Source organism: Flavobacterium piscis (assembly GCF_001686925.1).
In the GTDB taxonomy this organism is placed as follows: Bacteria; Bacteroidota; Bacteroidia; order Flavobacteriales; family Flavobacteriaceae; genus Flavobacterium; species Flavobacterium piscis.
Map to the genome: position 1 here is coordinate 115,344 of NZ_LVEN01000004.1, position 49,534 is coordinate 164,877.

38 protein-coding genes (1 of these 38 running past the window's edge) are annotated in these 49,534 nt (G+C 34.5%); 18 read left to right on the forward strand and 20 right to left on the reverse strand.

The annotated features are described in order from the left end of the window. The 4 genes from FLP_RS03245 to FLP_RS03260 all read left to right on the forward strand — a co-directional run. Positions 1–931, forward strand: partial view of a pyruvate dehydrogenase complex dihydrolipoamide acetyltransferase gene (locus FLP_RS03245; RefSeq protein WP_065448097.1) — the 3' portion only. The gene continues 740 nt to the left of window position 1, outside the view; only the last 931 of its 1,671 coding nucleotides appear in the window; its start codon lies beyond the left edge, outside the window; the stop codon is at positions 929–931. Between the two features lie 157 nt (positions 932–1,088). Next, positions 1,089–2,936 carry a hydrolase/aminopeptidase gene (locus FLP_RS03250; protein WP_065448098.1) on the forward strand — a complete coding sequence of 616 codons (1,848 nt, stop codon included), beginning with the start codon at positions 1,089–1,091 and terminating at the stop codon, positions 2,934–2,936. Between the two features lie 289 nt (positions 2,937–3,225). Next, a complete protein-coding gene (locus tag FLP_RS03255) occupies positions 3,226–3,777 on the forward strand; it encodes a carboxymuconolactone decarboxylase family protein (protein ID WP_065448099.1) in 552 nt (183 codons plus the stop codon). A gap of 81 nt (positions 3,778–3,858) precedes the next feature. Beyond that, on the forward strand, positions 3,859–4,737 hold the full coding sequence (locus tag FLP_RS03260; RefSeq protein ID WP_065448100.1) for a helix-turn-helix domain-containing protein: 879 nt from the start codon (positions 3,859–3,861) through the stop codon (positions 4,735–4,737). On the opposite strand, the gene FLP_RS03265 is transcribed toward FLP_RS03260, so the two are convergent. Continuing rightward, positions 4,734–5,978: a glycosyltransferase gene (locus tag FLP_RS03265; RefSeq protein ID WP_065448136.1), complete on the reverse strand. Its 1,245-nt coding sequence runs from the start codon at positions 5,976–5,978 to the stop codon at positions 4,734–4,736. The two genes, FLP_RS03260 and FLP_RS03265, sit on opposite strands and share 4 nt — an antisense overlap. Before the next feature lie 114 nt (positions 5,979–6,092). Between FLP_RS03265 and FLP_RS03270 the strand changes: the two genes are divergently transcribed. The 3 genes from FLP_RS03270 (at position 6,093) to FLP_RS03280 (ending at position 10,140) form a co-directional block, all read left to right on the forward strand. Further along, positions 6,093–6,674: a MiaE family protein gene (locus tag FLP_RS03270; RefSeq protein WP_065448101.1), complete on the forward strand. Its 582-nt coding sequence runs from the start codon at positions 6,093–6,095 to the stop codon at positions 6,672–6,674. A gap of 40 nt (positions 6,675–6,714) precedes the next feature. Further along, complete coding sequence (locus FLP_RS03275; RefSeq protein ID WP_065448102.1) at positions 6,715–9,474, forward strand: AsmA-like C-terminal region-containing protein; 2,760 nt, start codon at positions 6,715–6,717, stop codon at positions 9,472–9,474. A gap of 93 nt (positions 9,475–9,567) precedes the next feature. Then, a complete protein-coding gene (locus FLP_RS03280) occupies positions 9,568–10,140 on the forward strand; it encodes a ClbS/DfsB family four-helix bundle protein (RefSeq protein WP_280513359.1) in 573 nt (190 codons plus the stop codon). Here FLP_RS03280 and FLP_RS03285 read toward each other — a convergent pair. From FLP_RS03285 to rplU, 3 genes are all read right to left on the reverse strand, one after another. Next, positions 10,130–11,416: a hypothetical protein gene (locus tag FLP_RS03285; protein ID WP_243397520.1), complete on the reverse strand. Its 1,287-nt coding sequence runs from the start codon at positions 11,414–11,416 to the stop codon at positions 10,130–10,132. The two genes, FLP_RS03280 and FLP_RS03285, sit on opposite strands and share 11 nt — an antisense overlap. A gap of 268 nt (positions 11,417–11,684) precedes the next feature. Next, the gene (gene rpmA, locus FLP_RS03290) at positions 11,685–11,945 is read right to left on the reverse strand and encodes a 50S ribosomal protein L27 (RefSeq protein ID WP_017497241.1); all 261 of its coding nucleotides are present in this window, start codon (positions 11,943–11,945) and stop codon (positions 11,685–11,687) included. A gap of 24 nt (positions 11,946–11,969) precedes the next feature. Further along, positions 11,970–12,413, reverse strand: a complete 444-nt coding sequence (gene rplU / locus FLP_RS03295) for a 50S ribosomal protein L21 (protein WP_065448104.1) — start codon at positions 12,411–12,413, stop codon at positions 11,970–11,972. A gap of 273 nt (positions 12,414–12,686) precedes the next feature. Here rplU and FLP_RS03300 point away from each other — a divergent pair, with 273 nt between their 5' ends. Beyond that, positions 12,687–14,009 (forward strand): M16 family metallopeptidase, encoded by a 1,323-nt coding sequence (locus FLP_RS03300; RefSeq protein WP_065448105.1) that lies wholly within the window; start codon positions 12,687–12,689, stop codon positions 14,007–14,009. A gap of 12 nt (positions 14,010–14,021) precedes the next feature. Beyond that, positions 14,022–16,070 (forward strand): M16 family metallopeptidase, encoded by a 2,049-nt coding sequence (locus FLP_RS03305; protein WP_065448106.1) that lies wholly within the window; start codon positions 14,022–14,024, stop codon positions 16,068–16,070. Positions 16,071–16,270: 200 nt separating this feature from the next. On the opposite strand, the gene FLP_RS03310 is transcribed toward FLP_RS03305, so the two are convergent. Further along, a complete protein-coding gene (locus FLP_RS03310; protein ID WP_065448107.1) occupies positions 16,271–17,137 on the reverse strand; it encodes a DMT family transporter in 867 nt (288 codons plus the stop codon). Positions 17,138–17,240: 103 nt separating this feature from the next. Here FLP_RS03310 and FLP_RS03315 point away from each other — a divergent pair, with 103 nt between their 5' ends. Both FLP_RS03315 and FLP_RS03320 read left to right on the forward strand, forming a co-directional pair. Then, positions 17,241–17,618, forward strand: a complete 378-nt coding sequence (locus tag FLP_RS03315) for a heavy-metal-associated domain-containing protein (RefSeq protein WP_065448108.1) — start codon at positions 17,241–17,243, stop codon at positions 17,616–17,618. 121 nt (positions 17,619–17,739) lie between these two features. Then, on the forward strand, positions 17,740–18,201 hold the full coding sequence (locus FLP_RS03320; protein ID WP_065448109.1) for a VOC family protein: 462 nt from the start codon (positions 17,740–17,742) through the stop codon (positions 18,199–18,201). Positions 18,202–18,286: 85 nt separating this feature from the next. Here the strand turns inward: FLP_RS03320 and gldD are convergent, their stop codons facing one another. From gldD to mutY, 4 genes are read right to left on the reverse strand one after another with little or no spacing between them, the layout of a single operon-like run. After that, positions 18,287–18,847, reverse strand: coding sequence for a gliding motility lipoprotein GldD (gene gldD / locus FLP_RS03325; RefSeq protein WP_065448110.1), 561 nt, complete (start codon positions 18,845–18,847; stop codon positions 18,287–18,289). Then, positions 18,848–20,143, reverse strand: a complete 1,296-nt coding sequence (locus FLP_RS03330) for a gliding motility-associated protein GldE (protein ID WP_065448111.1) — start codon at positions 20,141–20,143, stop codon at positions 18,848–18,850. Between the two features lie 23 nt (positions 20,144–20,166). Continuing rightward, the gene (locus FLP_RS03335) at positions 20,167–20,607 is read right to left on the reverse strand and encodes a single-stranded DNA-binding protein (protein ID WP_065448112.1); all 441 of its coding nucleotides are present in this window, start codon (positions 20,605–20,607) and stop codon (positions 20,167–20,169) included. 38 nt (positions 20,608–20,645) lie between these two features. After that, positions 20,646–21,692 (reverse strand): A/G-specific adenine glycosylase, encoded by a 1,047-nt coding sequence (mutY, locus tag FLP_RS03340; protein ID WP_065448113.1) that lies wholly within the window; start codon positions 21,690–21,692, stop codon positions 20,646–20,648. 140 nt (positions 21,693–21,832) lie between these two features. Here mutY and FLP_RS03345 point away from each other — a divergent pair, with 140 nt between their 5' ends. Both FLP_RS03345 and FLP_RS03350 read left to right on the forward strand, forming a co-directional pair. Then, positions 21,833–22,123, forward strand: coding sequence for an HU family DNA-binding protein (locus FLP_RS03345; RefSeq protein ID WP_007805026.1), 291 nt, complete (start codon positions 21,833–21,835; stop codon positions 22,121–22,123). A gap of 389 nt (positions 22,124–22,512) precedes the next feature. Continuing rightward, entirely contained in the window at positions 22,513–24,057 is a 1,545-nt protein-coding gene (locus FLP_RS03350; RefSeq protein WP_065448114.1) for an Rne/Rng family ribonuclease, read from the forward strand. A gap of 195 nt (positions 24,058–24,252) precedes the next feature. Here FLP_RS03350 and pbpC read toward each other — a convergent pair whose 3' ends face one another. The 4 genes from pbpC to FLP_RS03370 form a co-directional block, all read right to left on the reverse strand. Then, positions 24,253–26,628: a penicillin-binding protein 1C gene (gene pbpC / locus FLP_RS03355; RefSeq protein ID WP_065448138.1), complete on the reverse strand. Its 2,376-nt coding sequence runs from the start codon at positions 26,626–26,628 to the stop codon at positions 24,253–24,255. Between the two features lie 137 nt (positions 26,629–26,765). Continuing rightward, complete coding sequence (locus FLP_RS03360) at positions 26,766–32,447, reverse strand: alpha-2-macroglobulin family protein (protein WP_065448115.1); 5,682 nt, start codon at positions 32,445–32,447, stop codon at positions 26,766–26,768. Positions 32,448–32,756: 309 nt separating this feature from the next. After that, positions 32,757–33,389, reverse strand: a complete 633-nt coding sequence (locus FLP_RS03365) for a hypothetical protein (RefSeq protein WP_065448116.1) — start codon at positions 33,387–33,389, stop codon at positions 32,757–32,759. A 33-nt stretch (positions 33,390–33,422) separates the two neighbouring features. Further along, a complete protein-coding gene (locus tag FLP_RS03370; RefSeq protein ID WP_065448117.1) occupies positions 33,423–33,866 on the reverse strand; it encodes a nucleoside deaminase in 444 nt (147 codons plus the stop codon). Between the two features lie 60 nt (positions 33,867–33,926). On the opposite strand from FLP_RS03370, the gene FLP_RS03375 reads away from it, so the two are divergent. From FLP_RS03375 to FLP_RS03385, 3 genes are all read left to right on the forward strand, one after another. Then, positions 33,927–34,700 (forward strand): hypothetical protein, encoded by a 774-nt coding sequence (locus tag FLP_RS03375; protein WP_065448118.1) that lies wholly within the window; start codon positions 33,927–33,929, stop codon positions 34,698–34,700. Positions 34,701–34,766: 66 nt separating this feature from the next. After that, positions 34,767–36,554 (forward strand): 1-deoxy-D-xylulose-5-phosphate synthase, encoded by a 1,788-nt coding sequence (locus FLP_RS03380; RefSeq protein ID WP_065448119.1) that lies wholly within the window; start codon positions 34,767–34,769, stop codon positions 36,552–36,554. A gap of 34 nt (positions 36,555–36,588) precedes the next feature. Then, positions 36,589–37,590, forward strand: coding sequence for a DUF3078 domain-containing protein (locus FLP_RS03385; protein WP_065448120.1), 1,002 nt, complete (start codon positions 36,589–36,591; stop codon positions 37,588–37,590). Between the two features lie 86 nt (positions 37,591–37,676). On the opposite strand, the gene FLP_RS03390 is transcribed toward FLP_RS03385, so the two are convergent. From FLP_RS03390 to FLP_RS03410, 5 genes are all read right to left on the reverse strand, one after another. Next, complete coding sequence (locus FLP_RS03390) at positions 37,677–39,023, reverse strand: deoxyguanosinetriphosphate triphosphohydrolase (RefSeq protein WP_065448121.1); 1,347 nt, start codon at positions 39,021–39,023, stop codon at positions 37,677–37,679. 139 nt (positions 39,024–39,162) lie between these two features. After that, positions 39,163–39,945 carry a pyruvate formate-lyase-activating protein gene (gene pflA, locus FLP_RS03395; protein ID WP_065448122.1) on the reverse strand — a complete coding sequence of 261 codons (783 nt, stop codon included), beginning with the start codon at positions 39,943–39,945 and terminating at the stop codon, positions 39,163–39,165. 84 nt (positions 39,946–40,029) lie between these two features. After that, entirely contained in the window at positions 40,030–42,264 is a 2,235-nt protein-coding gene (gene pflB, locus FLP_RS03400) for a formate C-acetyltransferase (protein WP_065448123.1), read from the reverse strand. Between the two features lie 109 nt (positions 42,265–42,373). Then, positions 42,374–43,555, reverse strand: a complete 1,182-nt coding sequence (locus tag FLP_RS03405) for an L-lactate MFS transporter (protein ID WP_065448124.1) — start codon at positions 43,553–43,555, stop codon at positions 42,374–42,376. A 120-nt stretch (positions 43,556–43,675) separates the two neighbouring features. Next, the gene (locus FLP_RS03410; RefSeq protein WP_065448125.1) at positions 43,676–44,137 is read right to left on the reverse strand and encodes an Lrp/AsnC family transcriptional regulator; all 462 of its coding nucleotides are present in this window, start codon (positions 44,135–44,137) and stop codon (positions 43,676–43,678) included. A 158-nt stretch (positions 44,138–44,295) separates the two neighbouring features. Here FLP_RS03410 and metE point away from each other — a divergent pair, with 158 nt between their 5' ends. Beyond that, entirely contained in the window at positions 44,296–46,617 is a 2,322-nt protein-coding gene (metE, locus tag FLP_RS03415) for a 5-methyltetrahydropteroyltriglutamate--homocysteine S-methyltransferase (RefSeq protein WP_065448126.1), read from the forward strand. 321 nt (positions 46,618–46,938) lie between these two features. Here the strand turns inward: metE and FLP_RS03420 are convergent, their stop codons facing one another. Both FLP_RS03420 and FLP_RS03425 read right to left on the reverse strand, forming a co-directional pair. Continuing rightward, positions 46,939–47,520 (reverse strand): outer membrane beta-barrel protein, encoded by a 582-nt coding sequence (locus FLP_RS03420; protein WP_065448127.1) that lies wholly within the window; start codon positions 47,518–47,520, stop codon positions 46,939–46,941. 210 nt (positions 47,521–47,730) lie between these two features. Further along, a complete protein-coding gene (locus FLP_RS03425; protein ID WP_065448128.1) occupies positions 47,731–48,318 on the reverse strand; it encodes an outer membrane beta-barrel protein in 588 nt (195 codons plus the stop codon). Between the two features lie 143 nt (positions 48,319–48,461). Between FLP_RS03425 and gldA the strand changes: the two genes are divergently transcribed. Beyond that, positions 48,462–49,358, forward strand: a complete 897-nt coding sequence (gene gldA / locus FLP_RS03430; RefSeq protein ID WP_065448129.1) for a gliding motility-associated ABC transporter ATP-binding subunit GldA — start codon at positions 48,462–48,464, stop codon at positions 49,356–49,358. Positions 49,359–49,534 lie beyond the last annotated feature (176 nt).

Sequence of the window (49,534 nt, forward strand, 5' to 3'; positions counted from 1 at the left end):
AGCAACTGCTGACACTTCATCAAATGGAGGAAGAATTTTAGCTTCGCCTTTAGCGAAGAAAATCGCTTCTGACAAAGGAATTCAATTAACTCAGGTGAAAGGTTCAGGAGAAAACGGACGTATCGTAAAAAGCGATATCGAAAACTTTACTCCATCTGCACAAGCACAACCAGCTGCAACAGCAACTACTGCTGCTCCAAAAGCTGATGCTGCTCCTGCTGCACCAAAAGTATTTGTTCCTGCCGGAGAAGTTTTCACCGAAGAGATCAAAAATTCTCAAATGCGTAAAATTATCGCAAAACGTTTGGCTGAATCATTATTTACTGCACCGCACTACAACTTAGTGATCGAAGTAAGCATGGACGAAGCTATGGGCGCAAGAGCGACAATAAATACTGTTCCGGATACAAAAGTATCTTTCAACGATATGGTAATAAAAGCTTGTGCTTTAGCATTGAAAAAACATCCAAAAATTAACTCTCAGTGGAAAGAAGACGTCATCGTCATCAACCACCACGTTAACATTGGTGTTGCTGTAGCAGTTGAAGACGGATTAGTAGTTCCTGTATTGAAATTTACTGACGCTATGAGTTTATCTCAAATTGGTGCTTCAGTAAGAGATCTTGCGGGAAGAGCTAAAAACAAAAAATTAGGGCCACAAGAAATGGAAGGAAGTACTTTTACAGTATCTAACCTTGGAATGTTTGGTATTACTGAATTCAATTCAATTATCAATCAACCAAACTCTGCTATCCTTTCTGTAGGTGCAATTGTTGAAAAACCAGTAGTTAAAAACGGTCAAATTGTAGTAGGAAACACAATGATGTTATCATTAGCATGTGACCACAGAACAATTGACGGTGCAACTGGTGCTCAATTTTTACAAACATTAAAACAATACATCGAAAGCCCGGTTACAATGTTGGCATAATTCAATGTTTATCCTAAGCGAAGTCGAAGCGTTAGCCTGAGCAAAATCGAAGGCAGACTGATCGAAATCGATGGTTATTTATAATTAAATCCCGTTTTGTTTATTCAAAACGGGATTTTTTGTTTAATTTCCCGCCACTAATTCAATTCTTCATAAAATGAAAAAACTAATCCTTGCCACTTTATTCCTGACCATAATTGCCTGTCAGAAAAAGGAACAAACAGAAAAAGCAACTACCGTTACAGATGAACACAGTTACGCTAAACCAGAACTTGCCGTTGTAAAACATCTGGATCTGGACATAAAAGTCGATTTTGACACTCAGACTATTTCAGGAAAAGCTTCCTGGTTAATTGACAATATTAGTAAAGGAAAAGAAATTATCTTTGACGAAAACACACTAAACATTACAAAAGTAACTTTAGGTGATGACGAAAAAGAAACCAAATTCGAACTTGGAAAAGACACAGAATTTCGCGGAAAACCGCTTCACATCACTATCGAACCTACTACAACTAAAGTAAATATCTACTATAGCACGACTAAGGAAGCTGTTGCTTTACAATGGCTTAAACCAGAACAAACAGCAGACAAAAAGAAACCTTTCCTTTTTTCTCAGGGAGAAAGCGTATGGTCAAGAACCTGGATTCCCTGCCAGGATTCACCCGGAATTCGTTTTACTTATGATGCAAAAGTTACCGTTCCTAAAGATTTATTAGCCGTAATGAGTGCCGTAAATCCGCAAAAGAAAAATGATACGGGAGTTTATACTTTCAAACAAGATAAAGCAATTCCTTCTTATTTAATGGCAATTGCCGTTGGAGATATCGAATTTCAATCTATTGACAACAGAACCGGAGTTTACGCAGAACCATCCATGTTAAAAAAATCAGCCTGGGAATTTGCTGAACTTGGAAAAATGGTTAATGCTGCCGAAAAACTTTACGGGCCTTACCGTTGGGGACGCTATGATGTTTTGGTTTTACCTCCAAGTTTTCCTTATGGAGGAATGGAAAATCCTAATTTAACTTTCTTAACGCCGGGAGTAATTGCAGGCGATCGTTCTCTAACAAGTTTATTAGCCCACGAATTAGGACACAGCTGGAGCGGAAATTTAGTTACAAACGCTACCTGGGATGATATTTGGTTAAATGAAGGTTTCACCACTTACGTAGAACACCGTATTGGCGAAGCTATTTTTGGAGAGAAAGAATTTGAAATGCAAAACGTTATCACTCGCAAAGAGTTAGTTGATAATGTAGCTGAATATGGAGACACAAGTCCTGACACCAGATTAAAAGTAAGCCTAACAGGAAGAAATCCTGACGACGGAATTAGCATGATTCCTTACGTAAAAGGATATGCTTTTTTAAGAGTGATCGAAAACGCTGTTGGACGCGAAAAATTTGATGTTTTCATCAAAAATTATTTCGACGCGCATGCTTTTAAATCGATTACTACAGAAGATTTCATTAAATATTACAATGAAAATCTTATAAAAGGAGATAAAGCACTGGCAGATAAAATAAAAGCAGAAGACTGGATCTACAAACCTGGAATTCCATCAAATATCACTTCTGTAAGTTCAGTAGATTTTGACGCTATTGATAAAATCCAGAAAAGCTGGAGAACAACCGGCGTGAAAGGATTAAGCAAAAAAATTACAACTACAACAGAAAAACAACATTTTATCGACCATCTTCCAACGGATATTACACCAAAAGAAATGGAAGCGATTGACACTGAATTCAACTTTACGAAAGGCGGAAACTTTATTATAAAACGCCAATGGTTTGTTCAGGCAATAATGCATCAATACAAAGCAGCAAATCCTGCAATTGAACAATTTTTAATTGGAATTAGCAGAACTGGATCTGTAATGATGTTGTACAAAGAAATGGTTAAAACTCCTGAAGGGAAAGTTTGGGCAAAACAAGTTTTTGATAAAGCAAAATCTGGTTATCACGCTACAACTATTCAGGCTGTTGAAGGTATTTTGAAATAGTTTTCAGTTTTCAGTCGCAGTTTTTCAGTCGCAGTTTTCAGTCACAGTTGACAGTTGCAGTGAACAGTTTGTAATTTCACAGTTACCATCCCCGATTATCAAATAGATAATTCGGGGATTTTTTTATCCCGTTGGGATTACAATCGGGATACTCTTCTATTCAAAAAATAACCTAGGGAAAATTGTCCATCACATAGCGTAAATCCTCCATGTTCTACAATCTGTAATCGTCGCACCTTTGTAATGTCAAAAGACAACAACTAATAATTAACATAAAAAATTAAATAAAATGACACGATTAACAGCATTAAACCCAGAAGAAGCAACAGGAAAAACTAAAGATTTATTCAACGCTGTACAAGCTAAATTAGGAGTTGTTCCTAACATGATGAGAACAATGGGAAATTCTCCAGCGGTTCTTGAAGGATATTTGAATTTAAGCGGCGCATTGAGCCACGGAAGACTAAGCTCAAAAACCGGAGAACTAATTGCTCTAACAGTTTCAGAAAGCAATTCATGTGAGTATTGTGTAGCCGCACACACTTTTATTGGAGGAAAATTATTAAAAACTGACGCACAAGTCCTACATGACGCAAGAACAGGAAATTCTGCTGATGCAAAAACGGAAGCGATCCTTCAATTTGCTAAAACTTTAATTAGCAAAAATGGTTTAGTAAACGATCAGGATGTAAATGCAATTAAAAATGCAGGGGTTTCAGACGCTGAACTTGCAGAAACTGTAGCACATGTTGCATTGAATGTTCTAACCAACTATTTTAACAATACTGCAAACACAGAAATTGATTTTCCGGCAGTTCCTGGCTTAGCATTACAAAACTAATTTTTCAAACAAAAAACAATTTATAAAGATAGTTGTGAATTTATTTCATGACTATCTTTATATTTTCAAAAACATAGAATTATGAGCAATCAAAGTGTTTTTACTTTAATTAATCCGCAAACCGGGAACCTTGCTTTTAAGCTACTTCCGTTTGATAACAATAGCCATTTTGATCATTTGCAGCGCAATAATTATTTCTCGTTAATTTGGGTTACGAAAGGAAAAGGAAAGGTAAAAGCTGATTTTGCCGAGCATCAGTTTGAAGAAAACTCACTCCTCGCCTTTTCGCCGTATCAACCTTTTATGCTATGCGTAAGCGAACCTATTGAAGGAATTGCAATTCATTTTCATCCTGATTTTTACTGCATTCATTACCATCAGAAAGAAGTTTCGTGCAATGGTGTTTTGTTCAACAATGTCTATCAGCCGCCTTTTACCATAATTACAGAAGAAGCGGCTTCGACTTTTAAAATGGTTTTGGATCAGATGAAAATTGAAATGCAAAATTCAGAACTGGCACAATATGAACTTCTTATTTCGTATTTAAAGATATTTTTGATCACGGCTTCGAGACTCAAAAACATACAACTTGAGGAAATGAAATCGGTTCCGGATTCTAAAGAACCTTTTATTCTCCAAAATTTGAAAGATGCAATTGAACTGAATTTTAAAATAAAACATTCTGCCGGACATTATGCAGAAATGCTGAACATTTCGGCGAAAGCCTTAGCCAAATTATCAAAAAATTATTTCAACAAAACCTTAACAGATTTAATTGCCGAAAGAATTATAATCGAAGCTAAAAGAGAACTATACATGACCAACAAAACGATTAAGGAAATCGCTTATGAACTGGGTTATGACGACGAGCATTATTTTAGCCGATTTTTTAAAACCAATGCCGATGTTTCGCCACAGTTGTATCGTGAAACTGTAGGATTTGGAAAAATGGATAACTAATTCTTGTTCTTAGCTTCAATCCATTTTGCCATGTATTTCGTGCTTTTAAGCGTATGATGCTGCAGCAAACTTCCCATAAAATTTTGCAAACGATGACTTTCAGAGTCATTCAATAATGAATTAATTGCCGCTATTAATGCCGTAGAATATTTACTCAATTGATAGCATTCGTTAACGATAGCAACTCCATTTTTTTGAGCTTGTTTCCAAAGATTTTCGTCGTGATACAATTCAACCGCCTTTTTTGCAAACAACTCAGTATCATCTGTAACAAAGCCATTCCAGGATAAATTGGCGTGCATCGCTTCAGAACCTATTGTCGTAGTTAAACTTGGCGTTCCGCATTGCATGGCTTCTAATAATTTCCCTTTTAAACCTGCTCCAAAACGAATTGGCGCCAGAACAACCCGTGCTTTTTTAACGATTTCATTAGCATCTGCAGCTCTTCCCATAATAAAAAAACCATTTTTAGGCTGATGCAGCTGCAACACTTTTTGCGAAGGATACGCTCCATAAACTTCTAAAACGGCTTCTGGAAACTGTTTTTTAATTAAAGGCCAAATGGTTTCTTTTAAATATTGAACAGTATTCCAATTGGGTTCATGCAGAAAATTTCCGATGAAAACAAAATTTTTACGTTCTTCAAACAAAGGTAATTTCAACAAATCCAATTCGGACATTTCGTAAACTAAAAACGGTAAATAATACAACAAATCCGAATCTATTTTAAAAACATCTTTTAAGATTTTCATTTCAAATTCAGAAATAATAAAAGATAAATCGCATCTCAAAATACTTGCAATTTCGCGCTTTGCCACTTCTTCAGACAATAAATCATGAAGTTCAAAAACTCTATTTTCCTTAAATGCTTTTTGTCTTGCAGTTCTTAAACAATGTAAATCTTCGGTGTCTAATAAACGAATCGCTTTAGGGCAATTTTCAGATACCCGCCATCCAAATTGTTCTTCGATCATAAAACGATCAAACAAAACCACATCAGGATTCAGTTCGATTATAAAATCATCAAAACTGGAATTATTAAGTTCAATTGACACTTTTTTCACTCCAGATTCAGATAAATCGACCATAAAATCGCTGTCTAAAGCCGGACTTGCAAATGTAATTTCGAATCCATTTTGTTTAAAAATAGAAATCAATTGCATCATTCTTCCACCCGCTGCAGACGAATTTGGTTCAGGCCAAACAAAGCCAATGATTAAGAGTTTTTTTATCTGATTCATTACAAAATATTTCAAGCTACAAAATAATACTTTTTTAAGCGCAATCATGCGATAATTCCCGATTTTTAGTGATAAAAAACACTAATTTTGCAAGAACTAAAATGCCGGGAAATTATGTTAGGATTAAAATTAGCGACAGACCCTCGTTGGGTAAATATTGTAGAATCGAATATTGAAGAAATATTAACGGATCACGCCTGGTGCGAACAAAAAGCAGCTTCAAATGCCATAAGCTTAGTAACTTATAATTCTGAATTAGAAGAATTAGTTACTGAAATGCTTGTGATTGCGAGAGAAGAATTAGAGCATTTGCAAATGGTACACGATATCATCAAAAAAAGAGGTCTGACTTTGGGCCGCGAAAGAAAAGACCATTATGTAAATGAGCTTTTTAAATTCATGAAAAAAGACGGAAGCCGTAAAGATGCACTTTGCGACCGTTTATTGTTTTCGGCCATGATCGAAGCCAGAAGCTGCGAACGTTTTAAAGTACTGTCTGAAAACATTAAAGACGAAGAATTAGCTAAATTTTACCGCGATTTGATGATTTCTGAAGCCGGTCATTATACCACTTTTTTAGGATTTGCCCGAAAATACACTGACAATATAGATATAGACAAACGTTGGAAAGAATGGATTGAATATGAAGGTTCTATCATTACCAATTATGGTAAAAAAGAAACTGTTCACGGATAAAATTCAATTTAGATCTTATTTATAAATACCACAATTTGTTATGCCTGCAAATAAAACCAAATCTATTTTATTTAAAATAGCAAAATACACCGGAATAACTTTTGTCGTTATTATAGGATTACTGTTTCTGACCCCTATTATTTTTGCTGATAAAATTAAGGAGCAAATTAAAAAAACAGCTAACGAAAAACTGAGCGCAGAATTGAATTATTCTGATGTCTCGGTTTCGTTTTTTCATCACTTTCCTTCATTGACTTTAACTTTAAATGACTTAAGTCTTAACGGATCAGCTCCTTATAAAAACGAAAAATTTATTACTGCAAAAGAGGTTTCGTTTGGAATAAATGTCGCCAGTTTAGTATTTAGCAAGGAAGTAAAAATAGACCAGATTTATCTATCTGATTCCTTTATAAACGTAAAAGTAAATCCAAAAGGAGAAGCGAATTACAATGTTTACAAATCATCAAATACATCAGATCCGAAAGACAGTACAGATGCTGACGCATCGCTAAAACTGGAGAGAATCGAGATATTGAACAGTAAAATAATTTACGACGATCAATCGACCAAAGTTCATTTTGATGCTTTTGGCTTTAATTATTTAGGAAAAGGAGATCTCAACCAGGCTGTTTTTGATTTGTATTCGAAAGCCAAAATCGAGAAATTAAATATTGTTTATGAAGGTGAACCTTATTTAATGAATAAGAAAATCGATGCGGATCTGATTACCAAAGTAAACGTAAACTCTTTGTCTTTCTTTTTTCAACAAAACAACTTAAAAATCAATCAGCTCATGGTCGATTTTAAAGGGAAATTTGACTTTTTGAAAGAGGGTTACAATATGGATTTTGTGATTAAATCTGACAATAGTAAACTGAATGATGTTTTTACTGCTTTCCCTCCAAAATACATTACGTGGCTTTCTAAAACAGAATTAAAAGGAAATACCAACTTACTTTTAACTTTAAAAGGAAATTATATTGCATCGCAAAATATTGCTCCTGATCTTAATCTGGACATAAAAATAGACAGCGGTTTTGTAAATTATAACAAAAGTGCTTTTCCGGTTTCTAACTTAAATTTAGAAGTAAAAACAAAAGTCCCGTCATTAAATCCGGATCTTGCTATTGTAGATGCTAAAAACTTATCCTTAAACATAAATAAAGATTATTTAAAATCTAAATTTTATATCGAAGGGATAAATACACCAAATATCAATGCTGATTTTAAAGCCAGAATCGACCTTGAAAAACTGACTAAAGCACTCGGCATTCCTGATATTGTTTTAAAAGGAAGCTTGGCCGGAGATGTAAAAGCAAATGGAAAATTTGATCAGAAAAACAAACTTTTCCCAGTTACAAATGGTGTTATCGATTTAGAAAACGGGTATTTAAAAACACCATATTACCCAAATCCGATCACAAATATTATAATAAAATCTACAATCAACAATAAGAAAGGAACTTTTGATGATTTGAAAGTAAGCCTAAAACCAACTCAGTTTACCTTTGAAGGAAAACCTGTTTTTGTAGAAGCCGATTTGAGCAATTTTAATGATTTGACTTACGACATTAAAGCCAAAGGAGAACTTGATGTAAATAAAATTTATAAAGTTTTCTCTCAAAAAGGACTTGATTTAGATGGCTTTGTAAAAGCTGACTTAGTTTTGAAAGGCAAACAAAGCGATGCCGAAAAAGGAAATTACAGCAAGCTTCATAACAAAGGAACTCTTGAGCTGAGAAACATTGGCATAACATCAGAATATCTGCCAAAGAAATTCATTATCAAAGAAGGTATTTTTAAAATCAATCAGGATAAAATGTCATTTAATAATTTCCTGGCTGCTTACGGCCAGTCTGATTTTAGGATGAATGGATATTTGCAGAACGTTTTTAATTATGCAACGACAAATACAGGCGTTTTAATAGGTTCTTTCAAAGCTACTTCGCGATACATCAATGTTGATGAATTCATGTCAAGCACTCCAACAAATACTTCTGTAACCCAAACAAAAACTGAAACGCCGGCCCCTAAAACCGAGTCAAAACAAACCGGAGTTATCATAATTCCGACGAATTTGAATTTGAATTTTACTGCTAATGCCCAAAAAGTGAATTTTGACAAATTAAACCTTCAAAATGCAGTTGGAAATTTAAGCATGAACAAAGGCAAATTAAGCATGCAGAATACCGGTTTTAATTTAATTGGCTGTAATGTTGCCATGAATGCCAATTATCAGGCTGTTACACCTCAAAAAGCAAATTTTGATTTTACTATTAAAGCTTCTGATTTTGATATTAAAAAAGCCTATAACGAAATTGAAGTTTTTAGAAAAATGGCCAGCGCAGCTGAAAAAGCACAGGGTATTGTTTCGGTTGATTACCAGCTAAAAGGAAGATTAAACGGGAACATGGATCCTGTGTATCCATCGCTTGTTGGCGGCGGAACACTTTCTGTAAAAGATATAAAAGTGCGAGGTTTGAAAATGTTTAATGCCGTAAGCAAAGCAACAAATTCTGAATCAATGCGAAATCCCGATCTTTCTAAAGTTGACATCAAAACCACGATCAAGAACAATATCATGACCGTAGAACGCTTTAAATTTAAGTTTGCCGGCTTTAGACCAAGAATCGAAGGCACAACAAGTCTAGACGGAAAACTAAACTTAAAAATGCGCTTAGGCTTACCTCCTCTTGGCATATTCGGAATCCCGTTAACTGTTACCGGAACACAGGATAATCCGAAGATAAAACTGGGTAGAAAAACCGAGGATCTGGAAGAAACAAAAGATACTGAGTAATCGAATTTTAATTTCAATTTTTTAAATTCCAAATTCCAATTGTGGATCGTTTCCTTCCAAAAAAATAAAAAAACCTTTGTCAAAGTTTAAAACTTGACAAAGGTTTTTTACTTTTTAGCTACATTTGATAAAGTTATATTCTATTACATTATGGCTGTTCCTGCAAACAAAGAAGAATTGGAAATCGCAATCAAAACCAATTATAATAAGCTAAAAAAAGAATTATCGGGCATTCCTGGTGAATTAACTGCCGTTCATAACTTAGAGGGACACGCAAAAGATACTGTAATGAGCATTAATAATCTTATTTCTTATTTAACAGGCTGGGGAGAATTGGTACTCAAGTGGAACAATAAAAAAGACAACAAAGAAACCGTAGATTTCCCCGAGACAGGCTACAAATGGAATGAACTTGGAAAACTGGCACAAAAGTTTTATAAAGATCATGAAAAAGACGACTTTATAACTTTATGCAATAAACTAGATAATGTAGTAGATAAAATCCTCTCTTTGATTGAACTAAAAACAAACGCTGAATTGTACGAAACTCCCTGGTACGAAAAGTGGACATTAGGCAGAATGATACAGTTTAATACCGCTTCTCCCTACAATAATGCCAGAGGAAGAATCCGAAAATGGAAAAAAGAGAATAATCTTAACTACTAAAAAGTAACGCAGAAACATATAAAAACCCTTTACCTAAAATCCAAAGCAGCACTGCTAAACCCAACAATTTCCAGGCCCATGTTTTTCCTCTTTTCCAGTCAGAGAAAAACGAAATGATTTCCATATATTTTATTATAACGAATAAACTTGTTGCTATTAATGCAAACCAGATAATTTCGTTTAAGTGAATACGAAAACCATATAAAAAAACTGCCGCAAGGAAAAGAACAGCTACAAACTGCAGATAATAATAGTTTTTATAACTGTATCGATAGTTCATTTTTGAAGATAGTATCAGAAATGACAATAACAATAAACTTATCAACGCCGCTATTATATTATAAAAAACAGCATTCCATTGCAATATAAGTATGCCGGTAATAACAACCGCCATAACGGTACAAGCTCCAAGAGAATTTATACTTCTGGGTCTATACTCATTTTTAAAAGGCAGCAACACAGGATATAAATATTTTTCTAACGAACGCCAGAACGGCAATGCATAAAACGCAGCAATTCCCGAAATAACAATTTCATAATTATAAAAAACATCAACAGGAACTTTATACAACACATACACAAGAGCCAACGAAATAATAATCGCCGGAAGACATATCGTTTTTATGGTTTCCCATGGATTTGTTCCCCAAAATTTATTTTCTATTTCAAAAACATACTTTTTAACCCAATATTCTTTAGTAAATAAAGCCGTTGACTGGCTCCACAATAAAAACAAACCTACATGAATAATGACAGTTCTTAACACAAACTCATCAATAAGGCATCCATAAATAATACAAACCACTCCTAGCAGGAACAATTCGTAAGTTAACAAAACCGGCGAAAACAAAAACCTTAATAGAGGCGCAAAACCTCTAATTAATAAATCAATAAGCAAACCCCAATATTTTTTAAACAAGGCAATAAGGGCACAAATAGCTATAAATGCAGATAAATAAAACATCCAATTGGTTAGCAATTGTGTTTTCATCCAAAACTGAACTGCAGAATCTTTGGGCGGAGAATAAACTACCTGAGAATTTGCAAAAATCTGCACCGCTAATTTATCCCTTACAGCATCATCTAATTCCGGAAATTGACTTTTATTTTTCAGCCAAAACTGATCTGTCTTACAACCATTCTTTTTAAGAACCTCAAATTCATATAAAATCTTTTTTTGAGAATCATTTAAAGAAACGATTTCTTCAGAAGAATTAATTTCTCTTGCAAACAGACTTGTACAAAAAAGGAATAAAAGGAAAACTATTTTTTTCAAAATTTAGAGGGATTAGTCTAACCAAAAATACAAAATAATACAGGGAAAAAATTCCAAAATTAAAATTCTAAATTCCAATAATCTACAAACCTGCTTCTGTGTCAATTTCAACTAACTCAAAATCATATCCTACTTTATATAATAAAAAAATGAATTTTACCGTTTTATTAATATATAAGTATACGCCGATAGTCAATTTCAATTTACAGAGAAACAAAAAACCCGTTCGCGAAGGCGAACGGGTTTTTATAATAATTTAATCTAATGATTATGCTTCGAATGGAAGAATAGATACATAAGATTTGTTATCTTTTTTCTTTTGGAACTTAACAACTCCAGCTACTCTTGCGTGTAGTGTGTGATCTTTACTGATGTAAACGTTTTCACCTGGATTATGTTTTGAACCTCTTTGTCTAACGATGATGTTCCCAGCAATAGCAGCTTGTCCACCAAAAATCTTAACGCCTAAACGTTTTGATTCTGATTCTCTACCATTCTTCGAACTACCGACACCTTTCTTGTGAGCCATGACGTATGAGTTTAAATATTGTTATTATTCTTTAGTAGCTTCTTTTTTTGCTTTTGGAGCTGCTGCTTTTTTTGCTTTTGGAGCTGCTTCAACTTCAGTTGCCGGAGCATCTTCTGCTACAACCGCTTTTTTAGCTGCTGCTTTTTTAGTTCCGCCTGCTGCAGTAATACCTTCAATTACAATTTGAGTAAGATATTGTCTGTGACCATTTCTCTTTTTGTAACCTTTTCTTCTTTTCTTTTTGAAAACGATTACTTTATCTCCTTTTAAGTGTTGTAACACTTTAGCTTCTACTGAAGCACCTTCTATAGCTGGGGCGCCTAAAGTTACGCTACCGTTATCGTCTAATAAAAGAACTTTGTCAAATGAAATACTTGAACCTTCTTCGTTAGACAAACGGTTAACATAAACCTTTAAGTCTTTGCTTACTTTAAATTGTTGCCCTGCTATCTCTACGATTGCATACATACCAAATTGATTTATTGATTTTTAAGGTTGCAAATATACAATTAATAATTTACTGTGCAATCTCTTATTCTAAAAATATTTATTTCATTTTAAAGTCTGTTTTTCAAGGTGTTTCACAGCTAAAAAAGAAACATTTAGCCGTATAATACTGTTAAAGTATCACCAAAACCAACCCTAACCCTTCATTAATAATTAAAAAAAGTTAATTTTGATGTAACGATAATCAACTCTTGGCTACCTACATATCTAGGTAAATAAAAATTATTAATCTTTATGAAAAAATCAATAATGATGTTAAGTGCAGCACTAATGCTCGGCGGAGTGGCTCATGCTCAAAAGGTAGCTTTTGAAGAATATAATTTAGATAACGGCATGCATGTTATTTTACACAACGATCCGTCAGCTCCCGTTGTAATTACCTCGGTAATGTACCACGTAGGATCAAAAGACGAGCGCCCGGACCGAACTGGTTTTGCGCATTTCTTTGAGCATTTATTATTTGAAGGAACTCAAAATATAAAACGTGGTGAATGGATGAAAATCGTCACTGCAAATGGCGGAGTAAACAATGCTAACACTTCTGACGACAGAACCTATTATTACGAAGTTTTCCCATCAAACAGTTTAGAACTTGGTTTATGGATGGAATCTGAAAGATTGATGCACCCGATAATTAACAAGATTGGTGTTGAAACCCAAAACGAGGTTGTAAAAGAAGAAAAGAGAATGCGTTATGACAATCAGCCGTACGGCAATATACTTCCGGAGGTTAAGAAAAACATGTTCAAAAATCATCCATATCGCTGGACCACTATTGGCTCAATGAAAGATCTTGATGCAGCAACGCTGGAAGAATTTCAGGCTTTTAATAAAAAATTCTATACGCCAAATAATGCTGTTTTAGTGGTTGCCGGTGATTTTGACAAAACAAAAACCAAAGAATGGATTCAGAAATATTTTGCTCCAATCCCAAGAGGTGAAGAAGTAAAAAAACAAACTTTTGTCGAAGAACCAATCAATCAGACTATAAAAGCAACTTACGAAGATCCGAATATTCAGATTCCGATGATTGTTGCTTCTTACAGAACGCCATCAATGAAAACAAGAGATGCAAGAGTTCTGGATTTAATATCTTCTTATTTAAGTGACGGAAAAAGTTCAAAACTGTATAAAAAAATAGTTGATGATAAAAAAATGGCGCTTCAAATTGGTGCCGTGGGTTTTAGCCAGGAAGATTACGGAACGTACATATTATACGGTTTGCCAATGGCTCCAAATACCACCGCCGATATCTTAAAAGAAATAGACGAGGAAATTGTAAAAATTCAAACCGACCTGATTTCTGAAAAAGACTATGAAAAATTACAGAATAAATTCGATAATAATTTTGTGAACGCCAATGCAAGCGTAGAAGGAATTGCAGAAAACCTGGCTTCTTACTACTTACTTTACGGAGATGTAAATTTAATCAATACTGAAATTGATATTTACCACTCTATTACGAGAGAAGAAATTAGAGAAGTGGCTAAAAAATACTTAAACCCTAACCAGCGTTTAATTTTAGACTACGTTCCTTCAACTAAAGTTCAAAACTAAGCTTATCGAATCATGAAAAAAATACATACATTTTTAATCCTTTTATTCCTGACTGGAATTATGCAAGCACAAGATCGTCCACAACCAAAACCAGGCCCTTCGCCAGTAGTCAACATCAAAAAACCACAAACTTTTGTTTTGGCAAACGGCATGAAAGTTTTGGTGGTTGAAAACCATAAACTACCAAGAGTAAGCTTTAACTTAACCCTAGACAACGCTCCTTTTACCGAAGGAAACAAGAAAGGTGTTGATGAACTAACCAGCAGCTTAATTGGCAACGGAACTAAAAAAACAACCAAAGAAGCTTTTAACGAAGAAATTGATTTTTACGGAGCAAGCATTAACTTTTCATCAACTGGTGCTTATGCCAGCTCTCTTTCTAAATATTCAGGACGTGTTCTGGAACTTTTGGCAGAAGGTGCTTTACAACCCAATTTTACTCCAACTGAATTCGATAAAGAAAAAGCAAAATTAATCGAAGGGCTTAAAGCCGATGAAAAAAGCGTTCCTGCAATTGCAAGTCGTGTTGTTGATGTTTTGGCTTTTGGAAAAAACCATCCTTCAGGAGAATATCTTTCAGAAGAAACAGTTAAAAATGTCACACTTGAAGATGTTCAGAAAAATTACGCAACCTATTTTGTTCCTGAAAACGCCTATTTAGTAGTGATTGGTGACGTTAAATTTAAAGAAACAAAAGCGGCAGTAGAGAAACTTTTTGGCGGATGGAAAAAACAAATTGCTCCAAAAAGCACTTATCCTAATCCTGAGAATGTTTCTCAACTTCAAATTGATTTTGTAGATGTTCCAAATGCGGTACAATCTGAAATTTCATTGGTAAATACCGTGAATTTAAAAATGAGCGATCCTGATTTTTTCCCGGCTGTAATTGCCAATCAAATTTTGGGAGGAGATTTCAACAGCTACTTAAATATGAACTTACGTGAACAACACGCCTGGACTTACGGAGCAAGTTCAAGCATTGGAAGCGGGAAATATGTAACTAAATTTAAAGCTTCCTCTGCTGTTAGAAATACAGTTACAGACAGCGCTGTTGTTCAGTTTATAAAAGAAATTAAAAGAATCAGAACCGAAAGAGTTCCTCAGGAAGTTTTAAGAAATGTAAAAGCAGGATATATTGGCCGATTTGTAATGCAGGTTGAAAAACCGCAAACTGTTGCCCGTTATGCTTTGAATATTGAAACAGAAAAACTACCGGCTGATTTCTACGAAAAATACATTCAAACCATAAACAATGTTACTGCCGACGATATTTATCGCGTTGCCAACAAATATTTCTTATTAGACAATATGCGAATTGTAATTGCAGGAAAAGGTTCTGATGTAATTACTGGTTTAGAAAAACTTCAAATTCCGATTTTTTATTTTGATAAATACGGAAATTCTATAGAAAAACCTGTAACTAAAAAAGAAGCCCCAGCCGGAATTACTGCGAAAACTGTTTTCGAAAATTACCTTAAAGCTATTGGTGGCGAAAAAGCAGTTTCTGCTGTAAAAACACTTTCAATGACAGGAACCACAACCGTTCCTCAGGCTCCCGGACCTTTAACTTTTACTTCTAAATTAGATTCGAAAGGAAAAATGATGGTTTCGCTTGCCATGGGAACTATGAATTTAATGAAGCAGGTTGTAAACGAAAAAGGGGCTTATATCGAACAACAAGGCCAACGCAAAAATCTTGAAGGCGCAGATCTTGCCGATATGAAGGCAAATGCAGCTCCTTTTGAAGAATTACAATTACAAAAAAGAACCGATTTAAAAGTAGACAGAATAGAACCTATAAACGGAAGCGATGCTTATGCAATAGCAGACGGCAAAACAACGTATTTCTACGATGTAAAATCAGGCTTGAAAGTAGCAGAATCTAAAGTTCGCGAACAAGGTGGAAAATCATCTGCTCAAATCACCAATTTTAATGATTATAAAGAAGTAAAAGGCATCAAAGTTCCTTTTAACTTAGTTCAGAATGTAGGTTTTGAATTGGATATTAAAATGTCTGAGATTAAGATTAATGAAGGAGTTTCTGAGAAAGATTTCCTTTAAAGGTTCTGAGGTACTAAGTTGCTAAGGTTCTAAGATTTTTAGAGGCTTTGTCAAAGTTTAAAAACTTTTGACAAAGCTTTTTTTATGCGCACTATTTTTAGTCATTGCTTTGTCAGGCTGAGCGGAGTCGAAGCCCACGTTCCAATCGACACGCTCTTCGACTTCGCTCAGAGCGACATCCGGAAAAACTACAAAACTTCTTATTTCTTAGCTGATAAATAAACTCCAATTAAAATAATAAATGCTCCAAAAAACTGAATTGGCGTTAGCATTTCATTATCTAACAATCCCCAAAAGAAAGCTACTATCGGGATTAAGTAAGTTACTGATGTTGCAAAGACCGGAGAAGACATTTGTATTAATTTAAAAAATACAACATTTGCAATTCCGGTTCCTAAAACTCCCAGAATCATTACAAAAAGAATAGAATGCTGGGTAACATCAAAACTTATTCTTTGCGTAATATCTGTAAAGCTTAAAATAATCAGAGCCGGTAAAAGCAAAACCGCAAAGTTTCCGGTTGTAATACTTACCGAATTCAGATCTGATAAATATTTCTTGATTAGATTGACATTGATAGCATAACAAAGCGTTGCAATCACAACCAAAATCACATAGTAATAATCTTGTCCCGGATGCGCGGATGCGCCACTTAGGACCAAAAGTAAGCAACCTACCAAACCAACAAAAACACCCAAAACTTGTTGTTTTTGAAATTGAATCCCGAAAATGATTATTCCCAGAACCAAAGTATTTAAAGGTGTAAGCGAATTTAAAATAGCAACAATCGAACTATCGACCTGAGTTTCGGCAATTGCAAAAAGAAAAGCCGGAGTAAAGGTTCCGAAAACAGAGGTTATGGCAACAAATTTCCATTGGCGGCGTGAAATTTTCTTTAGACTATTAAAGCCAAAAAGCAACAGAAACAAAGCTGCGAAAATAATTCGGAATGAACCTACCTGAATCGCTGTTAAACCAACGAGACCTCTTTTTATTAAAATAAAAGAACTTCCCCAAATAAGCGAAAGAACAAATAAATAAGCCCACTTTAATTGCTTTGCATCCATAAATATCATTTTGGTGCAAATTTGTAATAAATTTATGAACTGACCTCCTCCTTTTTATTAATTTTGCAAGGAATACAACTTATCAATTTAAAAATCATATATAATGAAATTTACAAAGATCATAGCCGCTTTCGCCATCGCGAGTTTAGTATTAGTAAGCTGCAAAAAAGAAGAAGATAAAAACCTGGCCAATATAAAATCCGAAAATACACCCATAAAAGAACACAAAGCAATTGCTGCTGAAAATGTACAAACGGCAAGTTTTGAAATCGAAGGAATGACTTGTGCTATGGGATGTGCCAAAACAATCGAAAAAGAACTATCCAATCTTGACGGCGTTGAAAAAGCTACAGTAGATTTCGATAAAAAAACAGCTACTGTTGTATTCGACAAAACAGTTCAAAACCAAGAGAATCTGACTAAAACGGTTCAGGCAACCGGAGATGGGAAAACTTATAAAGTTTCGAATATAAAGTCGTAGTCCGAAAAAAGATTAACAACAAATATATTTAAACAGTAGTAAACTCAGGCTTACTACTGTTTTTTTTGTGAATGATTTTCAAAAATCTATTTTAGCTTATATCAATATTTAAACAAAAACAATGGAACTTAAATTTAGCCACATCGATATTCTGGTAAAAGATCTTCAGGAAGCCTGCGACTATTACGCAAAAATCCTTGGAGCAGAAATCTCTAAAAAATTCATCTGGCAAAGAGACGAACTTCATGTGACCTATGCCGTTGTGAGAATGAGACAAGAACGTTTTATGCTTGTTCAGCCATTTTCCGGAAATTTAAAAAAATTACTAGATACAAAAGGCGAAGGAACTATTTACCGTCACTGCTACTCTACTCCTGATATTGAAGTTGCTTTTGACGAATTAGTAGCTTCGGGCGTTCAGCCAGAGGATGAAAATGGAAATACTTTGTCAAAAGAAAGCCTTAATTCCCCGAGTGGAGTTAGAATTATTTGGCTTCCAAAACGTTTTGGAGAATTCTCGATTGAGATATTAGAAGAAGCAGGACTTCAGGATTTTATTACCGACGCTTTTTCGGTTTCTTAAAATAAGAATTAGAGGATTCAATCCTTTATCAAACATAAAAAAGGGCGTTTATAAATTAAACGCCCTTTTTTTTATATCTTCTTTTTTATTTCCACTTCAAAGTTTCCATTAATCTTTGCATATCATTTTTGATATAACTCGCCGCCGGCATAATCGAATCAAAATTAGGCTTAGCATAAAAATAAACTGATCCTGTTATAAAATGCTTTGTACTGTCTGTTACGTAAAATTGCGAGTTTGTAGCTGCATTTCCATCCACCTGATAAAACATTCCGTAAACCTTTTTTTGAGGGTTTAAATAGGGCTGTTCTAATATATCATCGGCTTTAATTACATGCTCGTAAGTAAGTTTTTGAGCATCTTTAAGCAATTTTTCGATATTACCATTTACAGGTTTATAGGTTAGGTAAATTGTTGCTTTCATTTTAGGATAGGCAATCGCGAATCCGCAATCTTTTTCACCTTTAATCACAGCCGCTTCATTCATTTCAAAAGCAAAGGGACAATTGTTTTCAAAACTAACATATTTTGCTTCCGGATAATCTAATCGAAGAAAACCTGATGGCTTAGGCACCACATCATCTTTACAACTTAAAACAGTCAATGCCAGTAAAATTGTTGCTATTGAAATTGTTTTTTTTAACATTTAATCTATTGTTACTTTTATTTGTTTAACACGCTTTTTATCGACTGTTTCTATTGTAAAGACACAATTTTCAAAAGCTACTTTTTGATCTTTTTTAGGGAAGTTGCCTAAAATTTCTAAAATAAATCCCGCTAACGTTTCTGCTTCACCTTTATGAGATTCAAAAATATCTTCAGTAACATTGACGATTCTATAAAAATCTTTCATATTGATTTTTCCTTCAAAAAGAAAATTCTTTTCATCGATTTGAGAGAAATTCAAATTTTCATCGTCAAACTCATCACTTATATCACCTACTATTTCTTCGATAACATCTTCCAGAGACACTAATCCTGATGTTCCGCCGTATTCATCAACCACAATAGCCAAATGGCTTTTAAGGCTTTGAAAATCCTTTAATAAATTGTCGAGTTTTTTATTCTCAGGAACAAAAAATGCTTCTCTTACCAAAGAAGTCCAGTCGAATTCATCATTATCAATATGCGGTAATAAATCTTTAACAAACAAAACCCCTTCAATCTGATCGATGTTATCGCGATAAACAGGAATTCTTGAAAATCCTTTTTCGATTATTTTAGGACAAATTGCCGAAAATGATTCTGATATTTCTAATGCAAAAATATCAATCCTCGGACTCATTACCTGTTTTGTATCTGTATTCCCAAAAGAAACTATGCCTTCAAGGATTTTTTGTTCTTCGCTTGACGTTCCTTCAGAATCTGTAAGTTCTAAGGCTTGAGAAAGCTGATTTATCGAAAAACTATTTTTTTGTTTCCCTAATTTGTTATGCAAATATAGTGTAACACTACGCATAGGCAAACTTATTGGCGATAGTAATGTATCTAAAATTGCGATTGGATATGCAACGCGTTTTGCAAATTTTATATTGTTTCGGCTGGCATAAACTTTAGGCAAAACTTCTCCAAACAACAAAATAAGAAAAGTAACCAGAATGATTTCAAGTATAAACTTAAAGACCGGAGAACTTACATTAGCAAAAATATTTTGTCCAATAAAAGAGAATAAAATAACAACTCCAATATTAAAAAAATTATTGGCTACTAATAAGGTGGCTAAAAGTTTTTTGGGTTTATCTAAAAGATTGGAAATAATTTTTCCTCTCGGATTATTTTCCTGCAATGTTTCGTTAATGTCTTTTTGAGATAAAGAAAAAAGCGCCACTTCGGCACCTGAAACAATTGCCGAAAGAAACAGCAAAATAAATATTCCGACAAAACCAATTATTAAATTGATGTCTAATGTAGAATTAAAAAATAAACTGGGCTCCGGGTCCAAATTAAAAAAGATTAGTTAAACAATCAAAAAGGTAAGTCATTTATAGGCAAACCTTCATTCGTGGCATCAAAGTTAGTGTTTTTTGCTGGTTCTGATTCCTGATGCGGTTTATGATTTCCGGTTTCTTTTTTAGTAGTCAAAAAAGTAAACTCAGTCACCTGAATCTCCGTAGTATATTTTGTAGTACCATCCTCTGCTTGCCACTGACGTGATTTTATACGCCCCTCTATATAGATCTTATCTCCTTTAGAAAGGTATTTTTCGCAAATTTCGGCAGCTTTATTGCGCACAACCAGATTATGCCATTCCGTTGAAGTTATCTTTTCATTGGTCGTTTTATTGATATAAACCTCGTTTGTAGCTAATTGAAAACGACCTATACAGTTTCCGCCATCAAAATAATGCATTTTTACATCATCGCCTAAATGGCCAATTAGCATCACTTTATTTAATGTTCCATTCATAATTTTACAGTGGTATTTATCCCAAAGATACATTTTTTTTAGCAATTTATTTCTTGCTTTTCTATAAAATTATATATCACTATAGGAAAAGGAAAAGTTTTTAATTCACTGGCATTCAATCCATTTTCGATTATTTCCGCAATTTTAACTTTCCAAAACTGAATATGAAGATGTTGATGCGAAAGTTTATGAACAATTGTAGTTTCACTACATTCTTCTACACTTAATATAGTATAAGAAGGAAAAATATCATTTCTGACCGCTTTTGAAACAACATCAAAATCCACAATTTCAGTAGTTTCCACAAGAGGAAACTCGTATAAATTATGCCAGATTCCTTTGTCCGTTCTTTTTTGAATTAGGGTATTACCTAAAACATCTTCTAAAATTAAATAATTAAAGAAGCGATTGGTCACTTTAAGTTTTTTTGATTTTACCGGCAAAACCGATACTTTCTTTTTTTGAAGTGCTGCACAACTTTCATTAAAAACACATATGGAACAATCGGGACTTTTAGGTACACATTGCAAAGCGCCAAACTCCATAATTGCCTGATTAAAAATTGCAGGGTTATCTTTTGGCATTAATTCATAGGCGAGTTCTGTAAATTCTTTTTTTGTTGCAGGAAGAGAAATATCCGATTCAACATCAAAATAACGAGAGAGTACACGAAACACATTACCATCAACAACAGGAACGGCTTCATTATACGAAAAAGAAGCAATTGCCGCTGCTGTATATTCTCCAACTCCTTTCAATTGTAGTAAATCTTTAAAGTTAGCAGGAAAAACTCCATTAAGCTCATTTGCGACATATTGAGACGTTTTATGCAGATTTCTGGCGCGAGAATAGTACCCTAATCCCTGCCAAAGTTTCAAAACCTGCTCTTCTGAGGCATTTGCCAAATCAAATACAGTAGGAAATTCCTGCGTAAACGCAAAAAAATACGGCGTTCCTTGCGCAACTCTAGTCTGTTGCAACATAATTTCTGAGAGCCAAATATGGTAAGGATCGGCTGTTTTTCGCCATGGCAAATCACGTTTGTTTTGTAAATACCATTTTATCAATATGTTAGAAAAATTCATTGCAAAATACTTAGAATACAAAAGTAAATGTTTATGTAATTAAAATTTAACGAATTAGCTTGATTAATTATTTTTTTAATTCCTATATTTGCAAACTCAAAAAAATAGTACACCATTTATAAAATAAAATAGGAAAGAAAATGACGAAAGCAGATATCGTAGCGAAAATTTCAGAGAAACTAGGTCTTGAAAAAGGAGATGTTCAAGCAACAGTAGAAACTTTTATGGAAGAAGTTAAAACTTCATTAGAAACTGGAGACAATGTTTACCTAAGAGGTTTTGGAAGTTTTATCGTAAAAACCAGAGCTGAAAAAACAGGTAGAAACATTTCTAAAAACACCACTATCAAAATTCCAGCACACAACATTCCTGCGTTTAAACCTGCAAAAGTTTTTGTAGAAGGAGTAAAAACAAATAACGAAGCAAAATAATACTATTAATTAATCATAAAATCGACACGATATGCCAAGTGGTAAAAAAAGAAAGAGACATAAGGTAGCTACGCACAAAAGAAAAAAAAGAGCGAGAGCTAACCGTCACAAAAAGAAAAAGTAGTTTTAAACTACTTTTTTCTTTTTAAACGTTCATTGAAATTGGAATTTAGTCTCAGTGACCAGTCACAGTCTGCAGCGTAAAAACTGCCAACTGATACTGAAAACTGCTAACTAAAATCCCCCGGGTTCAATACCTGTTAAAAAATATTGTTTAATCCATCTGTAGATAAGATTTTAGACTTTAGACTTAAGATTTTAGATTTTTTTGAATCTATACTCTTCTCTCTTTTTTCTATTTTCTGAAAAAACAGATAAAAATTTACAGTGTGAATAAAGAATTAATCATTAGATCTAGTTCTGAAGCCGTAGATTTTGCCTTATTAAAAGATGGAAAACTAATTGAATTACACAAGGAAGAAGAGAAAAGCAACTTTCAGGTTGGTGATATTTTTATTGCCAAAATACGAAAACCAGTTGCCGGACTTAATGCTGCTTTTGTAAATGTGGGCTTCGAAAAAGATGCCTTTTTACATTATCACGATTTAGGACCTAACTTAGCTTCCCAACTGAAATTCATAAAACTTGTAAGCGCAGGTAAAATAAAAGATTTCTCCCTAAAAACCTTTCAGTTTGAAAAAGAGATTGACAAAGATGGCATCATTACTGATATTTTAAGTGCCAATCAATCTGTTTTAGTTCAAGTTGTTAAAGAACCTATATCGACCAAAGGTCCAAGGATAAGCGCTGAGCTTTCATTGGCAGGAAGATTTATCGTTCTCGTTCCGTTTTCTGACCGTGTTTCTATTTCTCAAAAAATAGAGGACAAAAAGGAAAAGGATCGTCTAAAAAAACTTGTTCTATCGATCAAACCTAAAGGATTTGGTGTTATTGTTCGCACAGTAGCCGAAGGCAAAAACGTAGCCGAATTAGAAAAAGATTTGCAGAACCTGCTTGGCAGATGGACTGCAATGTGTAAAAAATTACCAACTGCTCATCATCCATCAAAAGTATTAGGAGAGCTTAACAGAGCTTCTTCGATATTAAGAGATGTATTTAATGATACCTTTAGCGGTATTCAGATAGATGACGAAGAGTTGTTCCACCAAACGAAGGAATATCTGCAAGAAATTGCACCTTCAAAACAATCGATTGTAAAGTTTTATCAATCAAACGACACTCCAATTTTCGAGAAATACAATATAGAGAGACAAATCAAAACTTCATTTGGACGTACCGTTTCCATGAGTAAAGGCGCCTATCTTATTATCGAACACACTGAAGCTCTTCACGTTATAGACGTAAATAGTGGAAACCGTTCGAATAAGGCGACTAACCAGGAAGATACTGCCATGGAAGTAAATATGATTGCTGCCGCTGAAATTGCCAGACAACTTCGTTTGCGTGATATGGGCGGAATAATCGTAATTGATTTTATCGATATGTCTAATCCTGAAAACAGGAAAGTCCTGTTCGACTTCTTGCGAGAAGAAATGAGCGACGATAAAGCAAAACATAAAATCTTACCGCCTAGTAAATTTGGTTTGGTCCAAATTACCAGACAACGCGTAAGACCTGAAGTAAATATTAAAACCAGAGAAGAAGATCCAAACAATGAGCATGGCGAAATTGAAGCGCCAATTTTAATCATTGATAAAATCGCACTGGATTTAGACAGACTTTTAAAAACCCACAAGGGTGTTGTACTTAATGTACATCCGTTTGTGGCTGCATACCTCAGTAAAGGTTTTCCATCATTACGTTCAAAATGGTTTTTTGAACATAAGAAATGGGTGAAAATCATACCTCGTGACGCTTACACGTACTTAGAATACCATTTCTATGATAAAAAAGGAAATGCTATTTCAGAATAAAATAAAACCGCCTCTCGAAAGATTGGCGGTTTTTTTATGGCTTTTTTTGCGTTTTTTTTTCGCCACGAATTCACGAATTTAATGTTATAATAATTCGTGAATTGCTTCGCCAATTCGCTATCGCTCGGGTCGTGGCGATTTTTTAATGCAATTTCGTCCCATGCTTGGAATTTCTAAATTGGAATTTTTAAAATTTTATTCCCTCACAATTTCAATTTTTCTTCTAATTTCATTCCCAAAAGCATCCACAACCGTAATATAATGTATTCCTGTCGTTGGAGAAATAGGCAATTCATGAAACGTTTTTGTTGTGGCTTTATAAACATCATCAACATACCAAAACAATTCTTTGTCTCTTTCAGAATAAGCAACTTTTAAAATTACAGGTTGCACTTCGCTATTAAAATTCTTCGTTAAATAAATTTTGCTGTTTGCTTTGGGATAAATAAAATCCATAGTTGTTGTTTGAGTTCCCTGACAATCTTCTTTAAAAGGCGGCAAGGGCAAATACTCAATATGCTGGCTTTTATAATACCAAGCCATTACAGGTGGCAAAACAAACCAATTTTTGGTAACTATATTATCAATACTTTCGCAACTACTATTGACCTGAAATTTTTCGGTTTTATCTAAATGAATCTTTTTATGATAAGGACAAACCGCTGTAGATTTTCCTTTTTTAGGAACCCATTGTTTAATTTTAGGACATTCTTCTTTAGCCAAATAACCGCTTAAGCGACAAACCTCAACTTCATCAAGATCTTTATAAGGCGTTTGAAACCATCTTTGTCTCGGTAACAAATTGAATACATCAAATAAAATGGGAGCGGCACTTGTAACTCCCGTTAGAGTTGGTCTTCCCTCGCCCGTTGCATTTCCGACCCAAATTCCCACTACATATTTAGAGTTTGTACCAATTGCCCAGGCATCGCGATTTCCAAAACTGGTTCCGGTTTTCCAGGCAATTTTCAACGAGCTGTCATAAAACTTCCAGGCTTCATCTCCTTCCGGTCGGTTTACTTCTTCCATTGCATTATACATCAGCCAAATCGATCCCGCGCCTAATATATTTTTCTGATCTGTTTCTGATCCAAAATCAGGTTCAAAATCGTTTCTGTAATTGAGTTCCGTGAATTCTTTAGTTCGGTATTTTGCATTATTTTTAGTGTAATGATTCACCGTAGAAGATAGATTAGCATACGTTCGGCATAAATCCCATAGATTACTTTCGGCACCACCCAAAATAAGCGATAATCCGTAATGGTCCGGCGTTTTATTAATATCCCTTAATTTAAATTTCTGTAATTCTTCATAAAATTTATTCACACCAAAATCCTGAAGCATCAAAACTGCCGGAATATTCAAAGACCTTGACAAAGCACGATGTGCAGGGACGGCTCCATCAAAAGTTAAATTAAAATTTTGCGGAGTATACCCTGAAATTTGCGTCGGAATATCGGCTACCAAAGTATTCGGTAATAATTCGCCATCATCCAGCATTGCAGCATATAAAAGAGGCTTAAGAATACTGCCCGTACTTCTTGGCGCATCAATAATATCAACATCTTTCTGGTGATCCCGATCTGTTGGAGCATTACCTACATAACTCATCACATTTCGATTCGAAACATCAATTACCAAAATCGCCAGATTATTAACTTCATTTTGCTTGTATTGATTGTAATAATATCGCGCAATTTGATTGACTCTATTCTGCAAAGCATAATCAATTGTTGTTTTTACGCGTGTTCCTTCATCTTCTTTCGATACTCGTTGCAATAAATGCGGTGCAATTTGAGGCAAATCATATGGTTTTTGAGGCAATGGTTCTTCTATCGCAAGTTCATACGTTTGTTTATCAATTACTCCTTCCTGATGTAGCTTTAGTAAAAGTCGATTACGTTTATTCAACAACTTTATCTGATTTTTACCCGGATAAATCAAACTCGGCGCATTAGGCAAAACAGCCAGAACCGCACTTTCCGCCCATGACAATTGATTGGATTGTACCCCGAAATAACGCCATGAAGCCATTTCAAGTCCCACTACATTTCCTCCAAAAGGCGCATGTGCAGCATACAATTCGAGAATTTCATTCTTAGAATATCCTAATTCTAATCGCGTTGCCTTGATAATTTCGATAAACTTTTCGAAATACGTTCTTCCTTTTCCTTTTCGGGATAAACGAATAACTTGTTGGGTTAATGTACTTCCTCCTCTTACGACTTTCCCTGCTTTTCTATTTTGTTTGATCGCATTTACCATCGCAATCGGATTAAATCCTGGATGTTGATAAAAGTATTCGTCTTCAAAATAAACAATACATTTCTTGAATTTATCTGGAACGCTATCCTGAGCAGGAAAACGCCATTGTCCGTCACGAGCAATTTTAGCACCTAATAATTCTCCTTCTTTACTTTCAATTACCGTAGAATAAGGTTCCTGAAATAAAGTTCGGGGTATGGAGAAATAATAAATCAGCAAGAGCAGAAACGCAATTGCTGATTTTATTTTATTCTTTTTTATCCAGTTTATAATGCGTTGTAGAAACGCTATTAATTTATTTTTCAAGATTTTTAAATTTTGGCCCACGGATTTTACGGATTAAACGGGTTTTCACAGATCAATTTTAAATAAAATTCTTAATCCAAAACTAAAAACCAGTGTAAATCCGTTTAATCCGCAAAACCCGTGGGCCATTTTATTTCCTATTTCACCACCTCAACCCAGAATCCTTTTGTTCTGGCCAGGAATGTGTTATCGTACATCGCTTCACATTGTAATCCAGGCAAATAATAATTCCCTAGATAAGATGCATTTAATAAGATTCTAAATACTTTAGTTTCTCTGGATTTTAATCCAAAATAGAAATTAGTTCTGTCATCTCGAATATCAATATAGTCTGCCACATTATTTGTGGCGTCTCCATAATCTGTAAAGCGAGTATTTACGATTTCGAATCCTGAAGGTAAAATTTGCGATAAGGCTACATTTTGAACACTTTCGTTTCTTTGGTTTTTAACCGTAACCTCAGCAACAAATTCAGTTCCCTGATTTATTTTCGAAACGTTGATAACGCCGCCTTTTCTGTTTTTGAAAACGATAGCAGCCGAAACATCACTTTGGACTACATTTTCCTGTCCGATTGGCAATATCCCTGTATTCAGAACACGAACATAAATCGTATTGCTTTTATTATTTTTTAAAGTAATACTATTAGAACCTGTTTGCACAACTAAACTTCTGTCTGCAATTGTTTTTTGAGTACTTATCGTTTCCCCTTTTCCATTTTTACTAAACTGAATATTAATTCCTTTAGGACCATTACTTGCAGCAAATTTCGACATCGCATACAAACAATAAGCAGTAGTTTGCGTACTCATCCATTGGTTATTAGACATTTCTTTAGCTAATTTTGAAGCCATCGAGAATGCTTTTTGTTTTTGGTCTAAAAGCAACATTGTTTCTAAAGCCATTGCTCGATTTCTTTCGCTTGAACCATAATAGTAATAATTATAATCACTTGATTCACTATCAATACTGGTACGCAATAATAAATTTTGTCCGGCTGATTTTTGTCCGGCCAAAACATACGCTGCAGCCAAACGAAGCTTACTTTCGTTCGAAATACCTTTTGTTTCTCGTAATCTGTTCATTGAAGATAAATCGGCATTTCCGGCTAAAGCCAGTGTATATAAACGATAAGCCTGCGCTAAATCATTCCCATATTTTTGTTCAAAACGCCATTGTTTCGCTTCTTTTTGCTGATACGAAGTCCATTTTGATTTAAAGTTTATTGGTAAAACATAACCCTTTTTCTCTGCTTCAATCAGGAAATGTCCGGCGTATGAAGTTCCCCAATCATCGGCAATTGTATTTCCCTGCCAATAAGGTAATCCTCCATTCGACAATTGAAAACTGCCTAATCTTGCAATTCCTGCTGTGATATTTTTTTGAATAAGTTCTTTTCTGGTCGCATCTAAATCGACAACATCATTCAGAAATAATTGCGGAAAGACAGATGAAGTCGTTTGCTCAACACATCCATGTGGATATTGAATTAAAAACTGTAATCTTCCGTTCAAATTGATTGTTGGCATTGACGAAACCTCTAATCTTGCCTTATTACTTCCTGAAACTCCAAAGGTTTTCCATGAAATAGTTTTAGTACTATTTGGAGGTAAAAGAACATCTGTATACGTACTTGTAAGCGGATTAGGGTTTGTCATGTCAATTTCAACATCATAAACCGATCTTTCGTTTCCTGAAGTGGCAATAACCTGAACTTTTGCAATTCCGGTTGCCGAACCTACAACTAAATTAAAATAAGCCATTTTTTCGTCAGGTTGTGCAAACGTCAATCTTTGAGTAGCACTTCCCATTACTTTTAATCCAGGGCTGGTTTTAATCTGAATTGAAACATTTTTAATCTTACTTTCTGTAGCAAAAACCGTAACCGGAAGAGTCACTTTTTCTGATGGTGATATTTTTCTTGGCAACGAAGCCAATACCATCAACGGACTACGAACCGGAGTTGCTTTTTCTACACTTCCGTATGCACTTGTACTGGCATCACCTGCAACCACCATAGTTCTAACCGAACCAATGTATTTTGGCAATTTTAACTGATGTGATTTCGTTTGTCCTTTTTCTAATTTAAATGGCCCGTAATACAACACAACAGGTTTAAAACGATTTGCTTTTTTAGCTTTTCCACCGCCTAAATCCTGATCTCCACCAATACTGAAAATCTGATTTATTTTTCCGCCATAAGCACCTATTACATCATCATAAATATCCCATGTTTTTACTCCCAAAGCTTCTCGAACATAGAAACTATCCCAGGCATTTGGTGTTTTAAAACGGGTTAAATCCAATAATCCTTCGTCAACAACTGCAATTGTATAGGTCATTTCTTTACCTGTTTTCTCCCCTACTTTTACTGTAAAAGCCTGTTCAGGTTTTAATACATCCGGCATTGAAAGTGTTGGTGCCAGAATGGTATTTTTATCAACAACTTCAATAGGCACGATACCGTACATACGAATTGGCGAATCATTTTTAGTCGATGCGTGTGGCTGTAAAAGTGTAATATTAAAATACACGTTTGGAGCCATCGCCGCCGTGATCGGAATTTCAACCTTAGTTTCTCCTTTTTGAGTCTTTGCCCAAATTGTTTGTACTACTCTTGATCCGTTTTCGATCGAAATTAAAGCGCGGCCACCTTCACTTGACGGGAAAGAGATCTGGGCTTTTTCGCCTACTGCATAATTATGTTTATCTGTTGAGAACACTAACATATTTGCTGTCGAAGCATCTCTGTTACGCGTTTTTCCGGACCATATTGGCCAGTCTATATTTACAGTCAATGATGTTGCATGACCACTTGTATCATCTGAAACACGAATTAAGTAACGTCCCCATTCTTCATCGGTTAGCTCAAATTCAAAACTTCCTTTTCCACTGGAATCGGTGTCAATTATGGTAGATTTATAAGATGTTGTTGAGTTTGATGAATTATAATTAGACAAATTATCACTTGACGAATCCCACCACCATCTCCAATCTACTTTGTAAATTCTTACTTCAAGATTTTTAACCGCTTTTGGTCTTCCGTTTTCATCAACAGTAACTACCTCAAAGCGATTTTTTGCTCTGGTTTCCAGCATTCCGTATTTATTAGGTTCAGGAGATTTAATTCCCACATACGTTTTATACGGAGAATAGGTTGTAGAGATAACATCTGTACTAAAATCTCCTCCTTCTTCATATACTTTTGTAATGAATGAAGCGCGAAGCATTCCTGGCGCCTGACCTTGTAATTTAGGTTCTATATTTACCGTTGCTTTTCCGTTTTCGTTTAATTTCCCGGAGAAAACATTGATTTCTTCTGTACTAAATTTGCGTACCAAATCATCAAAACTAAATTTCTCATATCCTTTAAAAGTAGTGGTTTGTTGTGAAAACTTAGCCTGCATTTCTACGTTCAGGTTTTTCGCAATAGCGCCATGAAGCCAGGTAACTTCAAGATTACTCGTGTTTGGATACGAAGAAGAAAGTGTTTTTCTGGAGAAATTATTTTTTATCTTCAAACGATTTGGCTTGATCGTTTCGATTTTAATACTCTTATAAAACTTAGCTCCACCTACGCTTATCATGGCTTCCCAGTTTCCTGTTGGCGCTTCTGCACTTGTAGGCACCACAAAAGAATAATGATTTAATTCGTTCGTTCTCTGAATCGTTTGATAGGTCGTTTTTCCGTTAGGATCATTCAATCTAAATTTTATAGGATGAGATTTCGGAAGTTTATTCGCAGCATCATTCAAAATAAAAGACAAATACAAATTATCTCCGGGACGCCAAACGCCGCGCTCTCCGTAAATAAATCCTTTTAATCCTTTTTGCAAAGTCTCACCTGCAACATCAAAATTACTTAGTGATAACGAAAGTCCGTCATCGAGTTTTACATAAGTCGACTGATCGCCCAAAGTAACGATCGCAAAATAAGCGAATTTATCCAGCTGAAAAGAAGCAATTCCTTCGCTGCTGGTGGCTCCCGTAGTTATTTTTTGTTGCTGATAGGTATACAAATCTACTCTGGCGTTAGAAACCGGCTTTGTAGTAACAATGTTGTTTACGGCAAATAAATACGATTTATTTTCTCCTCTTTTCGCAATAACCCCTAAATCTGTAGCTAAGATATTGGTAGCAATTTTGGCATTATAATAATACGAGTTTGTACACGGATTTTCACTTTCTCTCCAGTCATAATCTCCGTAATCGTACTCGTAATCATCATACGAATTGCCGCTATAATTTACATCATTTTCATCAACTTCTTCTTCGTCTTCTTCATTTTGGTCTCCGTCTGATGTTTCGCATTTGTATAAAGAATATTTCTTTTTATACACAAATTCTACTCTATAAATTGCTCCAGGTTCCGGCGTAATTATTTTAGATAAATCTAATGCAAAGGTGTTCCATCTGGTAGGATTTATTAAACCGCTCTCATTTAATTTTAGGGTTGTTTTTGCAATTGGCTGCGCTACTTTTTTAAGATTCTGACTTCCGTTTAATTGATTATATTGAAGAAACTGAAGAATATTATTTTTGTAGATTTTATAAACCTTTACATCAACCGCACTTAAGTTTACAGCTTCAAAATTCAGTTTTAAATTATTTGAACTCGGTAAAATTGTTCCATTTTTAATAAAGCGAACACTTGGTTTTATTTGATCGAAAGTAATTTTCTCCGTGTAATTCGAGTCCATTTTTTTACCGTACTGGCTTTCGATTCCCTCGAAAACTTCCAGCAGTAATTCTCCTGTTATCACTGGCTCTGGCGTTTCGTCAGGAACAACCTCAACTACTTCTTCAGCAACTGAATCTACAGCTACCGTAGCAGAATCTACTACAACTGATGAAGAATCGACACTAGCATATACTGGTTCTTGTACAACAACCGGAGCCGGAACTTCTTTTTTAGCCACAGCTTCATTAGTAAAATACACTTTCAGGACATTTCCCTGAGTAGAAAATTTTAAATTATTGGTATTCTGAATCGAAACCAAACCTTTAAAATCCTGACCTTTTTCTAATGGTTCCGAAAAATTAATCAAAACCGACTGATTACTTCCATCCGGAACATCAACTTTTACAATTTTAAACTCGTTAATACTTGTAATGGCATAATCTAATTGTCCTTTTTGGTCGATATCAAAATCATTTCCATCGTATGCAATCTCCAAGTTTGTCGCTTCATCATAACGCTGAATACTATCAATTATAAAATTGAATTCTTTAGCAGTTCCTGATTTTTTTTCGAACTTAATTTTAAGATTATTTCCTTTCTGACTTGCCGAAACTAATTTTATAGCCGTGTCAATATCAATATTATCTGCCGTTTTAAGCACACAATTCAAATATTGGTATTGTTTACTATACGACTGAATATCTATCGTATTAATTGTAAAATCCTGTTTGATTGTTTTTACCGTAAAGTTGAATTTAGAAAGCGTTGCCTCTTTCTCTTTTGGGAGTGTGATCAGTTTATCTAAGTTTAAAGTCACCTGATATTCTGTTCCCGGGTTTAACTTTTTTTCCGGAATAAAAGCAAGCGTATTGCTCGAAAGCGCAACTACTTTTCCACGAACATTTGGCGAAATATCAAATAAATCATCATCTAATTCCTGATTGACTTTCCAGTCTTTTTTATCGAAAGCCAAAACCACCCGAATATCAGATTCCGAGGAAACAATTCCCCCCGTAAAGCTGACGATATAATCCTTAAATAATGAAAAATCGGAATTGAAATCGGCGGCAGATTTTCTACCACAAGATTGAAAAATAAAAAAAACACAAAACGCGAGAACTAATCCTTTTACTTTCACTTTTCTATAGAATTATAAGGTTATAAATTCAAAATTGGCAGTACGTTTTAACTTTTTACAGTTAAAAGCATAACTATTGGTTTGCCAATTATGTTGTAGTAAATATAGATTATTTTTCTATATAATTTAAGAGGAAAATTCCGCGGAAGCTAATTATTTAAATTCTTAAATTAGAAAAAGGTAATTTAGTTTTATAAGGAGCTATTTCTCCTGAAGTTTAGGGATTCGTTATATCTTTTCATTGCTAAAGAAGTAAGAAAAAGGATGCCACTCCCGTCTGTGCCATGGCATTTGTTTTCGTAAGATGATTTAAAGCTCTGTTCCCAACTTCGATAAAACTTTATCCATCTCAAGAAAATGAGTTTCTGAATTTGAAGCATAAAACAATTGGTTGCCAGCCATAATTACAATAACATCATCATCGTAATTACCATAGAAATTTATTCCCTCAAGCCATTGTTTAAAAGAAACATCCTTGCTAGCGAAGCTTTCAGTTATAAAATCGAGTTCATGAGGTTCTAATTCATAAAATGTATTACATGGAAACTCTAATGCAAAACCAGCCTGAAGAAAAGCCATTGCTGTAAAAAACCCCGTTAAGGTTTCTGTTTCCAGTTTCCATGTTTTTTGATCCTCACTCATATAAACCGGCGGATCAGATTTCGACAAATCGCCTTTGTGAATTCCCCAAACACAAGCTCTTTGATTTTCAGAATAAAATATCAAATAATCGTCATGTTTGTAATATTGAAATCGCTCTGGTATAACTAATAAATCCTGAGTATGATTCAGATTTTGAATTTTACCTAATTCAGTATAATAATCTGTGAATACTTTTGGAAGATCTCCAAATATATCTTTTACAACCTGAATTTCATCAGAAGCAAACCCACAAGATTCTGTAATATGAAATAGTTTTTTAATAGTGGAGAAATCGGTCATGTCATTAATTTATAAAACATAATTCAACATATCTTACTTACGCTTCTCAATAAAAAAACGCTTCATTAAATCCGCCGCTTCATTTGCCATAATACCTGAAACTACTGTAGTCTTGGGATGTAATTTTGTTCCCATGGCAATAAAACCACGTTGTTCGTCTCGGGCGCCAAAAACAATTTTAGAAATCTGACTCCAGTACAAAGCACCTGCACACATTTGGCAAGGTTCGAGCGTAACATAAAGTGTACAATCTTTCAAATATTTTCCGCCCAGAAAGTTTGCGGCAGCAGTTATCGATTGCATTTCGGCATGAGCCGTAACATCATTCAGTAATTCGGTTAAATTATGACTGCTTGCAATTACTCTGTCTGCAACGACAATTATAGCTCCAACAGGAATTTCACCTTTATCAAAAGCCATCTCAGCTTCCTGCAAAGCTTTTTTCATAAAATATTCGTCGGTGAAGGGATTTATCATAATTGCAAAAATAGAACTTTAGACTTTATTTTTATTATATTTAAATTTTGAAATTTAAATATGGAGCAAAAATTTAAATTAACGATTCCTGAACCTTGCCATGAGAACTGGGATAAGATGACACCAAAAGACAATGGAAGATTTTGTTTGAGTTGTTCTAAAACCGTTGTTGATTTCACGGCAATGCTTCCGGAGGAAATTCAGCAGTATTTTATTTCACATAAAAATGTCTGTGGACGACTTAAAAGTGAACAGTTAAGCGAAATAAATATTCAGATTCCATCTCAAATATTACACAGCCAAATCCATTATCAAAAAATGTTTTTATTGGCACTTTTTATAGCTATGGGCACTACATTATTTAGTTGTCAAGACAAAGACGGAAATAAGAAAAAAATAGATACAATTGAAGTTGTAGAAGATGTCAAACCAGAACAACATGCTACTACTGGAATTATTTTGATGCCTATAGACAAACTTAACGCTGAAGAACATTCTCAATCTGAACAAGGGGAACCTCAATCTGGACATTACGGAATTATTTATAATTCAAATGATTTAGACATTGCAGCTGTTCCAAAAAATGGAATAAAAAAATTCAATTCTAATTTTTCAAAAAATCTTAACACATCAAAACAAGGAGAAATATCCGTTTTATTTGTAATTGAAGGCGACGGAAGTCTTAGCAATTTTAAAATACTTGAAAATACAACATCAGCAAGTGAAAAAGATATTATCAGAATTTTAGAAAAAACTCCAAATTGGATTCCCGGAAAACTAAAAAACAAAATTGTTCGATCAACTTACGTTTTACCGATTACAATTAAAAAGTAAAACACTGCTAATAAAACCTTACTTCCTAATTAAATTTAAAACCGTAAATTTGCTTTTTACCTTACAATGAAAAGCAACTTACTTTCCAATATATACAATCCAACTGATTTACGCTTATTAACCGAAGCGCAACTTCCTCAAATTGCACAGGAATTACGTCAATTTATTATCGATATTGTTTCAGTAAAAGAAGGGCATTTGGGCGCTAGTCTTGGTGTTATTGAACTTACGATTGCTTTGCATTATGTTTTTAATACTCCGGAAGATTTATTGGTTTGGGATGTTGGACATCAGGCTTACGGACATAAGATTTTGACCGAAAGAAGGGAAATCTTTCATACCAACAGGCAAATAGACGGCATTTCAGGTTTTCCAAAAAGAAGTGAAAGTATTTACGATGCATTTGGCGTTGGACACTCCTCTACTTCTATTTCTGCCGCACTCGGAATGGCGATTGCTTCTCAACTAAAAGGAGATTTCGATAAACAACATATTGCAGTTATTGGTGATGCTTCTATCGCATCAGGAATGGCTTTTGAAGGTTTAAATCATGCCGGAGTTACAGATGCAAATTTATTGGTGATTCTAAATGATAATGCGATCGGGATTGACCCCAGCGTTGGTGCTCTCAAACAATATCTTACCGCTGTAAAAGAAGGAAAGAATCCGAAGAAGAACAATATGATCAAGTCTCTTAACTTCGATTATTCCGGACCAATTGACGGTCATGATCTTCCAACCTTAATTAAAGAATTAAACCGATTAAAAAAGATAAAAGGACCTAAATTCCTTCATATCATAACTACAAAAGGAAAAGGCCTGCAACAAGCTGAAGAAAATCAGGTAAAATATCATGCACCTGGAAAATTTGATGCGTCAACTGGTGAAATCATTTTAAAATCTGAAGAAAATTTACCTCCTAAATATCAGGATGTTTTTGGGCTGACCATTTTGGATTTAGCCAAAAAGAACAATAAAATCATCGGAATTACGCCTGCAATGCCATCTGGTAGTTCTTTAAAGTTCATGATGGATGAAATTCCCGAACGTGCTTTTGATGTAGGAATTGCTGAGCAACATGCCGTGACGCTTGCTGCCGGAATGGTAACTCAAAGCATGATTGTGTATTGCACCATTTATTCTACTTTTTTACAACGTGCTTACGATCAGGTCATTCATGATGTAGCATTACAAAACTTACCGGTTATTTTTTGTATAGATCGTGCAGGTTTGGTTGGCGAAGATGGAGCAACACATCACGGTGTTTTTGATATTGCTTATTTACGCGCCGTTCCAAACATCATTATCTATGCTCCAATCAACGAAATTGCGCTGCAAAACATTTTATATACGGCCCAATTAGGATTAAATCATCCTATTGCGATTCGATATCCGAGAGGTAGAGGCGTTTTACCAAATTGGGAAGTAGAAAATTTCGGACATTATGAACAAATTATTATAGGACAGGCTAGTCAATTAAAACCCGGAACAAAAACAGCTGTTTTATCAACCGGAACAATTGGAAATAATGTCACTTTAGCGATTAATGAATGTGACAACTCCGAGTCAATTGCACACTATGACTTTCCATTTATCAAACCATTAGATATCAAATCATTGATTAGTATTTTCAATGATTTTGAAAGGATTATAACTGTTGAAGAAGGAACTATAAACGGAGGCTTTGGAAGCGCCATTTTAGAGTTTGCAGCAGCGCATAATTATAAAAATAAAATAGAAATTTTAGGCGTTCCTGATGTGTTTATTGAACATGGAACTGCAAATCAATTACAACAATTATGCAAAATAGACGTTAAAAGTTTGATAAATCTTTTTTCAACCGATACAAAATAATTATTTTGCACTACCAAAAAAAACTAAAATCATAATGAAATTATTGCGTTCTACCCTTTTGCTTCTATTGCTTTTGTGTACCTCACATAACTTTGCTCAAATCATACAAACGACTTTAGCGCCTAATCAGCTGCCGCCGCCACCTTCTAACTGGACTAAGAAAAATCAATTGGGATTTGATATTTCCGAAATTGCTTTTGTGAACTGGAGCGCGGGGGGAACAAGTTCGATCTCAGGTTTGTTCAAAGGCGAATTTGGAAGAACTTACATCAAAGGAAATCATAAATGGGCGAACGAACTTATCATAAAGTATGGTTTAAATAAACAAGACGGTACCGAATTAAGAAAGACTGATGATGCTGTGATGCTGAATTCTACTTACGGATTTAGAAAAGATACCATTTCGAATTGGTATTATTCGGCTAAATTTAATTTCAATACGCAGTTTACAAACGGATATAATTACCCAAACAGAGATATTGCTATTTCGAAACCTTTCGCACCAGCCTATGTATTCTTGGGAGCTGGAGCTGAAAACTCAAATAAAAAGAAAAACAGAACGTTTTACTTCTCTCCTATTACGTTAAAAACTACTTTGGTGTTAGATCAGGATTTGGCCAACCAAGGATCTTTTGGTGTTAAAAAAGCAATTTATGCTCCGGATCCTATGGATCCTAATTCTCAAATTATAGTTGAAAACGGGCAGAAAGTAAAAGCGGAATTTGGTATTTTACTAACTGCATACATGAAAAACGAAATTTTCAAAAACATTTTCTACGAGAACAGATTAAGTTTATACACCGATTATTTGAACAAATTCGGAAATGTCGACGTAGATTATGATACTCGTTTAGATCTTGTTGTAAATGCTTATGTAAAAGCAAATATTGGTATTCATTTGGTTTATGATGACGATATTAAAACTAAAAAAGATGTTGTTGACCCAACTACAGGATCAACTTCTCAGGTAAACGACGGACCAAGAGCTCAGCTGAGACAGGTTTTGGGCGTAGGTTTAGTATATGCTTTTCAATAAAACAGTATCGCTATTAAGCAAAAAACACCCGATAGAAACAATTTCTATCGGGTGTTTTTTTTTTATATCAAAAAGAAAAAAAATATTTAATTCTTTTTTCTTCCGTTAATGGTTTCGAATAATTCTAATGCGTTTCCATCCGTTAAAAGCGAAACGTAATGACAAATATGAAGCAAACGTTCGTATAAATTCTCTTTTTCTAATTGATGCTTTTCAGGCAACATTTTCAAAATTAATTTATCGTAGTTTGAAGCAGTGCCTTCGTATTTATTATTAAATGCAGTTATAAATTTATCCAGTAAAGTCTGAATGATTTGATAACCTACAATTTCTTTCTCTATAACCTCGCGGCTCTGATAAATTTTATCAACGCTTAAATTGATGATATCATTCATTTGCGCTTTGTATTTACTTTTATCGGTTAAAGCAAAAGGGAATTTTCCTGCCAGGATCGCTTCTTCATTTTCAATAAAAACATTTACGGCATCGTTGATCAAAGTTCCAATTGCAAGAGCACGCAAATAACTAATTCTATCTTCTTTGGTGGTTAAAGTTTTGTATTTGGCAACGCCAATATTATCTTTTACTAATTTTATTAAATATTCTAAAGCATAATCTTCAGATACTAATCCTAAATTTATTCCGTCTTCAAAGTCGATGATAGTATAACAAATATCATCTGCTGCTTCAACCAAATAAGCTAAAGGATGTCTTTCAAAACCAATATCATCTCCTGATTTATTGGCAATCATGCCCATATCTTTGGCTACCTCTTCAAAGAATGCTTTATCCGTCTGGAAGAAACCGTATTTTTTATCGGCGATATCATTTGTTGGTTTTTTAGGTAAACTTTCTTTTGGATATTTCATAAAGGCACCTAAAGTAGCATAGGAAATTCTAAGACCGCCCTCAATTCCGGGACGACTTGCTGTAAGAACCGAAAATCCGTTTGCATTTCCCTCAAAATCAATTAAATCCTGCCATTGTTTGGCAGTTAACTGATCTTTATATTTTAATCCGTTTCCTATCGAAAAATATTCTCCAATGGCTTTTTCACCAGAATGTCCAAAAGGTGGATTTCCAATATCGTGTGCCAAAGAAGCCGCAGCTACTATAGCACCAAAATCATTCATATGATAACCGTGAATTTCTTTTAAGTGAGGATATTTCTCAATGATTTTTTTCCCTACCAAACGTCCAAGAGAACGTCCTACAACCGAAACTTCTAAACTATGCGTAAGTCTAGTGTGTACAAAATCTATTTTAGAAAGCGGAATAACCTGTGTTTTATCCTGAAGTGATCGAAATGCAGCCGAAAAGATAATTCTATCATAATCAACCTCAAAACCCAGTCGGGTATCGTCTTGTTCTACACGTAATCTCTTGCTAGTATCGCCTTGGCGTTTGAGTGATAAAAGTTGTTCCCAGTTCATTTTTGTATTTTAGAATTCAGATTGTAGATTGCAGATTTCTCATCTAAGCGTCAAAAATACGTTTTATTTAGGATTTCATTCAACAAAATATATTATTTAAAAGATAAACCTCCTGCATATTCAGGCTGCACACAACTTTTTACTTAAGTATTACATTTTTAAAATATTTACTAAAAATAGCAAATGCTTCTGCTTTACTTTCTGCTGTTGGTGCTGCAGTATCTTTAAGTGCGTAAGGCATATTAAGCAATTCCCATTTTTGAGATCCAAGTTGGTGAAACGGAATAATCTCTACGCGCTCGACAGTTTTATAATTGGTAAAATGTTGTCCCCATTCTTCCAGATATTCTGGTTGGTCTGTCCAGCCGGGAACTAAAACATATCTTAACCACATTGGTTTTCCTGTAGATTCTCTATAGGCGGCAACTTCTAATGTGTTTTTATTGGTTAAACCAGTTAATTTGTGGTGTATCTCATCATTAATATGTTTTACATCCAATAACAAAAGATCTGTATTATCAAAAAGTTCCTGTGCCTGATGATTATTTAGTCTTCCGTTCGTATCCAGACAAGTATTGATTCCCTGTTCGTGAAGCAATTTAAAAAAATGAAGCAATTTGTTTCTTTGGAGTAAAGGTTCTCCTCCGGAAACTGTAACTCCTCCGGTTTTACCAAAATAGCTTTTCTGGCGAACAGCTCTTTTTACTAATTCTTCTATTTCGACCAAAGAGCCTCCTTTTACATCGAGTGTGTCCGGATTCTGACAATATAAACACCTAAACTGACATCCCTGCGCAAATACAACCATTCGAATACCGGGACCATCATGAGTACCAAAGGTTTCGAGAGAGTGTATTCTTAAATGATCCGGATCATCAATGTTTAATTTAGCGGCTTCAATATCTTGTAATTGAAAATACATAATTTATATATTTTAAATAAATTTAAAAAAAAATAGGCTGACTACATTCCAGCCAACCTATTTTAACTTTACAATTCGCTCGATTTACATTGCTTCATGAAAAGTACGCGCTATAACTTCTAATTGATGCGCTCTTGATAATCTCACAAAATTAACAGCATAACCCGAAACTCTTATGGTCAATTGTGGATGATTTTCAGGATGATTATAAGCATCTTGAAGGGTTTCGCGATTTAATACATTTACATTTAAGTGATGTGCCATTTGCGCAAAATAACCATCTATGGTGTTTACCAAATTTGTTACCTGTTCTGCTCTGGTATCTCCTAATGATTTCGGAATCATTGAAAACGTGTTAGAAATACCATCTTGTGCATCATTGTAATCCAATTTTGCTACAGAATTTAATGAAGCAATTGCTCCACTACAATCACGACCATGCATTGGGTTTGCTCCCGGCGCAAAAGACTCACCATCTTTACGTCCGTCAGGAGTTGCTCCTGTATTGGTTCCGTACATTACATTCGAAGTAATCGTCAATAATGAAAGAGTTGGTGTTGCATTTTTATATGCAGTATGTTTTCTAAGCTCTTTGATAAAGAAAGCTGTAATTTCCTGAGCAATAGAATCTACTCTGTCATCATCATTACCAAACTTAGGATAATCACCCTCGATATTAAAATCTACTGTAATTCCGTTTTCATTTCTTACTGGTTTTACTTTAGCATATTTAATGGCAGATAACGAATCTGCAATAATTGAAATACCTGCAGCTCCATAAGCAATATCAACGTGCGGATCAGAGTCAATCATAGCCATCTGAGCTCTTTCGTAATAATACTTATCATGCATATAATGAATAATATACATTGATTTGGCATATACTCTGGCAACCTCTTTTAGCGTACGTTTAAATACATTGCTTACTACATTATAGTCTAATACTTCGTCGTGAATAAACGGAATATCTTTCATGATTAATGCTCCGCCACGTTCTTCTCTACCTCCGTTTAAAGCAATTAATAATGCTTTTGGCAAATTGGCACGTGCCCCAAAGTGCTGAATTGATTTACCAATTTCCTGATGCGATACACAACAAGCAATTCCGTAATCATCAGAACCTCTGTTTGGTCTCATCAAATCATCATTTTCGTATTGAATTGATGATGTATCAATTGATACTTGCGCACAGAAATCTTTAAATCCCTGCGGAAGATCATCTGACCATAAAACCGTTAAATTTGGTTCTGGAGAAGCTCCTAAATTATATAATGTCTGAAGGAATCTGAATGAAGTTTTGGTTACTTTCGTTCTTCCGTCATTAAACATACCTCCAATACATTCTGTTACCCAGGTTGGGTCTCCTCCAAAAATTTCATCATAAGCTCCAGGTCTTAAATGGCGCACCATTCTCAATTTCATTACAAACTGATCTACCAATTCCTGTGCTTCAAATTCTGAAATTAATCCTTCTTTAAGGTCTCTTTCTATATAAACATCAAGGAATGAAGATACGTTTCCTAAAGACATTGCGGCTCCATCTTGTTCTTTAACTGCAGCTAAATAAGCAAAATAAACCCATTGAACAGCTTCTTTTGCATTTTGCGCAGGAAGTGAAATATCAAAACCATAATCAGCAGCCATTATAAGCATATCCTGCAAGGCACTAATTTGAGCCGAAATTTCTTCACGTAAACGAACTTTATGTTCCGTCATTTCACCGCCAACCTTATTATGATCTTCTCTTTTAAAAGCAATAAGCTGATTAACCCCATATAAGGCCATACGACGGAAATCACCAATGATACGTCCGCGGGCATAATTATCAGGTAAACCTGTCAATATATGTTTAGAACGATAATCCCTAATTTCTTTATCATAAGCATCAAAAACTTTTTCGTTATGATTTTTAGCGTAGTTAAAAATATCGATTACACGATCAGAAACTTGCAATCCTCTTTCTTTTACAGCAGATTCAACCAATTTAATACCTCCAAAAGGTTTCATTGCTCGTTTCAACAATAGATCTGTTTGCAAACCTACAACCACTTCATCTTCTTTATTAATGTAGCCTGGCTTAAATGCATTAATTGTTGAGATTGTTTCTACATCTATGGCTGAACATCCGTTATTTGCTCGTTCTTTTAATAAAGCCTCTTTACAGATATTCCATAAATTGGTAGTTTTTGCAGATGGTCCCGATAAAAAAGAAGAATCCCCTTCATAAGGAGTAATGTTTTTTAAAACAAAATCCTGAACGTTCACTGATGCCCCCCATTTTCCGGGTGTAAATACCATTTTTTCGACACTTGCTTTCATAACTCAAAATAATTTAATTGCGTTTATTATATACTCAAATTTAGACACTTTTTAAGCTTAAAATCATGATAATAATCATAAACAAAGCTTATTTTTATAAAATTCGTAATTATTCTTTATAAATAAGCTTTTGTTTTAATATTACGCACATAATGGCAGTAAACATCAGAATTCCGGCAAACAAATAAAAAATTGTTGTGTAATCATTAGTTAGTCCAATTAATCCCGGACCAACAAAGGCAGCTACTGACCAGGCTATTAATATAAAACCAAAAGGTGAGCTCATTTTATTTGGCCCATAAATATCCTTAACAAAAGCCGGGATTGTTGCAAATGCACCACCATAACAACTAATAATAATAAATATCATTAATTGGAATAAAATTGGAGAACTTGTCTGACTTAAAACCAGAAAGCAACAGGCTCCTATTGTATAAAACAAAAAGAAAGTAGACCATCTGCCAATTTTATCAGAAATACTGGACCAGAATAATCTCCCAAATCCGTTAAAAAAACCGATAAAAGCAACAAAATTAATCGCCTGGCTATCCGTAATATGTATTAATTGTTTTGCCATCGGTGCTGCAATAGAAATCAAGGCAATACCACAGATTGTATTAAAAAAAAGCATGAACCAAAGACCATAAAAACGAACGTCTTTTAGCAATACTTTTAAAGGAATAGTAGCATTATCTTGTACAGTATTCTCGATCTGAGTACTGGAAACAGGAAGTATAAGGAATAATGATGCCAACACCATTATTAAAAAATAAGCGGTGCCTAATAAATAAAAAGCACCAGGAACACCCAGTAATTCTACTAGAGGCAAAATAAGTCTTGAAGCTAATATCGATCCCACGGCAAAAGACATAATAACCAATCCTCCTGCAAAGCCGGGCTTTTCAGGAAACCATTTTACAACAACTGCGATAGGCGTTATGTATCCAAATCCTAAACCTATACCGCTTATTACGCCATAAAATAAGTAAAACAATAGTAATGACTTTTCTGCAATAGCAAATCCGCTTCCTATTAATCCTACTCCAAAAAACAATGCGGCAAGCAATCCCGCTTTTTTAGGTCCAATTTTTCGAACAAATTTTTGCATAAAAGCGGCCGTAAGGCCTAAAAAACAGATGGCTAAACTAAACGAAAGCTTTAGTTGATGGGCATCCCAGCCATTTAATTCGTTAATTGGATTAATCCAGACACTGTAAGCGTAAATTGAACCTATTGATAATTGCAATAACATTCCTGCTGATGCAATCACCCATTTATTTATTTTTATCATAAGGCGCCATATTTAATATGCGTCTTACAAATTTAGAAGTCAAGACTAACAGAAAACGTGATTTTTATCTTGTTTTCATCAAAATACCAATAAAAATTTACGAAAACGTTGTAAAAAAAATTAAAATTCTAATGCTGTACTGTGTTTTATTTCTCCCATTACAAAAATACTGTTGGTGTTTCCTATATTTTCGATAGTCGACAACTTATTCATTACAAAGTCCTGATAACTAGCCATATCCTGAACCAAAATTTTAAGCATGAAGTCATAATCGCCTGCAATGTTATAGCATTCTATGATTTCAGGAAGTGCTACAATATCTTTTACAAAATTACTTCCCACATTTTTCGCATGCTCTTTTAAGCGGACATTACAAAAGACAGTCATTCCGCGGTTCATTTTTTTCTTATCCAGCAATGCTACATATTTTGTAATAAAACCGTCACGTTCGAGTCTTTTTATACGCTCGTAAACAGGAGTAACAGTTAAGAATAATTTACTTGCAAGGTCTTTTGTATTGATATTGGAGTTCTCCTGAAGGTATTTTAGGATCAACAAATCGGTTTTATCTAAGTTTTCCATAGTGTTTTTTACTGCTAAAATTGTTTTTAAAGAGATTCGTCAGTAATATAATCTTCAATAAGATATTTATAAAATACAATTTACTGAAATAATTATCAAATATAAGTTATAAAACCTAAAACAATAAATTTGTTCAGTAAAAAATACTGAAATAAAAAATGAAAACAAATAATTTAGGTTATCCAAGAATTGGCAGCAACAGAGAATTAAAAAAAGCCTGTGAATTGTATTGGGCTGGACAACTTTCGGTTGATGAATTGCTCCAGACGGGAAAAGACATTCGTCGCAAAAACTGGCATTTACAAGCTGAAGCCGGAGTAGATTTGATTCCGTCTAATGATTTTTCTTTTTATGACCAAGTACTCGATCTTACTTTAACTTTAGGAGCAATACCTGAAAGATACCACGAACTGGCAAAGACAAACTCTCCTATCGATTTGTATTTTGCGATGGCTAGAGGAGCTCAAAAAGACGGTCAGGATGTAGTAGCCATGGAAATGACAAAATGGTTCGATACCAACTACCACTATATTGTTCCTGAATTTACCAAGAATCAAAAATTCGAATTGTTTTCAGAAAAAATAATCAATGAATTCAAAGAAGCAAATGCTTTAAAAATTGCTACAAAACCGGTTTTAATAGGACCCATTTCTTATTTGCTTTTAGGAAAAGAAAAAGAAGAGGGTTTTCACCGAATTGATCTTATCGATAAATTACTGCCTGTTTACTTCGAAATTTTCGAAAAACTACAAGCCGAAAAAGTTGCATACATTCAGTTAGATGAACCTTTCCTAGCTTTAAACTTAACCGACAAAGAGCGTAATACTTTCACGAAAGTGTACAACCAAATCAACGAACGTTTCCCGAATATTAAAATCGTTCTGGCGAATTATTTTGATTGTTTTGGAGAAAATCTTGAAACGGCATTGGCTTTGCCGGTAGATACTTTTCATTTAGATTTAGTACGTTGTCCGTCTCAATTAGATGATATTTTAGAATCCGGAAAACTGGCTCCAAATGTAAATCTTTCTTTGGGAGTGGTTGACGGAAGAAATATCTGGAAAAATGATTACAAGAAATCTTTAGATTTAATCAAAAAAGCAACCGATGCTTTAGGCGAAAACAGAATTCTGGTAGCACCATCATGTTCTTTAATTCACAGTCCGTGCGATTTAGATTTAGAAACAAATGATGAAACGCTAACTCCTGAAATCAAGCAATGGCTGGCTTTTGCCAAACAAAAAATTAATGAAGTTGTTGTATTAAAACAATTGGCTTCTAACGAAACGATTGCACAAAATTCTGTTGCTTACGAAAGAAACAAAATTGCCAACGACAATCGTAAAACCTCAACATTAATTCATAATAATGAAGTTAAAGCGCGTGTTGCCTCAATTACAGCAACAGATGACAAACGTAAAAGTACTTTTGCTGCGAGAAGAAAGAGTCAGATCGAAGCCTTAAACCTGCCCTTGTTCCCTACCACCACCATTGGATCTTTTCCTCAAACCGCTGAAGTGAGAAGCTGGAGAGCGAAATTTAAAAAAGGGGAACTAACTACCGAACAATACAACGACTTGATCGAGAAAGAAACCGAAGCTACGATTCGTTTTCAGGAGCAAACCGGAATCGATGTTCTGGTTCACGGAGAATTCGAACGTAACGATATGGTGGAATATTTTGGGGAACAATTGGCAGGTTTTACTTTTACAAAAAACGGATGGGTCCAAAGTTATGGTAGCCGTTGCGTGAAACCTCCGGTTATTTATGGTGATGTATCGAGACCAAACCCAATGACCGTAAAATGGTCTAAATATGCACAATCTTTGACCCCTAAATGGGTAAAGGGAATGCTAACAGGTCCTGTAACGATTTTGCAATGGTCGTTTGTTCGTAACGATCAGCCACGTTCTGAAACTTGTACGCAAATTGCTCTAGCCATTCGTGATGAAGTTGTTGATCTAGAAAAAGCAGGAATCAAAATTATCCAGATTGACGAGCCAGCGATCCGAGAAGGTTTGCCATTGAGAAAAGAGGAATGGGCAAACTATTTAGATTGGGCTGTAAAAGCGTTTAGAATTTCGGCAAGCGGTGTAAACGACGACACGCAAATTCATACGCATATGTGCTACAGCGAGTTCAATGATATTATCCAGAATATTGCCGATATGGATGCTGACGTGATCACAATCGAATGTTCACGCTCTCAAATGGAACTTTTAGATGCTTTTGCCAACTTTAAATATCCTAACGAAATTGGACCCGGAGTTTACGACATTCACTCACCGCGTGTTCCGTCAAGTACCGAAATGGTTCGTTTGTTAGAAAAAGCTTCGGCTGTAATTCCGGTAGATCAATTATGGGTGAATCCTGATTGTGGTTTAAAAACACGCCATTGGGATGAAACCAAAAAAGCTTTGATCGAAATGGTTGCAGCTGCTCAGGAAATGAGAGCTGCTGTTGAAACTCCTGTGAATTAATCATTTTTTATTAGAAATATTTTTGTTTTTTAGTGCCAACTGGTGGAGTCGGAATTCTTGTAGTTATGAATTTTTCCGACTTCACTTTTGTTGGCATTTTTGCGTTTAGTTTTTTTTTGAAGCAGAAAAATTTCAGTTTTACAAAACACCTTTTGTCCCGCTATCCACTATATCTGTTATGGCGAACCCCGCCACAACAGGATACCGCTTCTATCGGGGCTAAACGAGAAATTTTTATTTTCAGGAGATGTAGATGTTATAATTACAAATAAAAAGCACTTCAATTGAAGTGCTTTGATTTAATCTAAAACTTAATTTAATTTAGAAGTTTTTAGAAACTCCAATATTAACTGTTTTACCAAAATTGAAGTAGAAACGGCTATTATCTCCCCCGTTATTCTCAACATTCATTGTTTCGTAACCTAAACCACCAATGCTGAAGTTTAAACCAAAACCTTTTTTCATGTTAATAAAAAGAGCCGGAGTAATGCCTACGTACATACCATCTGCTTTAGTTTTACCAACAAGATTTCCATTTTCATAATTTTTGATTTTTTGATTTTGAAAACCAGCTCCTAAATCAGCAAATACAGAAAATGTCTCACTTAACGGAACCGAATAGCGTACAAACGCACCATATTTGTAAGCATTAAATTTACCTTCTCCTCCTCCATTATCAGTTTTTGTAGACTGAATCGTAAATTCAGCACCCAATGTCCAGTTATCGTGAAACTGATAACCCACTTTTGGAGAAAACTCAAACGTATTTGTTTTCGCTTCAGCGATTGGGCGGTCAATTTTTTGAGAATTATACCCAATGTTTCCACCAACTAAAACTGTTCCCTTTTGAGCATTTGCGAAGCTTACCGTAGCTAATGCAAGAATAAGTAGCATTTTTTTCATATGTAAATGATTATTAAAATTTACATAGACACAACAACAAAAATACCAATATCCATCTACAACACATTTAGTAACAATTTGTTAAAATCATCACATTAAAGAAATAAGGTAAAAATATTGGCTTAACATTTCTGTAAAGAAAAAACTTAAAAAACAAAAAAAGCACTCCAAATAGGAGTGCTTTTCGAAATTGAAATATATTTCTAAAAATTAGAAATTTTTTGAGATCCCTACAGAAAATGCTTTTCCGAAAGTGAAATTAAAGTTTTTAACGTTATCTCCGTTACCGGTATTTCCATCAAAATTATAAGTATTATACCCTAAACCTCCAATATTGAAGTTTAAACCAAATCCTTTATTAACATTAATGAAAATTGCAGGAGTAACATCAATATAAAAACCATCTCCTTTATTAATTCCAGAAATTGGTCCAACAGTATTTGTTTCTTTTGTACTTTGGTAACCAACTCCTAAATCAGCATAGGCAGAAAAAGTTTGATTTAATGGCTTAGAATAACGTAAAAAACCTCCTAAAGAGAAATCATTTACTTTAGCCTCAGTATTACCAAATTCTCTTTTTGAAGAACCAACTCCTGCTTCAATACCCGCAGTCCAGTTTTCGTGAAATTGATAACCTACTTTAGGAGAAAAACCAAAATAATTCTCTTTAGTTTCAGAACCTGCATTTGATACATTTTGAGAATTGTACTCAATACTTCCCATAACTAAAATAGACCCTTTTTGAGCATTTGCAAAGCTAAACATAGCTAATGCAAGAACAACTAACATTTTTTTCATTGTGATATTTATAAATTTTAATACTCCTTTAACAATAAAGATGCCACTGTTCCTGAATAATTCATTTTTAAATTCGATTCTTTAAAAGGCAAAATTTAGTAATCAAAACTATTTCTGTTTACTTTTGTAGCAAATAAAAAGTCATGTCGATAGAAGTAAACAACATATCAAAAAGTTACGGAACTCAAAAAGCATTAAATTCAATTTCGTTCTCTATCCAAAAAGGAGAAATCGTTGGATTTCTTGGTCCAAACGGAGCAGGAAAATCTACTTTAATGAAAATTTTGACTACTTATATACTTGCCGATGGCGGTTCAGCACTTGTAAATGGTCATGATGTCATGACGAGCGCAAAGTCAGTTCAACGTTCTATTGGCTACTTACCGGAACATAATCCGTTGTATCTGGATTTGTATGTTCGTGAGTATTTGGCTTTTAATGCCGATGTTTATCAGGTTCCAAAATCAAGAATCGAAGAAGTAATTCAACTGACAGGACTGACACCGGAAAGCCATAAAAAAATAGCACAGTTGTCTAAAGGATACCGCCAGCGTGTGGGACTTGCGAATGCTTTATTGCACAATCCGGATGTTTTAATTCTGGATGAACCTACTACTGGTTTGGACCCGAATCAGTTAATGGAAATTCGTAACGTAATTAAAAATGTGGGAAAAGATAAAACGGTTTTTTTATCGACTCATATTATGCAGGAAGTCGAAGCTATTTGCGATCGTGTCATTATTATTGACAAAGGACAAATTGTTGCCGATAAAAAATTAGATCATTTAGTATCTGAAAATAAAGAACAAGTTATCGAAGTAGAATTTGATTATCAGATACAGGAACAACTTCTGGCAAAGCTCGAAAATATTACGTCATATAAAAATATTCATGATATGACCTGGGAACTCACTTTTGTTGCCGAAAAAGATATGCGTCCCGCTATTTTTGATTTTGCCAACGAAAATGGTTTGAAAACATTACAGCTTAATCAAAAAAATAAAAACCTCGAAGCCGTATTTAGAGAAATTACTAAATAGAGTTTTCAGTTTACAGTCTCAGTTTACAGATAAAAGTCAATTGTTTCTCTTATAGAAATAATTGACTTTTTTTGCAATACTTTCTGATCTTACTTTCACTAATTATTTTACCGCAGAGAACACAAAGATTTTTATATAAGAGCCTTTAGAAAGCACAGAGATTCTGTGTTGATTTC

Coding starts and splice junctions, on each gene's coding strand:
- FLP_RS03405 (WP_065448124.1), bottom strand. CDS start 43,555: ATGATAAAAATAAATAAATGGGTGATTGCATCAGCAGGAATGTTATTG.
- FLP_RS03305 (WP_065448106.1), top strand. CDS start 14,022: ATGAAAAAAATACATACATTTTTAATCCTTTTATTCCTGACTGGAATT.
- FLP_RS03275 (WP_065448102.1), top strand. CDS start 6,715: ATGCCTGCAAATAAAACCAAATCTATTTTATTTAAAATAGCAAAATAC.
- mutY (WP_065448113.1), bottom strand. CDS start 21,692: ATGAATTTTTCTAACATATTGATAAAATGGTATTTACAAAACAAACGT.
- rpmA (WP_017497241.1), bottom strand. CDS start 11,945: ATGGCTCACAAGAAAGGTGTCGGTAGTTCGAAGAATGGTAGAGAATCA.
- FLP_RS03420 (WP_065448127.1), bottom strand. CDS start 47,520: ATGAAAAAAATGCTACTTATTCTTGCATTAGCTACGGTAAGCTTCGCA.
- FLP_RS03310 (WP_065448107.1), bottom strand. CDS start 17,137: ATGGATGCAAAGCAATTAAAGTGGGCTTATTTATTTGTTCTTTCGCTT.
- FLP_RS03250 (WP_065448098.1), top strand. CDS start 1,089: ATGAAAAAACTAATCCTTGCCACTTTATTCCTGACCATAATTGCCTGT.
- FLP_RS03425 (WP_065448128.1), bottom strand. CDS start 48,318: ATGAAAAAAATGTTAGTTGTTCTTGCATTAGCTATGTTTAGCTTTGCA.
- FLP_RS03370 (WP_065448117.1), bottom strand. CDS start 33,866: ATGATAAATCCCTTCACCGACGAATATTTTATGAAAAAAGCTTTGCAG.
- FLP_RS03300 (WP_065448105.1), top strand. CDS start 12,687: ATGAAAAAATCAATAATGATGTTAAGTGCAGCACTAATGCTCGGCGGA.
- FLP_RS03345 (WP_007805026.1), top strand. CDS start 21,833: ATGACGAAAGCAGATATCGTAGCGAAAATTTCAGAGAAACTAGGTCTT.
- FLP_RS03265 (WP_065448136.1), bottom strand. CDS start 5,978: ATGAATCAGATAAAAAAACTCTTAATCATTGGCTTTGTTTGGCCTGAA.
- gldA (WP_065448129.1), top strand. CDS start 48,462: ATGTCGATAGAAGTAAACAACATATCAAAAAGTTACGGAACTCAAAAA.
- rplU (WP_065448104.1), bottom strand. CDS start 12,413: ATGTATGCAATCGTAGAGATAGCAGGGCAACAATTTAAAGTAAGCAAA.
- FLP_RS03385 (WP_065448120.1), top strand. CDS start 36,589: ATGAAATTATTGCGTTCTACCCTTTTGCTTCTATTGCTTTTGTGTACC.
- FLP_RS03255 (WP_065448099.1), top strand. CDS start 3,226: ATGACACGATTAACAGCATTAAACCCAGAAGAAGCAACAGGAAAAACT.
- FLP_RS03270 (WP_065448101.1), top strand. CDS start 6,093: ATGTTAGGATTAAAATTAGCGACAGACCCTCGTTGGGTAAATATTGTA.
- FLP_RS03260 (WP_065448100.1), top strand. CDS start 3,859: ATGAGCAATCAAAGTGTTTTTACTTTAATTAATCCGCAAACCGGGAAC.
- pflB (WP_065448123.1), bottom strand. CDS start 42,264: ATGAAAGCAAGTGTCGAAAAAATGGTATTTACACCCGGAAAATGGGGG.
- FLP_RS03380 (WP_065448119.1), top strand. CDS start 34,767: ATGAAAAGCAACTTACTTTCCAATATATACAATCCAACTGATTTACGC.
- FLP_RS03365 (WP_065448116.1), bottom strand. CDS start 33,389: ATGACCGATTTCTCCACTATTAAAAAACTATTTCATATTACAGAATCT.
- gldD (WP_065448110.1), bottom strand. CDS start 18,847: ATGTTAAAAAAAACAATTTCAATAGCAACAATTTTACTGGCATTGACT.
- FLP_RS03410 (WP_065448125.1), bottom strand. CDS start 44,137: ATGGAAAACTTAGATAAAACCGATTTGTTGATCCTAAAATACCTTCAG.
- pflA (WP_065448122.1), bottom strand. CDS start 39,945: ATGTATTTTCAATTACAAGATATTGAAGCCGCTAAATTAAACATTGAT.
- FLP_RS03390 (WP_065448121.1), bottom strand. CDS start 39,023: ATGAACTGGGAACAACTTTTATCACTCAAACGCCAAGGCGATACTAGC.
- metE (WP_065448126.1), top strand. CDS start 44,296: ATGAAAACAAATAATTTAGGTTATCCAAGAATTGGCAGCAACAGAGAA.
- FLP_RS03315 (WP_065448108.1), top strand. CDS start 17,241: ATGAAATTTACAAAGATCATAGCCGCTTTCGCCATCGCGAGTTTAGTA.
- FLP_RS03335 (WP_065448112.1), bottom strand. CDS start 20,607: ATGAATGGAACATTAAATAAAGTGATGCTAATTGGCCATTTAGGCGAT.
- FLP_RS03375 (WP_065448118.1), top strand. CDS start 33,927: ATGGAGCAAAAATTTAAATTAACGATTCCTGAACCTTGCCATGAGAAC.
- FLP_RS03320 (WP_065448109.1), top strand. CDS start 17,740: ATGGAACTTAAATTTAGCCACATCGATATTCTGGTAAAAGATCTTCAG.